Origin of the sequence: Streptomyces sp. NPDC049887, from assembly GCF_040656535.1 — a bacterium.
Taxonomy (GTDB): Bacteria; Actinomycetota; Actinomycetes; order Streptomycetales; family Streptomycetaceae; genus Streptomyces.
In genome coordinates, this window is record NZ_JBFAMM010000026.1 from 1 (window position 1) to 54,805 (window position 54,805).

Sequence of the window (54,805 nt, forward strand, 5' to 3'; positions counted from 1 at the left end):
AATCCACACCGAACCCGGAAGGCCCTCACCCGTTCAAGATCCCTCAGCCGAGATCTGGATCACCCGTCCACAACCTCCCCGGACAGAACAGCTAGCGGACGCCCGGCGCTGCCCGATGCGCCGGTCGCGCGCACCGGGCAGCGCCGGGCGTCCTACGGCGGAGGCGACGTCATCGGAGCGACGTGACGGCCTCGAACGTCAGCCCAGGGCAGGACGCCGATCGGCCCGGGCTCACGCCGACGACGGCCGGCCCGGGCGCTCAGCGCGGAGGCTCTGCGTCGGCCGCGATCCACGGCATCGCGATCCAGACGGTCTTGCCGCCCTCGGGCGTGGGATCGACGTGCAGCCTTCCCCCGCACTCCGCGATGAGCCAGCGGATGATGACCATTCCGCGGCCGTTGTCCTGCTGCACGGCCGCGGGCAGGCGCTGGGGCCTGCGCGGATGGCTGTCCGTGACACCGACGCACAGTCGCTCGTCGCGCTCCAGGCGGACGTCCACCGTGAAGGTCGGGGACAGCCCGAAGGTGTGTTGGACGGCGTTGGTGGCGAGTTCGGAGACGATGAGACGGACCGTTTCGGCGGTGCCGGTCTCCCCCGGCAGTCCCCATTCGGCGAGGACCTCGGAGACGTATCTGCGCGCGGCGGATACCGAGGCGGGATCGCTCGGCAGAGTGACGGAGGCTTCCTGATGGTCTGCCATGGCGAGCTGTCCCTTTCCCACCGGGGCTGCCGGAGCGCGGCACGTAGCGGATTGGATGCCGGAACAGCCTCGGACTGCGCTTCGCGCCAGACTGCCACTGTTGCCGCCCCCGTGGCAGGGGATCCACCAGGATATGCATATATCTGTCGCTCAAAGCGGTGAACCCTGCTACGCGAGAGCGTATTTGGGCGCACACTTGGCGCCTGGCGCCTGGCGCTGCGTCCGCCGGTGCGTCGGCCGGTCACCGGTGTCAGCCGCCCGGCGGCGGTGCGAGCGGCGGAGAACAGGAGGAGATTCGGCATGCGGCAGGGACCCGCGGTGCGCCGGCGCAAGCTCGGGGAGGAACTGCGCGGTCTGCGGCTGGGCGTCGGCCTGACGAGCCGGGAGGCGGCGCTGCTCGTGGGCTGGAACCAGTCGAAGGTGAGCCGCATAGAGACCGGAACGAGCGGTGTGAAACCGGCCGATGTGGCTCGGCTGCTGGACGCCTACGGAGTGGCCGACCAGCGGTTGCGCGAGTTGCTGGGGACGCTGGCCGGCACGGCGGACGGCGGGGGAAAGGGCTGGTGGCACGCGTACCGCGGGGTGATTCCGCCGCAGTACCGGGACTTCATCAGCCTGGAGTCCCAGGCGAGCGCGGCGCGGACGCTGGAGACCTCGGTGGTGCCCGGGCTGTTGCAGACGCCCGACTACGCGCGGGCGGTGACCCGTTCCGCGCTGGAGAGCGTCCCGACGGCGACGGTGGACTCGCTGGTGGAAGTGCGCATCGCGCGTCAGCGCGTACTGAGGGCGGAACGCCCGCTGACCTTCAGCGCCGTGCTGGACGAGGCGGTCTTCCGGCGCCAGGTGGGCGGTCGGGAGGTGATGCGGGGCCAGCTCCGCCGGGTGCTGGAGATGGCCCAACTCCCGCATGTGCGGCTGCAGGTGCTGCCCTTCTCGACGGGCGGTTACGTGGGACTGACCGGATCTTTCGTTATCTTCTCCTTTCCGAACACTTCTGATCTAGACGTGGTTGTTCTTGACCACCTGACGAGTAGTCTCTATCTCGAACGGAAGGAAGACCTCGAGACGTACAGCGCCGCTTTCCGCACCATGCAGGCGCATGCACTCTCGCCGACCGACTCGTTGGATCTCGTCGCAGGGATCCGCGACTGCGTGTAGGGAAGGCACCCCCCAATGTCTGCTCACGACGCACGCGTACGCCCTCTGCCTGGCACGTACTGGCAGCGCAGCAGCCGCAGCGTGGGAATGAACAACTGCGTGGAGACCGCGCTGTGCGCCGACGGCGCCCTGGCGGTGCGCGACTCGAAGAACCCCGGACTGCCGCTCCTCGTCTTCTCACCGGCCGCCTGGACCGGCTTCCTCAGCGGACTCGGCGCGCCGTCGCGGTGAACGGGACCGCGCCGCGAGCGCGCGGATCCCCGTGCCGGGCACCCGGCGCCGCGTCAGGCACCGGGTGCCGTCTCCAGGATGGTGGCGACCGCCGTCCCGATCTGCCGATCGGTGAGGTCGGCGCGCGCGGTGAGCCTGATCCGTGAGATCCCGTCCGGCACGGACGGCGGCCGGAAGCAGCCCACGGCCAGACCCGCGGCACGGCAGTCCGCAGCCCAGCGCACCGCCGACTCGGGTGAGGGCGCCTGTACGGAGACGACGGCCGCGTCCGGCCGGGCGGCGGTCAGTCCCGCCTCCGTCAGCCGTCCGTGCAACGTGCTCGCCACGATCCGCGCCCGGTCGGCGAGCGCGGGCTCGCGGCGCAGGATCCGCAGGCTCGCGAGGGACGCGCCCGCGGCGGCCGGGGCGAGTCCGGTGTCGAAGATGAACGTTCGAGCGGCGTTGACGAGGTGCTCGACGACACGCGCCGGGCCCAGGACCGCTCCGCCCTGGCTGCCCATGGACTTGGAGAGGGTGAGCGTGGCGACGACATCGGTGGCCCCCGCGAGTCCGGCCGCGTTCAGCGCTCCCCTGCCTCCTTCGCCGAGGACGCCGAAGCCGTGCGCGTCGTCCACGACCAGGGCCGCCCCGTGTGCACGGCACACATCGGCGAGAGCGGCCAGCGGCGCGGCGTCGCCGTCCACCGAGAAGACCGAGTCGGTCACGAGCAGGGCTCGCCCACCGGAGTGGGCGTCCAGCGCCTTGGCCACGGCCTCCGGATCGGCGTGCGCCACGACGGCGGTCTCCGCCCGCGACAGCCTGCAGCCGTCGACGATCGACGCGTGGTTGCCGGCGTCCGAGACGATGAGAGACCCGTGCGCGCTGAGCGCCGTGAGCGCCGCGAGGTTCGCCGCGTACCCGGAGGAGAACACCAGGGCGGCCTCGAATCCGCAGAACTCGGCGAGCTCGTGCTCCAGTTCCGCGTGCAGTTCGGTGCTTCCGGTCACCAGTCGGGATCCGGTCGCCCCCGCCCCCCAGCGCCGGGCGGCCGCGGCGGCCGCCTCGGTGACCTCCGTCCTGCGGGTGAGGCCGAGGTAGTCGTTGCCCGCCAGGTCGAGCAGGGCCGAGTCGGCGGGCCGTGGACGCAGCGCACGGACGAGGCCCGCCTCCGCACGGCGGCGCGCCGCGTCGTCCGTCCAGTCGAAAGGATCCTGAGGCACTGGGGGCATGGTCCGGTCCTTTTGTAGGCAGCGAACAGACCCTAGCGGGGGACGCCGGAGGTCAGAGTGTGGCCATACACACACCTCAAACGGGGGCTGTTGTGGAGTTCCTCCTTGGCCGGGGGGCGCCCGGTAGGCGAGGATCTGCGCCATGGACCTCCTGAACACGCTGGTGGACAAGGGCCTGCGGCGTGAGCTGCCGACCCGCGAAGAAGCGCTCGCCGTACTGGCGACCTCCGACGACGATCTGCTCGATGTGGTGGCCGCGGCCGGAAAGGTGCGCCGTCAGTGGTTCGGGCGGCGGGTGAAACTGAACTATCTGGTCAACCTCAAGTCCGGGCTCTGTCCGGAGGACTGTTCGTACTGTTCCCAGCGGCTCGGTTCCAAGGCGGAGATCCTCAAGTACACCTGGCTGAAGCCGGACGAGGCCTCCGAGGCGGCCGCCGCCGGGGTCGCGGGCGGCGCGAAGCGGGTCTGCCTGGTCGCCAGCGGCCGCGGACCCACGGACCGCGACGTCGATCGCGTCTCGAAGACCATCGCGGCCATCAAGGAGCAGAACGACGGCGTCGAGGTGTGCGCCTGTCTGGGGCTGCTTTCCGAAGGCCAGGCGGAGCGGCTGCGCGAGGCCGGCGCCGACGCGTACAACCACAACCTCAACACGTCCGAGGGGACGTACGGGGACATCACGACCACGCACACGTACGCGGACCGTGTGGACACCGTCCAGAAGGCCCATGCGGCCGGACTGTCCGCCTGCTCGGGGCTGATCGCGGGCATGGGGGAGAGCGACGAGGACCTGGTCGATGTGGTGTTCGCGCTTCGGGAGCTGGACCCCGACTCCGTGCCGGTGAACTTCCTGATCCCGTTCGAGGGCACTCCCCTGGCGAAGGAATGGAACCTGACCCCCCAGCGGGCGCTGCGCATCCTCGCCATGGTGCGGTTCGTGTGCCCGGACGTGGAGGTGCGCCTCGCGGGCGGCCGCGAGGTCCATCTGCGCACCCTGCAGCCGCTGGCACTGCACCTGGTCAACTCCATCTTCCTCGGCGACTACCTCACCAGTGAGGGCCAGGCGGGCAGGGCGGACCTGGAGATGATCGCGGACGCGGGCTTCGAGGTGGAGGGCTCGGACACCACGACGCTGCCGGCGCACCGAGCGGACGCAGCCCCGGGCGGCTGCGGTTCCCACGGCGGCGGGGGCTGCGCCCCGTGCGGCGACAGCACCGAGGAGACCGCGCCGGAGGCAGCCGGTGTCTCCGGGGCGCGCCCCGACCTGGTGGCCGTCCGCCGCCGCGGCGCGGGAACCGACCTCGCCCCCAATGCGTAGCTCCGACGCCCGCGAACTGGTGGCCCTGGACCGGGCCCACGTCTGGCACCCGTACGGCCCCATGCCGGGCCGTACGGACCCGCTGGTCGTGGAGTCGGCGTCCGGAGTGCGCCTCCGGCTCGCCGAACCGGCACACGGTCGGACCGAATTGGTGGACGGCATGTCCTCCTGGTGGTCCGCGGTCCACGGCTACAACCACCCCGTGCTCAACGAGGCCGCTCGGGGCCAGCTGGAGCGGATGAGTCACGTGATGTTCGGCGGGCTCACCCACGAGCCGGCGGTCCGGCTCGCGACCCGGCTCGTCGAGATCACTCCGGAACCCCTGCGGCACGTCTTCCTCTGCGACTCGGGCTCGGTGTCCGTCGAGGTCGCGGTGAAGATGTGCCTCCAGTACTGGCGTTCGACGGGCCGGCCGGCCAAGCGCCGGCTGATGACCTGGCGCGGCGGCTACCACGGTGACACCTGGCAGCCCATGTCGGTGTGCGACCCCGAGGGCGGGATGCACGAGCTGTGGTCCGGGGTACTGCAGCGACAGATCTTCGCCGACCCGCCCCCGGCCGGCCACGACCTGCCGTACGACCCCGCCTATGCGGACCATCTGCGCGCACTCGTCGCGCGGCACGCGGACGAGCTCGCCGCCGTGATCGTGGAACCGGTGGTGCAGGGCGCCGGGGGGATGCGATTCCACTCCCCCGCGTATCTGCGGGTGCTGCGGGAGGCGTGCGACGAGCACGACGTGCTGCTGGTCCTCGACGAGATCGCCACCGGATTCGGGCGCACGGGCCGGCTCTTCGCGGCGGAGCACGCGGGGATCGCGCCCGATGTCATGTGCCTCGGCAAGGCACTGACCGGCGGTTATCTGAGCATGGCGGCGACGCTGTGCACGGGGAGGGTGGCCGAAGGCATCTCGCGCGGCGAGGTGCCCGTGCTGGCGCACGGGCCGACCTTCATGGGCAATCCGCTCGCGTCGGCGGTCGCGTGCGCGTCGATCGACCTGCTGCTCTCCCAGGACTGGGAGCAGGAGGTCAAGCGCCTGGAGACCGGGCTCCGCGCGGGTCTCGCGGAGGCGGTCGGCATCGGCGGCGTCCAGGACGTCCGCGTTCTGGGCGGGATCGGCGTCGTCCAGCTCGACCACCCCGTGGACATGGCGGCGGCGACCGAGGCGGCCGTGCGCGAAGGCGTGTGGCTGCGGCCGTTCCGCGATCTGATCTACACCATGCCGCCGTACGTCACGGGCGACGCGGATCTCGCCCTGATCACGCGGGCGGTCCGCGCCGCCGCCGCGGCGGGCTGAACCGGCGACGGTCCGGGGGCGTCCCCCCGCCCGTCGTCCCTCACCAGCAAGGGAGCACCGTGGGCGTCCTCGTCGTCACCGGGACGGGTACCGAGATCGGGAAGACCGTCGTCACCGCGGCCGTCGCCGCGGCGGCCGCCGCACAGGGGCAGAGGGTGGCGGTACTGAAACCCGCTCAGACGGGCCTCTCGCAGGGCGAGCCGGGAGACGCCCGCGAGGCGGCACGGCTGGCCGGCCCGGGGGTGACCGGGATCGAACTCGCCCGGTTCCCCGAGCCGCTCGCTCCGGCGACGGCCGCCCGCCGCGCCGGTATGGCGCCCGTCGGGCCGTACGAGGCCGCCGACGCTGCCGCGAAGCTGGCGGAGGAGCACGATCTGGTACTGGTCGAGGGCGCGGGCGGACTGCTCGTACGGTTCGACGAGCGGGGCGGCACGCTCGCGGACGCCGCCCGCCTGCTGGGCGCGCCCGTACTGGTCGTGGCCCCGGCCGGGCTCGGGACGCTGAACGCGACCGCGCTCACCACGGAGGCCCTGCGCGCCCGCTCCCTGGAGCCCCTGGGCATCGTGGTGGGCAGCTGGCCCGCGGCGCCGGACCTCGCCGCCCGCTGCAACCTCGCCGACCTTCCGGAGTCGGCCGGGGCGGCGCTGCTCGGCGCGGTCCCCGAGGGCGCCGGCTCGCTGGCACCCGAGGCGTTCCGGGCCGCTGCGCCGCGCTGGCTGACGCCCGCACTCGGCGGGTCGTGGGACGCGGGGGCGTTCGCGGCGGACTTCGGGCCGGCCGCACGGTGAGCGCCGTGCGAGCGCGGGTTCAGGAGATCGTCTTCGACTGTGCGGAGCCGTCGGCCCTCGCACGGTTCTGGGCCGGGCTGCTCGGCGGTGAAGCCGTCGAACGGAGCCCCGGCTGGGCGTACGTCGACCCGCCCGGCTTCGTCCGCCTCGCCTTCCAGCGGGTGCCCGAGGGGAAGTCCACCAAGAACCGGCTGCATCTGGATGTGGACGCCGGCGACGTGGACGCGGCGGCCGCCGAGGCGACCCGGCTCGGCGCGACTCCGGTGGGAGCCGTGGTCACCGACGACCAGGGGCGCTTCCGGGTGATGCTGGACCCGGAGGGCAACGAGTTCTGCTTCGTCGGCGACTGACGGGCGTGCTCGCGGCCGGGGCGCCGGCACGGGTGCTCAGATGGCCGGGCCGTACTCGGGAGGCACACGGGTGCCCGGGTGGGTCGGTGCGGCGGGGCTGCCCGACGCCCGGTGGACCGCTCCGGGCGGGCGGACCGGCCGGAACTCCCGGCTCCGTGCGGGGGATCGCCGGCGCGCCGCCGGGGGTGTCGGCGCGCCGCCGGCGAACGGGGCTGAGTGAGTGAGGGCGCCCGGGGGGAGAATCACCCTGTTCGCCACCGCTCCGTCGAGACGGTTCGCACGGCGGGCGCCCGAGTCGTGCTCCGGAGGAGGCCAGCCATGCCGTCGCGCAGCTCCAAGGTCCCCCGGGACGCCGTACACCATCCGCTGTTCGCCCGCTTCTACGCGCGGTTCAGCGTGGCGGCCGACCTCAAGGGCGGCATCGCCGCGCACCGCGAGGAGCTGCTGACCGGCCTCTCGGGCCGTGTGATCGAGATCGGCGCGGGGAACGGACTCAACTTCGCGCACTATCCGGCGGCGGTTTCCGAGGTCGTCGCCCTGGAACCGGAGCGCAGCCTCCGGCAGTTGGCGGTCACGGCCGCGAGGCACGCGGAAGTGCCGGTCGACGTGGTACCGGGCGCGGCGGAGGCGCTGCCCGTGAAGAGCGAGGCCTTCGACGCGGCCGTCGCCTCCCTCGTGCTGTGCAGCGTGCGGGACCTGCCGCGCGCGCTCGCGGAGATCAGGCGCGTCCTGCGCCCCGGCGGTGAACTGCGGTTCTTCGAACACGGGGCCGCTCCGACCCGGCCGATGGCCGCGCTCCAGCAGGGACTGGACCGCACGGTGTGGCCACGGATCTTCGGGGGCTGTCACACCGCCCGGGATCCGCTCGGCGCGATCGAGGCCGCCGGCTTCGAGCTGGGCACGTACCGCGGGCTGCGCGTGCCCGAGAAGGGACCGCGGCTGCCGACGTCCTTCTGCGTACTGGGGGTTGCGCGCCGGCCGCACGAGGACACCCGCTGACCGCACCACGCCGCGCCGCCCGCCTCCGCAGGCGGCGTGAGCTCCGGCGCCGTGCGGGCGCCCGGTCGTGGGCCCATGGGCCCCGGTGGGGTCGGCCGTGTGCCACGCAGCCGGAAGGCCGCCCTCGGGCTCCTTGGGTCACTCGATCCAGCCGCGCAGCTCGCGGGCGATCCCGTGAACGCCGGTCTTGCCCTCCTTCACCAGCCGCGCCAGATCGCGCACACGCTCCGGGGACGTGACCACCCGCAGTCCGCCGGCGACGAGATAGCCGTAGGCGACCGCCGTCGCGAACATCGCGTTGGAGTGCTCCAGGGCAGGGACGTGCAGCAGCACCTGCATCAGGGCGGCCGCGCGCGTGTACGGGTCGTCGTAGACGGCCATTCCGAAGATCTCTGCCTCGTGGCGGCTGACCGCGGCGATCAGCGCACCCCAGTCGGTGACCTGCGGATCGCCGGGCGTTTTCTGCTCGGCGACCATGAGCAGCCAGGCGAGATCGATCGACAGGTTCAACGCTTGCCTTGCACTGCCGGCTTGGGGCGACGGGACCGGCGCCCGGTACCGTCCGGCCGCACATCCGCACCCGGGGATGCGGCACCGTCACCCGACGGCCTCACGGCGGAAGGCGGCGCGGCCGGAGCCCCGAACTCCTCGGCGAACACCGACTCGTACTGCTTCATGAAGTCGGCCGCGGCCTCGACGAAGGCACGCCCCGCCTCGCCCGCGTCCTGTCTGACGAGCTCCTCGATGTACCGGTTCACACTGAGCCCGCGCTGATGGGCCCTGCGGCGGGCGGCTGCGGCGGTGCTCTCGTCCACCCGTACGTTCAGCTGTGTCTTGGCCACTCCTCCAAGCTAGCGCTGCCGCGCTAGTACCGGCAAGAGGGCCGGCAGGCCCGAGGGAGGACGTCCTCGTCCCGCCCGCCTGCGCCGCTCCCGCCTGAACGAACCTCCGGAACATCGCAGTCGGGGAAGCCGTTCCGGTACGGGGCGGCACGGTGACGTGCGCCCGGGATGCGGAACGGCGCGAAGGTGAACACGACGCAGCAGGGCTTGAGTTCTCGCCGCCGAACGGGCACAGAGGCCGGCCGCGGACGCGACGGCTGCGGCTCGATGACCTACTCGACCCCGTCGGCGCGTTCCGCCGGCTGGTCGAGGAGCCCTCGCTCCACCCGAACCACCCGGCTGTGGCGCATGGCCTGGACGGTCGGGGGAAAGCGCGTCGGAGCAGGCACGCGGAAGCGTGTCACAGAAGCGGGTGCGGGGAGGCGCCGACGTGGGCAAGAGCAGGTGCGTGAACGGCGGCACGTGTGGCCGCGAGTGCACCGGCGGGCCGGTGGGGCGGGCCGGCACCGCGACCGGCGGAGCGACGCGCCGTCGGACGGCCCGGCGCAGGCGACCGGCGGCGCGGGGAAACCCCGGGGAACCGCTTCGACTGCGGGACCGGGACGATGATGGGATGGCCGCCATGAGCGATCTTCGGACAAGGGCCGCCACCCCGGCCGATCTCGACACCGTACTCGCCTTCTGGAAGGTGGCTGCCGAGGGCACGAGCATCAGTGACGACCGGGACGGGATCGAGCGACTGATGGCCAGGGACGCCGAGGCACTGATCCTCGCCGAGCGCGGCGGAGTGCTGGCCGGAACGGTCATAGCGGGATTCGACGGCTGGCGCTGTCATCTCTACCGGCTGGCGGTCCATCCCGATCACCGGCGGCAGGGGATCGCCGGCGCACTGCTCAGGGCCGCGGAGGAGCGCTTTCTGCGGGTGGGCGGGCGGCGCTCGGACGCGATGGTGCTCGACCGGAACGAGCCCGCGCACCCCGCGTGGCGGGCGGCCGGATACGCGCCCGAGCCGCAGTGGAGTCGCTGGGTGAAACCGCTCCGCCGGGAAGCGGCCGGCTACCGGTCCCAGGCAACGCCGGAGGAGCCCGCCCCAGGCCCCGGCCGGGCGTCGGACGTCGGGGCGGCAGGACCCCTCCCCGCGGCAGGCGCACCCGTGCCCCGCCGGTCCCCGGACCGCCGTACCGGCGGATGACCATGAGAGGCCCGCTTCCTCTTCGAGTGAACGAAAGGTGTGAGCACAAGCCCATGCGCGAGCCTCGGCCGGCAGACAGCGCGCGGGCCTTCCCGCCCTGGCCGACCATGGGACGGAGGTGAACCGATGACCGAAGTGCTCCTGCTTCTCCTGGCAGTGCTGCTCGCGCTCGCGTGCGGTGGATTCGTGGCCGCCGAGTTCTCCCTCACCACCGTCGAGCGGGCCGAGCTGGAGAAGGCGGCCGAGCGGGGAGAGCGTGGCGCCGGCAGCGCCCTGAAGGCCGTGCGGGAACTCACCTTCCACCTGTCCGGCGCCCAGCTCGGCATCACGGTCACCAATCTGGTCGTCGGCATGCTCGCCGAGCCGTCCATCGCCAAGCTGATCAGCGGCCCGCTCAGGGCCCTGGGCGCCTCGTCGTCCGTGGCGTCGTCACTCGCCCTCGTCATCGGCACCGGACTGTCCACCGTGTTCCTGATGGTCGTGGGAGAGCTGGTCCCGAAGAACTGGGCGATCTCGCGGCCGCTCGCGGTCGCCAGGGTGGTCGCCACACCGCAGCGGGTCTTCTCCGCGGTCTTCCGCCCGCTGATCGGCCATCTGAACAGCACGGCCAACCGCGTCGTGCGCCGGCTCGGCCTGGAGCCCACCGACGAGCTGGCGTCCGCGCGCAGCCCGCAGGAGCTCGTAGCCCTGGCCCGCCACTCCGCCAAGGAGGGGGCGCTGGAGGCGGACACCGCTGAGATGTTCGTCCGGACACTGATGCTCGCCGAACTGACCGCGGAGAACGTCATGACCCCGCGCGTCCAGGTCACCGCCCTCGACGCGCAGGCCACCGCCGAGGACGTCGCCAACGCCTCGCGGGCCACGGGACTGTCCCGATTCCCCGTGTACCGGGGCAGTCTGGACACCGTCGTGGGGGTCGTGCCCATCAAGGACGTCCTGTCCGTACCGGCCGAGCGCCGCCCGCGCCATCCGGTCTCCGAGCTGATGCGCGAACCGCTGCTCGTTCCCGCCACTCTGACCGTCGACCGGCTGCTCGACCTGCTGTCCGGCAAACGGACCATGGCCGTCGTCATCGACGAGTACGGCGGCACGGCCGGTGTGGTGACCCTGGAGGACATCGTCGAGGAGGTCGTCGGGGAGGTCCGGGACGAACACGATCCGCACGAGACGCCCGATCTCGCCCGGGCCGGGGACGACGAGGACGGCCGCGCCCTGTGGTCCGCCGATGGCGCCGCACGGATGGACCAGCTCGCGGTCATCGGACTGCGGGTGCCCGAAGGGCCGTACGAGACCCTGGCGGGCCTGATCGCAGAGCGGCTGGGCCGGATCCCCGCCGTCGGCGACACCATCGAGCTGTCGGGATGGCGTCTCGACGTGGTCGACGCGTCGGGTCGGCGGGCGGCACGGGTACTCCTCCATGAACCGAAGGTCGCGGACGAGTCCCCGGGGCAGCGGACCCGGCTGCGCGGACAGCGACGGAGCCGCACCGAGGCGCCCACCGAAGCCGAGTGCGACGCATCCGGTGGGCCTGATGGGCCGGACGGGCCCGAGGCGCTCGACGAGCCTGATGCACCGGACGGACCCGACGGCCCTCGGGCGAGGACGCGGGGAGGCCCGCCGGGCAGGCCACGCGGGAACGCGGCGCACGGGTCCGTCGAGTCTCCCGGCACGAGTGCGGGGGCGGAGGCTCCCGAAGCCTCCGGAGGGCACCCGGATGCGGCCGGCACCGCCGCCCGGAGCGAACCCTCCGACCGGACCGGGCGATCCGTCGGCGCAGGAGGGCAGGGACACGCGGGGGACACGGGCCGGGACCGCAGCTCCGGGCGCTCCGCGGGCTCGGCGGGCTCCGCGGGCTCCGCGGGCTCCAGAGAGGGGAGGGATCCACGATGACCGCCGTTCAGCTCCTCATCGGTCTGCTGACCCTGGTGCTCAATGCCTTCTTCGTCGGCGCCGAGTTCGCCATGATCTCCGTGCGCCGGAGCCAGATCGAGCCGGAGGCCGATGCCGGAGACCGGCGCGCCCGGAGCGTCATGTGGGGGCTGGAGCACGTATCGGCCCTGCTCGCCGCGGCCCAGCTCGGCATCACCCTGTGCACCCTGGTGCTGGGCGTGGTCGCGGAACCGGCCATCGCCCATCTGCTGGAGCCGGTCTTCGACGCCGCCGGGGTGCCCGACGGACTGGTCCATCCGATCTCGTTCGTGATCGCCCTCGGCGTCGCCACCTATCTGCACATGCTCCTCGGTGAGATGGTCCCCAAGAACGTCGCCCTCGCCGAGCCCGCGCGAGCCGCGCTGCTCCTCGGCCCTCCCCTGGTGGCGCTCACCCGGGCGCTGCGGCCGGTCATCTTCGCCATCAACTCCTTCGCCAACGCGCTGCTGAAGCTGCTGCGGGTGGAGACCAGGGACGAGGTCGCGGCGACCTTCTCGGACGACGAGCTGGCCCGGATGGTCAGCGACTCCGGGGCCGCCGGGCTGCTCGACGACCGGGCCGCCGAGCGGCTGCAGGACGCGCTGGAGCTGGGGCGGCGCCCGGTCGTGGACGTGGTGACGCCCGTTGAGCGCGTGATCTACGCACAGGTCGGCACGACGCCCGAGGAGCTGGAGCGGCTCGCTGCGGAGTCCGGGTTCTCGCGCTTCCCCGTCGTCGACAGCACCCGCCGGATCCTCGGCTATCTGCATGTGAAGGACGCTCTGGACCAAGCGCCCCGCAACAGGCCGTTCCCCGTGTCGGCACTGCGGCCCATCGCCCGGGTGCGGGCCGAGACCCCGCTCGACGACGTGCTGACCGCCATGCGGCGCAGCCGCACCCACCTCGCCGCGGTCCTGGACGAGAACGGGAAGCTCGCCGGCCTGGTCACGATGGAGGACGTGCTCCGGATCCTTGTCGGGCCTTCGGGGCAGCCCCGCTGACGGGCGGCGGTGGCGGTGGCTCGGGGCCGCTGCGAGCAAGCGGCATACCGAGCGGTACGATCGCACGGCCATGGAGACGAATGCCTCATACAGCAGTTTTGTCGCGGTCGGCGACTCGTTCACCGAGGGGATGTCCGACCTGCTTCCCGACGGCACGTACCGGGGCTGGGCGGATCTCCTCGCCGCCCGGCTGGCCGCCCGCACCCCCGGTTTCCAGTACGCGAACCTGGCCGTCCGGGGCAAGCTCATCGGGCAGATCGTCGAGGAGCAGGTGGGCCTCGCCGCCGCCATGCGTGCGGACGTGGTGACCTTGGTGGGCGGCCTCAACGACACGCTGCGCCCCAAGTGCGACCTGAGCCGGGTACGCGACCTGCTGGAAGAGGCCGTGGAACGTCTCGCTCCCAGTTGCCGCCGGCTGGTGCTGATGCGCAGCCCGGGACGGCAGGGGCCGGTCATGGAGCGCTTCCGGCCCCGCATGGAGGATCTCTTCGGGCACATCGACGAACTGGCGGCCCGGCACGGGGCGCTGGTGGTCGACCTGTACGGGGCCGAGGTCCTCGGCGACCAGCGGATGTGGGACGTGGACCGGCTGCATCTGACGGCCGAGGGCCACCGGAGGGTCGCCGAAGCCGTCTGGCAGACGCTGGGCCTGGCCGCCGAGGACGACTGGCGGTCTCCCCTCCCTCCGCCTGAGCCCCTCGGCTGGGCGGCACGCCGGTCCGCCGATCTCCGGTTCACCCGGGAGCACCTGGTTCCGTGGATCGCGCGCCGCATGACCGGACGCTCGTCGGGTGACGGCCTGCCGCCCAAGAGGCCCGAGCTGCTGGTGTGGGAGGCGGACGGCAACCGTCGTGCCGGCCGGCACGACACCGGCCTCTCGTAGCAAGCCACAAATCGGGGCGAGCACCGGCCTGCGCGAACCGCCAGTAGAATCCGTACACTGTTCTACCCTGATCACCATTCGGGCTGGTCAGGGCCGATACACGGGCTCGTGTGAGAGATCAAATCTCACAATCTCTCACGACAGTGCTTTTTGATCTCCGCCGTGGAACGCGTCGAGCGCGTCGGCCGCGCCCCTCATGTCCTCGGCGACGATGGACACGTACTTCCGTTTGGTAAAGGCGGCGTTCGTGTGGCCGGCCCACGCGGCGAGGATGACGTCCGGGACGCCGCTCAGCGCGAGAGCCTTCAGCACCGCATGACGGGCGTCGTACAACCTGACTTGCCGTAGACCGTGGCGACGCATCAGCCGGTAGGCGTGCTCCCGCAGTTGGCGCGTGTTGAGCGGCACTCCCAGCTCGTCGACGACGACGTACCCCGTGTCTGTGTACGCCTCCCCCGCCGTCGCCTTCTCGGCGGCCTGCATCACCCGCAGCTGCCGAAGGGCCTCCCATGGTCCGCGCGGGAGCGGGAGTGCCCGCTCGCCGGAAGCCGTCTTCGTGTCCTTCTCGACGACCCGGAGGTTGCCGACCATCGTCCGCGTCATCGCGATCTCGATGATGCCGTCGTCCAGGTCGACGTCCGTCCACCTCTGGCCGCAGACCTCGGCCGGCCGTAGGCCCATCAGGGACAACAGCAGCGGGGCGTACAGCCGGTCTCCAGCGATACCGCGGATGAACGTCTGCACCTCGGCCACGGTCCACGGCTCGACCTTGTCGCGCTCCCGCTTGTCGGTCTTCTTGTCGGCGAGCGAGGGGCGCACTTCCGCAGCCACGTTGACGCTGACGAGCTTGCGGACCACGGCCCGGCGCAGGGCGCTCCGCAATCGGATCAGGATGCCCTCGACTGTCGACACGGCCAGTCGCGTACCGGGCTCGCCACCCTTGCGACGGCCGCCGGTCACCAGGCCGTCGACGAAGTCGCGGACGTGGTCCTCGGTCAGTTCCTGTAGACGGATGTGCCCAAGCTGGTCGTAGACGTGGACCAGGGCGAGACGGTACGTGCGGATCGTCGTCTCCTCGACGTCGCGCCGCTTGTACTCCAGCCACTGCTCGAGCCACTCCCCCAGCGTGATCTTGTTGGGGGCGATGAGTGTTCCGGCGGCCCGCTGGTGCAGGATGCGGTCGCGCTCCGCTTCCGCCTCCTTCTTCTTGTCCCGGGTGATGGTGAGTTGGATCCGCTTGCCGTTCTCGTCGCGACCGGCGTCCACCATGACGCGGTAACGCACGGAGCCGTCACGCAGCACGATCCGCTTCGGCTCAGCCATCGCCGCCCTCCGCGTCGTCCTCGAGCCAGTGCGGTCGGCCTTCCTTGAACCTGAGTTCAGCTTCGTAGCGGGCCCGTCCAGCTGCCAGACCCGACGCGTCTGTCCGCAACAAGGGCGAGCGCCCATCAGCCCAGTTCCAGGCCTCATCGGCGGACACAGCCCCGTACCCGGTTACCTCAACGCCGTCGGCCGGCTCGACCTTCACCGGGAGGAGCAGGGCGGAAGCGTTGACGCCAAGAGCGACCGCAAGGGCGACCAGGTCGTCGACGGTCACTTGCCTCTCGCCCCGCTCGATCTTCGCCACTGCGGATGGGGCGATCGGGCGCCCAGCCTTGGCGAGCTTTCCGGACAGCTCGTAGGTCGACCATCCGCGCACGTCATCCCTCAGGCGACGCACGTTGGCGGCCACTGTTGCGGCGGTCGGCCCCATCTCTACGGCACCGCGGCGCTTCTTCTGCTCATCAGCCATGCACAGAAGAGTAGGGGTCAATTGAATCTTTCTCCGCGTCGACCTATCTGATACTTTGGGCTTCATGGACCCAGTCTAGGTTCAGGCGAACCTAGATTCAACTCGCTTGGAGGCATTAAATGCCTGAGGAGCTTCTGACTCCGAAGCAGGTCGCCGAGGAATACCCCTTCTCGCCGCAGCAGCTGGCCACGTGGCGATGGATGGGGCTCGGTCCGGACTACATCAAGCTCAGCCCCGGCAAGAGCGGGCGGATCAGGTACAAGCGCAGCGCCATCGAGAAGTGGCTCGACGCGTGCACGGTGACTGGGAGCGCCGCATGACCAAGCCCTCCCAGCCCACGCTGGCCGACGTTCGGAAATGGCCGGCAACCGTCAGCGTGACCGAGGCTGCCCGCGCCATCGGGTGCAGCCGCAGCCACCTGTACGACCGGGTGAAGCGCGGGGAGAGCCCCGTGAAGACCATCCCCGTCGGCGCCCGCCATGTCGTCATCACGGCCGACCTGGTGCGGCTGCTGTCCGGGGAGACCCGGGAGGCAGCGTGACCGAGAACGTGAACGGCCCCCAGATGCTGCGAACACCTGGGGACCGGAAAGACCTCGCTGCGGGCGTGCGGTCTGAGACCACCGTAGCGGACACGGCGCCGACCATCGACCCCGACGACGCCGTAAGACTCTGGGCCGACGCGAAAGCCCTGTACTTCGCCCGCATCTTCCCCAAATACGGCTCGCCCGCCTGGCGCGACCTCGAACCCGACGACCCCAAGCGGCTCGCAGCCGCCCTCTACGCCGCGGAAATGTGGCGGAAGTACGGCGACGAAGACGAGCTCATCGCCTGGTTCCAAGAGGCCAGCCGGCCCCGGCCGCCCATCGGCGAAGCCGCCGAATCGGCACGCCGAGCCGCCGCCTACCGGCCGCCCCCGCCCCACCAGTTGCGCGCAACACCCGGCTGGCCACCCATCGCCGTACCGGGACACCCCGGCCGGTACCTCACCTACGAGCAGCACCAGGAGGCCGCATGACTTGCCCCAGCGGCCGACACGTCCCCGAGCCCGACGACGACGCGGAGTACACGCGGCAGCTCATCCTCATGTGCCAGGAGCGATGCCAGGACCACGAGCCCGCAGTGGACCTCTGGGCGACCGAGGAAGCCCAGCCGGTGCGCCTGGCCGTCGCGCAGGAGCCTGCAGCGCGCGTTCCCACCTGGCGCCCGCGGGACCTACAGGACGTCCTCGACGGCACGTACCAGGCACCTCAGCCCACTGTCGGCCGGCGGGATGACGGCGTCGGACTCTTCTACCCAGGGCGCATGCACTCCGTGGTCGGCGAGTCTGAAGGCGGCAAGACCTGGTTCGCCCTCATGGCCGTAGCGTCCGAACTCACGGCCGGGAACAGCGTCGTGTTCATCGACTTCGAAGACGACGCCCCCGGAGTAGTCGGCCGGCTCCTCGCCCTCGGCGCCACGGTCAAGGACATCAGCGACCGGTTCGCCTACATCCGCCCCGAGGAGCCGCTGAGCATCGGGATCAACCGGCTGGAGATCGGGCAGGCGCTGAACGACCTGCGGCCCACGTTCGTCCCCATCGACGGCGTCACCGAAGGCATGGCCATGCACGGCATGGAACTCAAGGACAACACCGACGTGGCCAAGTTCGGCCGCATGCTCCTGCGGCCCATCGCAGAGATGGGCGCCGCAGTCGCCACCCTCGACCACGTCGTGAAGGACAAGGAAGGGCGCGGGCGGTACGCCATCGGCGGCGTGCACAAGCTCAACGGCCTCAACGGCGCCATGTACGTCCTCGAGAACCGCAAGCCCTTCGGCGTCGGTGTCACCGGCAAGAGCACCGTCCGGATCGCCAAGGACCGGCCCGGACAGCTCAGGCGCCACGCCCTGCCCCATCAAAGCGGGCTCCACTGGTTCGCCGACTTCGTCCTGAAGTCCCACGACGAGCAGTTCACCGAGGCGTCGCTGTACCGGCCAATCGAGAACGACGGCCCGATCCGGCACCCGGATGTCATGAAGCGGATCACGGATGCCATCGCGGGCGCCAAGGAGCCGCTGAACACCCGCGGCCTCGAGGCCCGAGTAGGCGGCCGGAAGGACGTGCTGGCAACAGCCCTCGCCGCACTCGTCGACGAAGGGTTCGTCGAGGTACAGCTGGGACCGAACCGGGCCAAGCTGCACACCCTCCTGAAGCCATTCGAGACGGAGGGATAGCCAGTGTCCCCGTGTCCCCCGAGTGTCCCCCCAGTGTCCCCCGGGGACGCCTTCCCCCCGGTGTCCCCGTGTCCCCCGTCCCCCTATAGGGGGGACACGTGGACGGGGGACACCCAGCAATCCAGAGAAGCCCTTCCCGTCCCCCTTCTGCTGCCATCTCTGGCGGCCACCACAGACCAGGAGCAGACCGCATGACTGCCTTCCCGTCCCTGTACAAGTACGCGATGGCGCACGAGTGCCCCAGCTGCAAGGCGCCCGCCGGCACCGTCTGCAACGCACCCAACAAGGCGAAGCGCGCCGCCCGCGTGCAGGGCCTCCGCGCGGAACTGGGCCTCGACCGGGTCGACGAGCCGGACCCGATCACCCTCCTGCACAAGATCCGCCAAGCGGCAGGGGCCACCCACCGGCGCCAGGACATCGGCGCCGCCCCCTGGGCAGGAGACCGGATCCCGGGCGAGCGCTACGACACCCTGCCCCGGGAGGCGTCATGACCTCCTACGTCAACGAGCAGGTCGCGGCCCGGATAGCGGCGGCCAAGGCAAAAGCGCAGCAGCAGCGAGAGGCCCGGGAAGAGCTCGCCGCCGCCCGCGCAGCCGGCCTCCGCGCCAGACACAGGGCCAAGGCCAAGCGATTCGGGATCCGTCTCGGGTTCTGCGCCTCCTGCGCCCGCCCCCTGATGCGCAACACGTACTTCCTCTGCTCGAACGGCTGCGGGGCGAAGGTCTGCCGCGGCCACCCGCGCTGCGCCGAGCAGCACAACCCCCAGTGCCCCAAGCGGGCCACCGCCTACACCGACAGCCCCCAGGAGTCGGGATGACGGCCCCAACCTGCATCTCCTGCCGCAAGCGCCTCCACCGCACCGGCACCGCATGCCCCCACTGCGAAGCCTGGTACTGCAGCCGCGCCTGGCCCTTCTGCCACCAGGCCCACCAGACCAGCGCCCACCGAGGGAAAAGGATCCGACGACGCCATGCCGCCTCCTGACACCGAAGCCACCGCAAAGACCCTCACCCTCGCCGCCCTCCGCGGCGACTACCAGGCACTCATGCTCACGCTCGCCACCACAGACGACCGCGACGTGCGCACCGCAGCCGGGCAAGCCCTCGCCGGCATGGCCGAACTCCTCGTTGCCGCAGCACCCGGCCAGCTCCCCCTCATCGTCCGAACCATCCGCGACACCCCCGTAAAGGACCACCCATGAACACCGAACTCGAAACCGCCCTCGCCACCATCCCCGGCTACACCCGCCATGCCCGAGCCGCCGCCGCCCTCGCCACCCACTACACCCGGCTGCGGAACAAGCGACTCGACGCCGGCATCAACCCCGTCTTCCGTTCCTGCCAGGAACTCACCGAACAAGTCACCGCCGCCGCGCTCTCCGACCGGCTGCCCGACGAGCTCACCGAACACGACTGGGGCCAGCACTGGCAGGACGTCATCCGGCACACCCAAGAAGACCTGCTGTTCCAGGCCCTCACCGAAGCCACCACCAGGGCCGAGAACCAGCGCCGGCACCTCATCAGCCAAGGCGCCAACACCGCCCTCCGCAGCCTCAACCAGCAGCTGCAGCAACTCCTCGCCGCGGTCCGCGCCGGCCGCGCCAGCCAGCAGCACGCCGACACCTACAGCCGGATCCGCCAAGCACAGCGGCACATCTTCACCGAAGCCCACCACTCCGCCACCCGCCCCATGCTCAACGCCGTCGGCGAGATGGCCGACCTGTACGAGCACTGGCCCCGCTGGACCAAGAACGGCAAGCCCGGCAGCCCCGAACCCGACCAGCCCGCCCCGTGGACCCGGCACGGCTCCGACCCCGACAGCAGCACCTACACCCCCGAATACCTCCAGTGGGCCACCGACAACCGAGCCCACCTGTGGGTGCCCACCTTCCCCCAGCTGCAGGCCGCCGCGGTCCGGGACAACCGACTCCGCGAACAGCAGGACATCCACCGGCAGAACGTCAACAACGGCGCCGCCCCCCGGGAACGCTTCACCACCCCCCACCACCTCGACCTCGACGCCTTCCTCGCCGAGCAGAACGACAAGGAGCCCGCACATGTCTGACCTGAACAGGGGCCGCGAACTGTGGCGCTCACGCCACCAGAGGCCCGCCGTCAGCGAGCAGGACGGCAGCGACGGCACCAGCCCCGAAGACCACGGCTATGCGACAGCCGGTCTCGCCGAAGGCCACGCCCTGTGGCGGCGACGCAAGGCCGGCGGCACGTTCGCCCTCGGCCCCGAGCCCGTCGCCCCCGATGTCACACCAGGCAACGACGCGGCCTGACCGACACGCAGACTCGGTGTCAAAGCCACTCGCCGTCCCGTCCCGTCCGGCCGTGCGAGAGCCATGGAAGGCCGTCAGGCCGTCCAGCACCGTCCACAGGAGCCCGGCACCCACCGTGTCGGGCTCCGGGCGTTCAACGGCCCGCCAGGCGCGCGTCCCGTCACTGCTCGCCGCCCCTGACCCTGGCCACCCCTCCCTCCCCCCACCCCCTGGAAGCCCGGGGAGGTGCTGCGGGTGTTCGTCTGTACGGGTCTGGTGGTTCGGGTCTGTCAGGGCCCTTGGTGGGGTGCGTGAGGGCCTGCCAGGGGTTGGCTGGGGTGTTTCGAGGGTGGTTGCGGTAGGCGCCCGCACAGCGATCCGGCCATCTGTCACAGTTCCATACGTGCAGGTCAGGGCATGGATTGCCGTTACACCACCCACTAGACTGGGTGCATGAACACGAGGCGATGCGAGCAGTGCGGGGAGCATCTGCCGGCCCGCCATGCGCACAACGCGCGCTTCTGTTCCGGGCGGTGCCGGACCGCGGCGCATCGCGCATCCCGGGCGGTCCCGAAGGAGCTGCTGGAGCGGCCGCGCTGGGTGCGGCGCACGGCCCGCAAGGTGCCCCTGACGGCCGGCGGTCGCCCGGCTTCGAGCACGGACCGGGGAACGTGGTCGACGTACCGAGAGGCGGCCCGTTCGTCGGCGGGTACGGGGCTGGGCTTCGTCCTGGACGGTGACGGCGTGGTGTGTGTCGACCTCGATCACGCCCTGGACGAGCAGGGGCGGGCGCTGCCGTGGGCGCGGCGTGTCCTCGATGCCGCTCCGGGCTGCTGGGTTGAGGTGAGCGTGAGCGGGCGCGGCCTGCACCTGTGGGGCCGCGGTCATCTCGAGTCCGGCCGGCGTCTCGTCGTGGACGGCGGAAGCGTGGAGTTGTACGGGAATGGTCGCTATATCGCCGTGACTGGCGTGTCGTTCGATTCCTCGCCGAAGCGTCTCGGGGACATTCAGCCGCTGATTGACGCCGTGTTGTCGTAGCCCAACAAACTCCGCGCCCGAACGGGCCGCCTATTCCGTGTTTTTGCAGATCAGACGCAGACACGCAGATCGCTGGACTTGTAGACTTACTACAAGACGATCGAGCGATAGGGCGGAGGCAGCCGATGCCCAATGTGGGGTTCGCTGTACTCCAGATCATCCCGAGTATGCGGGGGGTCGATCAGGAGTTGCGGCGCCAGCTGTCCCAGCCTGCCGCCGCCGCTGGTGACGCCGCCGGGCAGTCAGCCGGCGGCAGCTTCTCGGAGAAGCTGAAGCTGGGCGTGGCTGCGGGTGCGGTTGCCGCGGGCGCTGTTCTGGTCAAGGGTCTGTCGGATGCGATGGGCCAGCTGAACGCGAAGAGTCTGCTGCAGGCCCAGTTGGGTACGTCGAATACGGTTGCCGCGGCTCAGGGCAAGGTTGCGGGGAAGCTGTACGCGTCTGGGGTGACGGGTTCGTTCCAGGATGCGGCGGACGCGATCAAGGCTGTTGTTCAGGGTGGTCTGGCGCCGCCGGGGACGACGACGAAGCAGCTGCAGGCCATCGCGACGAAGGCGTCCGATGTGGCGAAGGTGTTCGGCCAGGATTTGGGCGGCGTGACGAACGCCGTGTCGCAGATGATCCGGACGGGTCTGGCGAAGAACAGTTCTGAGGCGTTCGACCTCATCACCAGGGGGCTGCAGTCGGGCGCTGACAAGGGCGGCGACTTCCTCGACACCCTGAACGAGTACGGCACTCAGTTCCGCAAGGCTGGCTTGGACGGCTCTACCGCGATCGGCCTGCTGAATCAGGCGATCCGTGGCGGCGCCCGTGACGCCGACGTTGCTGCTGACGCCATCAAGGAGTTTTCGATCCGCGCCGTGGATGGGTCGAAGGGGACCGCGGACGGCTTCAAGGCCCTGGGGCTGAACGCGGACGACATGGCGAAGCGGTTCGGTAAGGGCGGCGCTACAGCGAACGCGACGCTGGACCTGACCCTTGACCGGCTCCGCGGCATCAAGGACCCCGTCAAGCAGTCACAGGTGGCCGTGGCCCTGTTCGGCACCCAGGCTGAAGACTTGGGCAAGGCGCTGCTGGCGATGGACCCGTCTGTCGCAGCGAAGGGTCTGGGAGATGTCGGCGGGGCCGCGTCGAAGGTCGGGGAGACGATCCGGTCGGGCCCGTCGCACGAGATCGAGGTGTTCGTTCGCGGCCTGAAACAGGGGTTCGTCGACGTTCTCGGAGGCACGGTCCTTCCGGTGATCCGGGACGTGGCGCACTGGCTGAACGACAACCTGGGGCCTGGTGTGCGGGCGGCCGGCGAGGCGGTGTCCGGGATCATCAACTGGTTCCGTGAGTGGGGTGTCGTCCTGGCGCCGCTTGGTCTGCTGGTCGGCGGTCTGACGCTGGCGTTGAACGCGCAGGCCATCGCTACCGGCCTGGTGACCGGGGTCATGTCGGTGTACTCGTTCGCGTCCAAGGGGATTGCGGTGGTGACGCAGGGGTGGGCGGCGGCTCAGGCTCTGCTGAATGCGGTGATGGCGCTGAATCCGATCGCGCTGGTGGCTATCGCCGTGGTCGCTCTGGGTGCGGCGCTGGTGGTGGCGTGGCAGAAGTCGGAGACGTTCCGGAACATCGTCATGTCGGCATGGCAGGGCATTCAGACGGCCGCGTCGTGGGCGTGGAACAACGTGTTGAAGCCGGTGTTCTCGGCGTTCGGTACGGCCTTGTCGGCGATCGGCACGGCTGCGTCGTGGCTGTGGAACACGGTGATCAGTCCGGTGTTCGGCTGGATCGGGCAGGCCGCGTCATGGCTGTGGAACAACGCGCTGAAGCCGGCGTTCGGCGAGGCGAAGAAGACGTTCGACACTCTCGGTGGCGCGGCGAACTGGCTGTGGACGAACGTGCTGAAGCCCGTCTTCGGCTGGATCGGCGACAAGGCCAAGTGGCTGTGGGAGAAGGCTCTGAAGCCGGCGTTCGGATTCATCAAAGATGGCATCAAGAAGGTCGGCGACTCTTTCGAGGACGCCAAGAGCTTCATCAAGCGGGCGTGGGACAAGGTGATGGACATCGCCAAGAAGCCTGTCCGCTTCATCATCGAAACGGTCTACAACAAGGGCATCGTGCCGACGTGGAACAAGGTCGCGACGGCGTTCGGGGCGGATCCGATCAAGACGATGAGTCTGCCGAAGGGCTTCGCGTCCGGTGGTGTCCTGCCGGGCTACACGCCGGGCCGTGATGTGCACCGCTTCTACTCCACCACTGGCGGTGGTCTTGAGCTGTCCGGCGGTGAGGCCATCATGCGCCCGGAGTGGACTCGTGCGGTCGGCCCCGGGTTCGTCGCCCTCATGAACCGGGTCGCCAAGTCCCGCGGCGCGAAGGGTGTCCGAGAGGCTCTGGCTCCGACGCTGGGCGGGAACCCGACCACGCAGCGGTTCGCCGACGGCGGCATCTTCGGCTGGATCGGGAAGACCGCGGCCGGCGTCGGATCGAAGGCATGGGAGGGCGCGAAGAAGCTGGCGTCGTGGCTGAAGGAGGGCCTGGAGGCGTCGGCGCGGGCGGGCGTGAAGCACGTCGTCGACCCGATGCTGAGCCTTTTCCCGGGCGCCGATACGGCCTTCGGGAAGATGATCCGTCGCATCCCCACCAAGATCCTGGACGCGATCTTCGGCTACTCGAAGGAGGCCGACAAGCGGGGCGCGGGCGGCGGGGTCGGGGGCCCGCGGGTTCAGGCTGCCCTGAAGTGGGCGCGGGCGCAGAACGGCAAGCCCTACATCTGGGGCAGCGCGGGGCCGGCGGGATTCGACTGCTCGGGATTCATGGGTGCCATTGAGAACATCCTCCGGGGCATCAAGCCGAACTCCCGCCGCTGGTCGACGTTCGCCTTTCAGGGCGGCACGGCGCCGGCTGGGTGGGCGCAGAACGCCACGTCTCCGTTTCGGATCGGTATCACGAACGCCGGTGTCGGGCACACGGCGGGAACGCTCGGCGGCGTCAACGTCGAGAGCAGGGGCGGGGATGGGGTGGTCGTGGGTAAGCGCGCCCGCGGCTACAGCTCGAGCCTGTTCACGCACCGGTACGGCTTTGTTCCGGCGAAGAAGTTCGATTCGGGCGGCTGGCTCCAGCCGGGGGTCACGGCTGCGGTGAACGCGACCGGTCATCCGGAGGCGATCCTCACGGCCCGGCAGTGGCAGGTCGCGCGGGCTGGACTGGCGCAGGCCGGCGGCGGTCTGCAGGCGGGCGACTCGCTGCGCCTGGTCGTCGGCGAACGGGAGTTCGACGCCTACGTCGACGGCCGGGCTCAGGGGCGTGTCGATACGACGCTGCGCGCAGCAGTGGTCAAGATCAGGGGGTACCGCGGCTACAACCACTAGACGAGGGGCCTTCCGGCAGGCCCCGGTCGGGCATGATGGACGTGTCCGGACACGACGAAGCCCCCGCCGCAACTCTCCTGCGGCGGGGGCTCCCGTCTGCTCACACTTCGTGCGTCTTGGCCCAGTCGACCAGGGCCGCCCACGCGGCCGGCTGTACGGGGATCCTGGCGCCTGCGGGGCGCTTGGAGTCCCGCACCAGCACCCCACCGACGGGACGCGCCCACTCGACGCAGGAACCACTGTCGGTATAGGTCGACTTCACCCAGACCAGGTCATGCTCATCTCCGTGCACAGCGCTCTCCTCGCTGAGTCGATCAACTCCAGTGACGCCGCCGGGGACAGCGCACTGGCCTGGATGTGATCGTATGCGTGCGAGTAGGCGGCGATGTCCTCCGGGCGGGTCGAGATGATGCTGCCGGTCAGCGTCTCGACGAACACGGCCTTCTGCGGGGCGACCCGGTACCAGGTGAACGCGCCCGCGAGGCCCGGGTGTCCGGGGCTGCTCGACTGCAGGATCTGGATCGTGACCGAGGGCCGCAGCGAGACCAGGTTCAGTAGGTGCTCCAGCTGCTCGACGAGGACGGCCGGGTGGCCGAGGGGCCGCCGCAGTACTTGCTCGTCGATGACGAACCAGGCCCGCCGGTTGGGGCCGTAGCCGAGTGCGTCGATCCGCCGGCCTCGAGCGTCGGCCCGGTCCGCGACTTGCTCGGCGGGCAGGGACGGTGCTGCGGCTTGGATGGCCTCGAGCGCGTACTGGTACGTCTGCAGCATCCCGGGGACGAGGGTGGGGTGCCATGCCTGGATGGAGTCTGCGGCGCTCTCCAGCCGCATGAGTCGGTCGATGTGGTCCGCGTGGGTCTCGTCACGGGCGGCCCGCCATAGGCCGGCCTTGGACGGGTCGCGGGTGCCGCGGACGATGTCGGCGGCTTCCTTCCGTGAGGGCATCGGCTCTCCTCCGATGGGTTCCTGATGGGTGGTCAACGCTACTCCTTGTGTGGGTACGGTCACACCGTTGATCGCGTTCAGGGCCCGCCGAACTTGTCGCGATCCGGGACCTGAACGCCTGCCGCAGGGGAGCCTCCCTGCCTCCCTGCGCTCTCATCTGCGCAGATCAGCCCGGGTATTGGGGTTCAGGGAGGCGGTCAGGGAGAACTCCCTACCTCCCCGCGGCCTCCCTCTGCTCGTCGTCCCGTTCCGCGATGGCCTCGAGGACCCTTTCGCGGCTTACGACCATCTTCCCGTCGGACTTGTACGGGGCCGCCCCAGCGGCCTCGAGGACGTCCCGCAAGTCGCTGAACGTCCAGTCCCGGTACTGGCCCGGGTTCCGCTCCGCGAGCTTCTGCAGGACCTCTTGGGTGCGCAGCCGCGGCGAGTTGCCGAGCAAGGCGGCGATGTCGGCGAGCGCGTCGACAGGCGCGGCGACCTCGAGCCGGGACACCGTCGCCACCCCGGCGCGCAGGGTCTTCGCCCGGTCGGCGATCTCCACGGCCTGCTCGTCGCTGATGTAGTGCGTCCGCACGTTCACCGACACCTGCCCGGCGGCCATCTCCAGGCCCTCGCCCGCGACGACGAGCTGCCCCTTGTCGACGCCCTGGCGGAGCTTGTGCGGGGCTGCGCCGGCAGCCACGGGGTTCTCGCCCAGCGCCATCTTCGCCTGCGCCTCCGTGCCCAGTACGAGGGCGGCACGGATGTGGTTGCCCTCGCGGGACCGCTTCGGCAGGTTCTCGTTCGTCGGGTCCTGCGTGCCCTCCCAAATGGTGACGTTCACCGCGCGGCCCTGGTCGTGGATGGCCTTCACGGCACGGAAGTAGCGGCTGGTCGCCTTCGCCCCGCCGTAGGGGCGCTTGTCGACGCCGACCGCGCCGCAGCCGTAGGCCACCTGTGCCTCGTCGACGATGACGACCAGCGGCGGCCAGTCCTTCCGGCCCGACAAGGTACGGCGCTGCATCTCCTCGAAAGCACCCTCGACCATCTCCGTCGCGGCGATGACGTGCTCGTCCGTCGGCCCCTCGATGAGCACCGTCGCCAGGCCGAAGAACATGCGCCAGTCCCCGACGCCCTTCAAGTCAGCGAGACGGAACTCGACCGTCGGGTCGAGCGCCAGCCACAAGGCGAGGGCCCGCAGGCTGGCGGTCTTGCCCTGGTTCGACAGGCCCGTGACCAGCACGTGCTTCTGGTACAGGGTGAGCATGGCCGCGTCGCCGCGCAGGTCGACACCCCACGGGGCGCGGCCGTTCTTGTAGTCGGCGGTCAGCGTCTCGTCGAGCACGAGCGGCGACGGGCCGATCGGCTCGTCCAGGGCGCCGCTGTCGGCGATCCACAGGCGCACCGTGCGCGCGGCGGGGGCGACGCTGATGTACACCTCGTGCTCGTGCCGGTTCAGGTTCTCCGCCAGCTTCCGCCGCCGGCTCATCACCTCCTCCGTGCTCACCCCGATCGGCAGGGTCACGTCGACCTCGACACCGCAGCCGGCCAGGGTGATCGGGCCGAGCAGCTGCGCCGCGGTCTCGCCCATGTCCTTGATGGCGTTCTTCAGCGGCGCCACACCGAGGTCGCGCAGGGCGACGACGACGATGGACGGGATGATCGGCCCGCCGTGGTCCCGCTCCCGGGCGGGCAGCGCCCACTGGGGTGCGGTCTGCTGCCGGCGGCCCACCGCCCACACCGCGGCCAGGAACAGCCAGGGGGCGAGGGCGACGGCCGGGCCCCACACGATTCCGGCGATGACGACCAGCCAGTGCACCAGCTCGATCGTCGTCATCAGCGGCACCGCCACGTCCGCGAGCTCGCCGCTGTGCACGGCCATCACGCCACCCAGGGCGAGCAGCCCGCCCGTACCGGCCGCGGCGCCCACCAGGGCGCCCTTGGCGGCCTTCTGCGGGGCCATCAGCAGATCCATGCGCCGCTGATGACGGGCCCCCCGGAACGCCCGCCCGCGCTCCTCCCACTCCTTCGCCAGGTCCATGTTCCCCGCGGCCTCAGCCGCCCGCATCATCCGCTCGTACCGGGCAGCGGAGCGGCCGTCCCACGCACGCTTCGCGACCACCTTCGTCCCGCCGACCACGAAGCTGCCGTGGCGTACAGCGAGGCGCCCGGCGGTACGGGTGCGGTCGTGCGTGACGACGACCCGAACCCGGCGGCCCGCGCGGCGCCACGACGACGACCGGGCCGGTGCCTGGGGCTCCTTGAACAGCTCAACAACGGTCATGATTGCCCTGTCCTCCTATGGGGATGGAGCGGGGCGGCCCGGTGTCCTGGCAGGGATGGGCCGCCCCGCGGCATGGCTACTGGTAGCGACGTGCGGCCCGCTCGGCCCGTCGCTCGGTGTCCTGCGCGGCCTCACGCGCCTTCCGGGCGGCCTGCCGGTCCTCGCGCTTCGCCGCCCGCTCCGCGACCCTCGCGGCGGCCGTCGCCTGCTTGGCCTGCTCCAGCTGCTGCCGTGCCGCAGCGGCCTCACGGCCGAACCGCTCCGACGCGGCGGTGTCGATGCGGTCGATGGCGCTCTCGATCCGGGCGTCCTCGATGCCGGCAAGGGCCTTCTTCGAGCCACGGAGGATCAGGCCCGCTCGGCGGCGGCGCTCGGAGCTCGTGTAGATGCGGTCAGCCATGTCACTTGCCCTTCCGGTAGTCGGCCCACATGCCGCGCAGCACGAGGACGCAGATTGTCAGCGCCACCGCGCTGATGGCGACGGCGACCGCGGACACGGCCACCGTGATCAGGAAGACCGAGGCACCCACGCCGATGCCGACCCACGCCGCCGGGCTGACCGACGAACGCTGTACCGGCGCCGGCCGCGCAGCCGGCTGCTGCTGTACGAGCTGCTGTGCCTGCAGCACGGCCATGACGAGCGCCAGCTGCTCGCTGTTGGCCTGCGCCTCGACCGCCTCCCGGGCGGCCTTCTCCAGGTCACTCACGACGCCACCTCGGTGACCACTTCACGACGCAGCTCGGTGGCCTCACGGCGCGACAGACCAAACGACTCCCGCAGCTGGTCGATGGTCACCCCACGGCCCCCGTCCCTGACCACCTGCCGGTGCATGGCACGGGCCTTCCGGCGCAGGTCGGACGGTGTGATGGTGATCTGCTCAGTGACCACCTCGCGGGGGGTATCGGCAGGTACGGCGGCGGTCACCTTGCTGGCAGCGAAGTCGTCCCACACCGGTGACACCGGCGGCAGCTCGATGACCGGGGCAGTGACCACCGGCAGCGGCTCGTCGTCGACGCGCTCCACGGTCACTTTGCCACCAGCGGCAAAGTGATCGGCGGTCACCTCGACACGCTCGGCGAGGGCCTGGTGGACCTGCCGCATCAGCGCACCGAACGCCAGCAGCGCAGCCGTAGGCGGCACCGCGGCCACCACATAGTCGAGCACCGGCACCGCACCCGGATCCCGGACACCCGTCACCCCGGCCACGTTCAGCACGATCGAACCCAGCGAACCGACCGCCGTCAGCCCGATCGCCCACAAGTCCACCCGGTGCGCGAGAGCAGCCCGAAGCCACATGATCTCGCCCGCGATGATGAACAAGTCCAGACAAGCCGGCCACGCCCACGCCCGAACCTCCGCCTCACCGAGACCGTGCCCCAGCGCCACCTCCGCGAGATGCGCGTAGGACAGCCAGAACGCGGCACCGGTCAGGGCGATGATGACCACACCCGCGGCAACAGCCAGCGCCCGGGAAGGATCGAAGCGCTTCATCACACGTCTCCTTTCTGGCGCAGGGCTCGGGCGCACAGCGGGCAGCCGGACGGGACGGGACGCGAGGACCGCTGAGCGCGCGCCCCCTCCGCCCACACGACCGCCGCCACGCAGGCGACGAACAGCGCGGCGGCCGCCTGGCGGGCGAGCAGCGTCACGGCCGCGACGACGAGCAGCAGCTGCAGCAGCGACGGGGACGTAGCTACGTGGTGCAACGCGCGAAGGATGTTGCGGGCCATCACTCGCCCACCTTTCCGATAGCGGCGCGCACGACCAGGTGCGCAGCCAGGTTGGCGCCGTGCCGGTCATCGGCAGCGGCAGCAGAAATCAGGGCCGCCATGAGGGCGGGAACCGGGGCAAGGGGCCGGGCCGACCGAGCCACACGACGCAGAGCCGCGGACTCGGTCGGCCGGCGGACAGGCCAGCGACTGCTCACCGGCCCGTCTCCCTCAGCACAGCCAGCCGGCGAGCCATCGACCGCAGCCGCGGGGCCGCCTCGACCAGGCCCCGGGCCAGCTCATCCAACTGGGCCGGGTCGCACGCGTACCGGTCCCCGTCGACCTCCACCGACGCGAACACCACGTCCCGCGGCGGGCGTTCGGTGAACGGCCGCTGCTCGAGCGTCAACCGGAGCAGCACGGCCGACCCGGTGCCGGTGGGCACCGTGAGCTCCGTCTCCGGGCTCGAATGGGTGATGTCCACCCTGTGTCCGCCCGCCTGGTGGAACTCACCCGTACACCAGGCAGGGCAGGGGACGGTCACGTCTCCGTGATCCACGGTGGGGATCGTCACCATCTTCTCGGCGGCGCTCACTCGCCCGACTGCTTCCGCGGCTGGTACCGCAGCAGGTGGGACAGCAGCAGCCGGCGCACGGCCCTCTCACGCAGGATCTGCGTCAGGATCCGCGGCAGCACGATCACGACATCTTCCGGGCCCGTCGACGACAGCTCACCCTCGATGCCCACCTCGCCCGGCTCGACCTCGACGACCTCCGCCCCGAACGCCTTCATCAGGTACGCGATCGGCATCGTCTGCACGTCGTCCGGGTGCAGGCTCAGCCACGCATGGACCGGACCCAGGTGCGCCTTGCGGTTCAGCGACTCGACGTAGGCCGCGTGCTCGACAGCCCGCGCCTCCGCCAGCTGCTCGCTCAGCTGCCGCAGCGCGAACAGATGGGCCTCGACCTGGCGGATCGTCGCGTTGACCTCCGCCGGGGTCTGGTAGCCGAGCGCCTCGCCGTTCCCCGCTTCGGGCATGAGCGCCATGTGCGGGTCGGCGGAGCCGTCGCCGCTGGCGAACGGCCACTGCATGATGCGGGCGGCGAGGATACGGTCCGTGGTGCCCTCTTCGGTGGTCATCTCGAGCGCGATCTCGTCGCCCTCGTGGCACAGGTCCGACGGGTGGATGCCGCGCTCGGCGTCGCTCGTGTGGTCGGCCGTGCACCACTTCGGGCACGTGGCCGTCAGCGTCCCGCCGCCGAGCAGCGGGTAGGTGAACGTGCGGCCGGCCGGCTGGGCGCTTTCCTCGGCGAGGAACGCGGCGACCTTCGGGAACTGCGCGCCAACCGAACGGCGGACCGCCGCCTCCTCAGCGGACTGCGGCTGCGCGGGGACACCCGGCAGCGGCGCACCCGACGGGCGGAAGCTGGCCGGGATGGACGTAGCGGTGCCCTTGTCCGGGGACGGTACGGTGAAGCTCATGGTTCGCTCCCTCTGCGTAGGGATCGGATCTAGGCCCCGGTTCGGCGTTCCAGCGCCCGCCGGGGTCGCCCCGTTTCCGGGGCCAGTGACTCGACTATAGGTCTACACGAACCTAAATTCAACTCATTCGCTCAGACTCATCTACACCGGTCTTCAGCGAGGCGATAGAGCGGGCGCCCGTCTCACACTCATCTCACGGACGGGCGCCCGTATTCAGGTCGGGAATGCGCTGACCTGTACGTTCCTACGTGGCGTGGACGGTACGGAGCCTGTATGGACGGACGGTAAACTCCGTACACGTGACTGCAAAGCCTCGTATCCCCAACGTCCTGGCCGGCCGCTACGCCTCTGCTGAGCTCGCCGAGCTGTGGTCCCCCGAGCACAAGGTGAAGCTGGAGCGTCAGCTCTGGCTGGCTGTGCTGCGTGCGCAGAAGGACCTCGGGATCGAGGTGCCGGACACCGCCCTCGCCGACTACGAGAAGGTCCTCGACGACGTCGACCTGGCCTCGATCGCCGAGCGGGAGAAGGTCACCCGGCACGACGTCAAGGCTCGGATCGAGGAGTTCAACGCCCTCGCCGGGCATGAGCACGTGCACAAGGGCATGACCTCCCGCGACCTCACCGAGAACGTCGAGCAGCTGCAGATCCGGCTCTCGCTCGAGCTGGTGCGGGACCGTACGGTCGCCGTGCTGGCCCGACTCGGCAGGCTCTCCGCCGAACACGCGGAGCTGGTGATGGCGGGACGCTCCCACAACGTCGCGGCGCAGGCCACGACACTGGGCAAGCGGTTCGCGACGACGGCCGACGAACTGCTGGTCGCCCACTCCCGGGTGGAGGAGCTGCTCGCCCGCTACCCGCTGCGCGGCATCAAGGGCCCGGTAGGCACGGCCCAGGACATGCTGGACCTCCTCGGCGGGGACGCCGCGAAGCTCGAGTCGCTGGAGCAGCGCATCGCGGGTCATCTCGGCTTCGCACACGCCTTCACCTCCGTGGGTCAGGTCTATCCGCGGTCGCTGGACTACGACGTGGTCACGGCGCTGGTGCAACTCGCCGCCGCCCCGTCGTCGTTGGCGAAGACGATCAGGCTGATGGCCGGGCACGAGCTCGTCACCGAGGGCTTCAAGCCGGGTCAGGTCGGCTCCTCGGCGATGCCGCACAAGATGAACACCCGCTCCTGCGAGCGCGTCAACGGCCTCATGGTCATCCTGCGCGGCTACGCATCGATGACCGGGGAACTGGCGGGCGACCAGTGGAACGAGGGCGATGTCTCGTGCTCGGTCGTACGCCGCGTCGCCCTCCCGGACGCGTTCTTCGCGTTCGACGGTCTGCTGGAGACCTTCCTGACCGTGCTCGACGAGTTCGGGGCCTTCCCCGCGGTCGTGGCCCGCGAGCTCGACCGGTACCTGCCGTTCCTGGCGACCACCAAGGTGCTGATGGGCGCCGTGCGGGCGGGTGTCGGCCGCGAGGTCGCCCACGAGGCCATCAAGGAGCACGCGGTCGCCTCCGCCCTGGCCATGCGTGAGCAGGGCGCCGAGCGGAACGAGCTGCTGGACAGGCTCGCCGCCGACGACCGCATTCCGCTCGACCGCGTCCGGCTGGACGCGCTGATGGCGGACAGGCTGTCCTTCACCGGTGCGGCGAGCGCTCAGGTCGCCTCGGTGGTCTCCCGGATCGAGGAGATCACCAAGCAGCGCCCGGAGGCCGCCGCGTACACGCCCGGTTCCATCCTCTGATCCGGTCCCGCATATGCCCCGGATCACCGCCGCCGAGCTGGAGGCCGCCCGCGATCGCCTCGTTCCCGATGTGATCGCGGACGGTCTGTCCGTCCTTTTCTGCGGCATCAATCCCGGACTGATGACGGCAGCGACCGGGCACCACTTCGCCCGGCCCGGAAACCGCTTCTGGCCCGTGCTCCACGCGTCGGGCTTCACCGCGCGCCAACTGAAGCCGTCCGAGCAGGACGAACTGCTGGCCCACGGCCTGGGCATCACCAATGTCGCGGCCCGGGCCACCGCGCGGGCGGACGAACTGTCCGACGAGGAGTTCCGCGAGGGCGGCCGGATCCTGAGGGAGAAGGTCGAGCGCTGTCGCCCCCGCTGGCTGGCGGTCGCGGGAGTAACCGCCTACCGTACGGCCTTCGGAGAACGCGGGGCGCGCATCGGCCCACAGGACCGCATGATCGGCGACACCCGGATCTGGGCCCTGCCGAACCCCAGCGGGCTCAACGCCCACTGGACGCTGCAGACCATGGCGGAGGAGTACGGGCGGCTGCGAACGGCCGCGGAATCGCCCCGGTCCTGACGCCGGGACGACGTGCTCCCGCAGGCGGGGTCACAACGCGGAATCGGCCCTACGGCGGATCGATCTCGGTGACGACTGCCAGCAGCTGGTAGGGGAGTTCGGTGTCCCACTTCGAGACTCCCAGCACCACCCACTGTCCGTCGACCTGCCACAGATGCACATCCGGCACCGATGCACACAGCAGACCCCAGGGTTGCGGTATGTGCTCCTCCTCGACGGATCTGGTCAACATCGAACTCAGGCTGAAGACCTGGGGCCGGCCCCACCGTTCGCTGAGCACGGTGGCGAGCGCCTCTCGCTCCGCTTCGTACTGCTCCCCCACGACCTCCATGTGCGACCGTTGGTCCCAGAACTCCTCGCTCGTGCTCAGCTCGGCCGTGTGGTAGCCCGGGGCACTGGTGCCCACGTCCGACCGGACCGGCTGCGCGGGGAAGGGCCGGGACCGCAGCAGGTCGATGGTGGCCAGATGCCGTGCGATGGTCATGGATCCAGTAAACCTTTCCCCACTGACATGTGGCGGACTGTCAGGCGTCCCTTCTGCGGATCGCCCACCACCCGGCAAGCACGCCGGAGGCAGCCCATGCGGCCGTCACCATCAGGCCGGTCCAAGGACCGATGGATCCGTCCGAGTGCTGGTGCAGCACGAGTTGCCCGGCCCGATCCGGCAGGTAGTCCGCGACACTTCCCATCGTGTCACCCACCACGAAGGAGACGATGAGGACGAAGGGTATGAGGATGCTCAACGCGGCCGTGCCGCTGCGCAGAACGGTCGTCGTACCAGCGGCCAGCAGAGCCAGCAGAGCCAGGTAGATAGCGCCTCCGACCGTCGCGCGGAAGGCACCCGGCTCGTCCAGTCCGATCGCGTACCTGCCCATGAACAGCTGCGCGGACAGGAACGTGGCGAACGTCGTCAGGATCCCCACACCCAGGGCGAGGGCACCGACGACCGTCATCTTGGCGGCATAGAAGCGTGTCCGGTCGGGCACGGCCGAGAGTGAGATGCGCAGGGCGCCGCCGTGGTACTCGGGCGACACGGCGGTCACTCCAAAACTGATGGCCGCGATCTGCCCGAAGTTCACAGCGTAGAAGGAACCGAACACGGGGTCGTGGCCGGCGTTGCGCGCCTCGGCCTGACCGACCGTGGCACTGACCAGCACGGCGAGGAGGACCGTGACACCGAGGACGGCCAGCAGCGAACCAGCGGACGACCGCAGCGATCTGATCTTGATCCACTCGGAGCGGATGACGGCGATGGTCGACATCTCACACCTCCTGACGGGTCGACGGAGGGCCGCTGACGAACTGCGCGTCGGCAGCGGTGAGCCGGAGATACGCCTCCTCCAGCGACAGCCGCTCATCCGTCAGCTCGAGGACGGGTATCTCTTCGCCCGCGGCGAGGATGCCCACGTCCTCCGCCCTGAGCCCTACGACACTGACGTGTCCGTCCTCGCCCGACTCGGCGGAGTGCCCTCGTCGGGTCAGGGCGGAGAGCAGTCTCGCCGGCTGGGTCGTGCGGAGCCGTACTCGTGGCGGACCGGCGGCGTCGAGGAACGTCCGTATGGACATGTCGGCCAGAAGCCGTCCACGGCCGAGCACGACGAGATGATCGGCGAACGCGGCGGTCTCGCTCATCAGATGGCTGGAGACAAGGACCGTTCTCCCTTCCGCGGCCAGCCGTCGGAGCAGTCCACGGATCCAGACGACGCCTTCCGGGTCGAGTCCGTTGGACGGCTCGTCCAGCATGACCACCCCCGGGTCGCCGAGCAGTGCGGCAGCGACTCCGAGTCGCTGCCGCATGCCCAGCGAGGACTCCCCCACCGGGCGGTCTGCGGTCTCGGTGAGTCCGGCTCCGTCCAGCACCTCCTCCACGCGACGATCGGGAAGGCCGTTGGCCACGGCGAGGGAACGGAGATGGTTCCGGGCCGACCGCGAGCCGTGCACGGCGTGCGCATCGAGCAGGGCTCCGACATGGCGCAGGGGTGCGCGGAGCGAGCCGTAGGCACGGCCGCCGATGGTGGCGCTGCCCGAAGTCGGGCGGCCGAGGCCCAGGACGAGGCGCATGGTCGTCGACTTGCCGGCGCCGTTCGGGCCGAGGAATCCCGTGACCCGTCCGGGGCGCACCGTGAAGGTGAGCCGGTCCACGACACGGACCCCGGCGTAGTGCTTGGTGAGTTGCAGAACGTCGATCGTTTCCATGGGTTCAGCGTGGCCCTGGGACGGATCCAACGGCTCCCTCGGAGCGGGGGTTCGCTTCCCCCGTGCGGGGGAGGCCAGGCGATCAAGGCGCTGACACGATGGCGGCATGTCACGATTCCTCCGGCTCTTGTTCCGGTCGGTCACCTACACCCGGTGGCTGCACCTGTGCATACCTGTGCTGGTCTACGCGGTGTGGCTGTTCACGTTCCCGTCCGGTCCGATGGTCCTCGTTCCGTTCCTGTTCCCGCTGCTGCTCGGGCTCGTGCCTTCGGTCCGAACGGCCGAGGGGCTGCAGGCACGACTGATGCTCGTGCGGGAGGAGCGGGACGTTCCGCAGTCCAGCATCACCGTCGGTCCCGCCGCTTCCTGGACGGACCGGTGGCGGACGGTGCTGTGGCTGGAGACACGGGCAGTACTCGCGGTGGCGACGGCTTTCGCCACGGTGCGGCTGCCCATGTTCACGGTGGACCTGGTCCGGGTCGCCGGCGGGTCTGCGCCGGGTGAGGTCTTCCTGTCGCCCGTGACGGGACCGCGTTGGCTGTACTGGGCGCTGGCTCCGCTGCCGTTGCTGGCACTGCCGGTGGTGATCATAGGGCTGGGCGGACTGGTCACGGCCGTCGCGCGCCGGTTGCTCGGGCCGTCCGCGGCCGAGCGGCTGGCCGCGCTCGAAGCCCGTACCGAACTGCTGCTGGAACACAATCGGATCGCCCGGGAGCTGCACGACTCGATCGGGCACGCACTGACCATCGTCGTGGTACAGGCCGGAGCCGCGCGGGCTGCCGGGGACGTCGGGTTCACCGAGCGCGCACTTGCGGCGATCGAGGAGACGGGCCGTACCGCCATGGACGATCTCGAGCGCGTACTGACGGTCCTGCGCGCATCAGGAGGGAGGAACGGTCCGCGGCCCACGCTCGCGGAGGCCGATCGTCTTCTGGACTCGGCCCGCGCTTCGGGGGCACAGGTGGACGCCTCGCTCACGGGGGCCCTGGACACCGTGCCCGGGCCGGTGTCACGCGAGGGTTACCGCATCCTCCAGGAGGCGCTGACGAACGTCCTGCGCCACTGCGGTCCCGTTCCCCTTCGGGTCAGGGTGGCAGTCATGGACCGGAGTCTGGAGATGAAGGTGACCAACCCGCTTCCTGCAGCAGTCGGAAGAACGAGAGTCGGCAGCGGTCTGCGGGGCATACGCGAGCGGGCGGTGCTGCTCGGTGGCGAATCGCGCTCGGGCCCGCACGAAGGAAGCTGGAAGGTATGCGTCAAGCTTCCGTTGGACGGAATACGCTGACGTGGTGTCCGTGAACGTTCTCCTGGTCGACGACGAACCCCTGGTGCGTACTGGACTGCGCGCGGTCCTCGAAGCACAGCCCGACATCACCGTCGTCGGTGAGGCGGCCGACGGAGCAGCCGTGCTGCCGATGGTGCGGAGCCTGCGCCCCGACGTGGTGGCCATGGACGTCCGGATGCCGCTCCTCGACGGTATCGAGGCGACGCGCGTGGTGCTCCGCAGCGTTCCGGAACCGCCCAGGATCCTGATCATCACGACCTTCGAGAACGACCAGTACGTGTATGAAGCGCTGCGTGCGGGAGCGGACGGGTTCCTCCTCAAACGCGCCCGGCCGACGGAGATCGTGCACGCGGTGCGCCTGGTCGCCGAGGGAGAGTCCCTGCTGTTCCCGGCTGCGGTGCGTTCCCTCGCGGCCGAGTACGGCAACAGCACGGCACGCGCAGCGTTGGAGAAGGCAGGGCTGACGGAGCGGGAGGGCACGGTGCTGCGGCTGATGGCACGGGGCATGTCCAATGCGGAGATCGCCGCGGAGCTGATGGTGGGGACGGAGACGGTGAAGACCCATGTCAGTGCCGTACTGGCGAAATTGGGCGCCCGGGACCGCACCCAGGCGGTGATCGCGGCGTACGAGTCCGGTTTCGTCGCCCCGACCTGACCGAGGATGCCGCATCTCCGGGGCCCCGAGGCATCGCTCGGAGTGCTCGCCGCGTCCTGCCGCCATTGAGTACGATCCGCCAGACACGCGTACGAGCTGGGAGGACACACCGTGGGCCGGCTGACCGGAGGCGACCCGTCGCTGCTGCGGCGGATCAATTCCGCGGTGGTGCTCCATGCGCTGCGGGGATCGGGCTCCCCCACTCTCACCGATCTGACCCGGACCACGGGTCTGTCCCGGCCCACCGTCGAGGGCGTCCTTGAAGGGCTCGTCGCGTCCGGACTGGTCGTGGAGACCGGACCGGACGAGGGCGAGGCCCGCAGACAGGGCCGGCCGGCACGCCGGTTCCGGTTCCGTGCCGAGGCAGGACATCTCCTGGGTGTGGAGATCGGTCCCCATCGGGTCGCCGCGCTGCTGTCGGGTCTCGACGGCCGGATCATCGGGGCCGGCTCCCGGGAGGTGGGCGAGACCGCCTGCGCGGACGACCGCCTCGAACGGGTCCGCACCGTCGTCGCCGATGTACTGCGGCGGACCGGGGTCGCCAGAAGCTCACTGCGCGCGGTCGGGGTGGGCACACCGGGCATCGTCGAGGCGGACGGCACGGTCCGGTTGGGCACCGCGCTGCCCGGCTGGACGGGGCTGGCCCTGGGCGAGCGGCTGAGGCGGTCGTTCCGGTGCCCGGTTCTGGTGGAGAACGACGCCAACGCGGCTGCCGTGGCCGAGCACTGGAAGGGGGCGGGGACGGATTCGGACGACATCGTCTTCGTCCTCGCGGGACTCAGCCCCGGGGCGGGTTCGTTGATCGGGGGGCGGCTGCACCGGGGCTACGGCGGCGCGGCCGGCGAGATCGGTGCTCTGCATCTGCTCGGCAGGGACGTCACTCCTGAGACGCTCCTGTCGACGACCGGAGAGCCACTGCATCCCTTGGACGAGCAGGCCGTGGCCAAGGTGTTCGCGGAGGCCCGCGAGGGTGACCAGCGGGCGTTGGCGGCGGTCGACCGGTTCATCCAGCGCCTGGTGCACGATGTGGCGGCGCTGGTACTCGCGCTCGACCCGGAGCTGGTCGTGGTGGGCGGTTGGGCCGCGGGGCTGGACGGTGTGCTCGCTCCGCTGCAGGACGAACTCTCCCGCTACTGTCTGCGACCACCCCGCGTGGCTCTCTCTCTGCTCGGCGAAGCGGCTGTGGCGACGGGAGCGCTGCGGCTGGCGCTCGACCATGTGGAGGAGCAGCTGTTCGCCGTCGAGGGCACTGCGACGGCCCGGCGCTGAGAGTGTGGAGTGAATTGGGCAGCGGTCAGGAGGCGCGGCGCCGGCTGTCGTGCCGGATCTCCAGGTCGCCCGAGTCGCCGAAGGTCAGTCGGCAGGTGTCGGCACGGTAGGTCGCGACGGACGCGACGGCGGTGCGGCCCTCCGAGAAGTACCGGGTGGTGACGAGGAGGACGGGCGCGCCGGGGAGACGGTCCAGTTCCCTGGCGTCATCGGCGCGTGCCGAGCCGAGCTCGACGGCTCGGTCCTGGCCCTCGAGGGTCAGACGCTGCAGCTCACGCAGCACCCCGCGGGCGCGGGTCGCACCGGAGGGGGCGTCGATCCCGGAGAGATCGGGCACGGAGGCGCCCGGGACGTAGAGGAGTTCGGCGGCCACCGGCTGACCGTGCGGGACGAGGAGCCTGCGCACGATGTGCACGGACTCGTCGCTCTCCGTGTCGAGTACCCGCGCGACGGCGGCGGGCGGCACGGCCAGTGTGCAGTCGACGGCCTGCCAGGCATCTTCGGCGGCACCGGGCCAGTCGTTCGGTGAGGTGGAGACGTCCACCCCCACGCGGGGCGGGGCGACGGTGGTACCGACGCCGCGGCGGCGCTGCAGCCTGCCTTCCAGCTCCAGCTGCTCCAGAGCCTGACGGAGAGTGGCCCGCGCGACGCCGAATCGGGCGGCGAGTTCACGTTCGTTGGGCAGGATCTCCCCGACCGCGAAGTCGGAGTCGAGTGCCTCGCCGATCACGGTCTTCAGGTGCCAGTACTTCGGTTCCGGCACCGATTCCAGCTGCGTGGTCCCCACCCTGTCCTCCGCAATCGCCGTGACCCCGGCGGCTTTCGCGCCCTTGTTTATTAAAGGTTCCTGCACTAACTCTGCGACCATAGGGCGGCCCACCCCCTTGGTCAAGACCAATCCTGGGCTGGTCACACAGGGGAATCGACTGTTGCCGCAGAGCGTTCACGTGACGTTCCCGCTTTGGGAAGGCGCATGCGGCACCGCCCCGGCAACGGGCGGTTCGCACGGCCGAGGTGACGCCGAGGGAGGGCGCCGGCGTCACCCGCCGCAGGCACCTCGTGCCGGGTGACGCCGGCGGGTGACGCGGCCTACGCGGTGAGCGCGGTGAGCTTGTCGGGGTTGCGGACGATGTAGACGCACTGGATGCGTCCGTCCCTGACCTCGATCTGGACGACGGTGTCCGGCCGCCCCTCGGCCAGCACCAGCAGGCCCGGGGCGCCGTTGAGTTCGAGGATGCGGAACTCTGCGCCGGGGAGAGGCTGCTGGGCCACGGCGAACAGGAAGCGCCCCACCTTGTCGGCGGACTCCATGACGCGCAGCGGGGCCTTCACCTTGCCACCGCTGTCGCCGACGAGCCGGACGTCGGGGGCGAGCAGGCCGAGCAGCGCCTCGAGGTCGCCGCCGGTCGCCGCGGCGAGGAACCGTTCGGTCAGTTCGCGGCGCTCGGCCGGGTCCACGTCGTACCGCGGCTTGCGCTCCTCGACGTGGCGGCGGGCGCGCCCCGCGAGCTGCCGTACGGCCGCCTCGCTGCGATCGAGGGTGGCGGCGATCTCGCCGTAGGGGAATCCGAATGCCTCCCTCAGCACGAAGACCGCGCGCTCCAGGGGCGACAGGGACTCCAGCACCACGAGCACGGCGAGCGAGACGGATTCCGTGAGCTCGGCACGCTCGGCGGAATCGGGGACGGTGCCCCCGGAACGGGTGGCGATGGGCTCGGGCAGCCAGGGCCCCACATAGGCCTCACGGCGCGACTGGGCCTGCCGCAGCCGGTCGATGGCGAGCCGGGTGGTGACGCGCACGAGGTACCCGCGGGGCTCGCGGACGTCGGAGCGGTCCGCCGCGGACCACCGCAGCCATGCCTCCTGGACTACGTCCTCGGCGTCGGTGAAGCGCCCGAGCATGCGGTAGGCCACTCCCGTCAGCACGGAGCGGTGGGTCTCGAAGACATCGGTCGCCGTATCGCCTGCCACATACTTCATCCCAGCCCACGGCACCGATGTTGTCCAGGCGGTTTCCGTGCGTCGCCGACCACATCCGCGGCCGCCGCGAGCGATTGCGGGCCGCGGTCCGGCGCCGGTCGGCGGAGCGAGGAGGCGCCGTCCGTGACGCCAACGCCCGGGTCCGGCCACCACGTTGAGACGCATCCCTGCGCTCTGCCCTCTTGTCCCGGGTGCTACTGGACGGTAATTGTTGCTGACAACGCGTATATGAAGTCATCGTCAGGAGCGGCAGCATGGTCTCGAAGGTCTCTTTCACGGTCGACGCCCCCGGCGGACCCCACACGCTGTCGGTGTCCTACGAGCGTCTGGGAGCAGGTGAACCGCTGCTGCTTTTGCACGGCATCGGTCACCACTGGCAGGCGTGGGAGCCGGTCCTGCCGCTGCTCGCGCCGGAACGCGACGTGATCGCGGTCGACCTCCCCGGCTTCGGCACATCCCCCGCCCTGCCGCACGGCATGTCGTACCACCTCTCCACCGTCGTGCCCGTGCTCGGCGCCCTCTGCGAGTCGCTCGGCGTCGAGCGGCCCCATGTCGCCGGCAACTCGCTCGGCGGACTGCTCGCGCTCGAACTCGGCCGGGAGAAGCTCGTACGGTCGGTCACCGCCCTCTCCCCCGCCGGATTCTGGACGGAGGGCGAGCGCCGGTACGCCTTCGGCACGCTGCTCGCCATGCGCCGCGGTGCCCGGCTGGTGCCCGGTCCCGTGCTGAACCGGCTGTCCCGCACCGCCGCCGGACGGGCGGCGCTGACCAGCACCATCTACGCCCGCCCCGGGCGCCGTTCACCTCAGGCGGTCGTGGCCGAGACCCTGGCCCTGCGCGACGCCACCGGTTTCCGCGAGACGCTCGACGCCGGCCGCCGGGTACGGTTCACCTCCGATGTACCCGATGTCCCCGTCACCGTCGCCTGGGGCGCCCGGGACCGGCTGCTGCTGCACCGCCAGGGCATCAGGGCCAAGCAGGCCATCCCCGGTGCACGGCTCGTCCGCCTGCCCGGCTGCGGTCATGTGCCGATGAACGACGATCCCGCCCTCGTCGCACGCGTCATCCTCGACGGGAGCCGCTGACCTGCCGGGGACGGCCGTGGCCCGCCGCGCTGCGGCAGGCCCGTGCCGAGGAGCACCCCGCCACAGGCCGGGGCACTGCCCCGGCCTGTGGCGTGCCGTGGGCCCGCGCAGCAGGCACCGGAGTGCCGGGCCATGGGGCGCGACCGGTGCGTCGGCGGGCGCGTCGGACGCCGTCGGAGGTCCCGGGCCGTAGCACCCAACGGCCCGGTGTTCACGTGCGGTTCGCATTCCGGCCGCCGCGGGCCGCTACACCGTGTGGGTAGTCGCGCCTCGCCCCTCCGGGTGTTGGCGCCGGTACCCGAACACGGCCCAGGCATGGGCGCGGCAGCCGCCGCCCACTCTCCTCAGGAGGCGCAACCGATGTCCTACGACCGCCGAACAGTGCTGCGTGGTTCGCTTGCCGCGTCGGCGGCGCTCACCATGGGTGCCGCGGCCTCTCCCGCCCAGGCCCTGCGGGGCAGGCCGGGGGCCGCGTGGGGCGTACAGGCCGGCGATGTCACGGCGTCGTCGGGCCTGGTGTGGGTCCGGTCTGACCGGCCGGCGCGGATGATCGTGGAGACGTCGGCGACCGAGTCGTTCCGCCGTGCGCGCAGATGGCACGGCCCGCTGCTCGGGCCGGGAACCGATTTCACCGGGACGACCGCACTGCACGGTCTGCCGGCGGGTGAGCAGATCCACTACCGGGTGACGCTGGCCGACCCGGATGACCCGCGGCGCACCGGTGAACCCGTGCACGGCACGTTCCGCACCGCCCCCGCGGGGCGCCGGGCGGGGGTGCGATTCCTGTGGTCGGGCGACATCGCAGGGCAGGGCTGGGGGATCAACCCGGACATCGGCGGGTTCCGCGCCTTCGAGGAGATGCGGCGCCTCGACCCCGACTTCTTCCTGTGCAGCGGTGACACGGTGTACGCCGACGGGCCGCTCGCGGAGAGCGTGACGCTGCCGGACGGCCGGGTGTGGCGCAATCTCATGACCGAGGAGAAGGCGAAGGTCGCGGAGACGCTCGCGGAGTACCGGGGCACCTTCCGCTACAACCTCCTGGACGACAACGTCAGACGGTTCAACGCGCAGGTCCCGACGGTGGCTCAGTGGGACGACCACGAGGTGCGCAACAACTGGTACCCGGGCCAGATCCTCGACGATCCGCGCTACACCGAGAAGGACGTGGACGTGCTGGCGGCCCGGGCGATGCGCGCGTTCGGCGAGTACTTCCCGGTGTCGACGCTGCGGCCCGGTGGGCGCGAGGGCCGGATGCACCGGGTGGTGCGGTACGGACCGCTGCTGGACGTGTTCGTCCTGGACATGCGTACGTACCGCAACGCCAACTCCCCGGGCAGGCAGGCCGACGACACCACCGGCATCCTGGGTGCGGAGCAACTGGCCTGGCTCAAGCGCGGGCTGTCGCGGTCGCGTGCCGTGTGGAAGGTCATCGCGTCCGACATGCCGCTGGGGCTGGTCGTCCCGGACGGGGCGGTGGACTTCGAAGCTGTCGCTCAGGGCGACCCGGGAGCACCGCTGGGACGCGAGTTGCAGGTGGCAGAGCTGCTGCGGTTCGTCAAGCACCGCCGGATCACGGGCACACTGTGGCTCACCGCGGATGTCCACTACACCTCCGCCCAGCACTACGACCCGGCGCGAGCCGCCTTCAAGGACTTCGCCCCCTTCTGGGAGTTCGTCTCGGGCCCGCTCGCGGCGGGTGGATTCCCGGCGAACGCCCTGGACGGGACGTTCGGTCCGGACCGGGTGTTCGTGCGGGCGCCGGAGCGGGCCAATGTGTCACCGATGGAGTCGCCGCAGCACTTCGGAGAGGTCGACATCGACGGTGACAGCGGCGAGTTGACGGTCCGGCTGCGGGCCGAGGGCGGCGCGGTGCTCTTCAGCAGGGTGCTGCGTCCGGGCAGGGTCGGTCAGAGCCGCGGCTGACCCCGGCGCGGCACCCTCCGCCCGGCCGCCCGGGAGCGCGCCGCGCCCGGGGCCGGCGGGCGGCCCCGTGCCCCTGCCCCCGCCGCTCGCTGCGTGGGCACGCCGGGGCCCGTTGCCGCCGTGGGCGGGGACCGGACCGGCTCCCTGCGGAATGCCGACCGAAGCTGACGGGATGTGTCCACGACGCCCGGTCACCGTACCGCGAGGCGGGTGAGGGAGGCCGCGCACACGTGCCGACCCGGCCACTGCCACTCACTGCCCGGCCCTCCACCTGGCGCCCGCCCGCGGTCCCGGTGCCCGTCATGCCGAGGAGCGGCTCGCCGCCGTCCACGCCCTGCCCGTCCTCGCGACCCGTGTCAACTCGACGCAGGTCGGCTGGGACATGACGTTGCGGAGCTCGTCGCCCTTGGTACGGTCGAGCCGAACCGGCCGGAGCGGACTCGGCCCGATCGGCCTCCGCGACCGGTGCGTACGCGACGACGTGGTCGGTGCCGGCGCGGCCTTGCCCGGCGTGCTGGACGGCGGTGGTCCACCGCGCGGCACGGGGCGCTCTCCGTGGCCTCCGACCGCGTGGAGCGGTGCGGGGCCGCCGTGTCGGCGGCCCGTTCCGAGGAGCCCGCAGGCCACCACAAGCCGGCCGCGCGGGGCGGCTCCTCCCGGTCGGTCCGCCCGGGCGGGCCGGTCGTTGACCGCCTTGCGTCATCGCCGTGATCCTTCAACGACAGATTCAGGGAGAAAGCAGGCCATAACATGCAAGAACCGGCCTTAACCCATCAGTCACAAAGCGTTCGTGATCAGGCAACACCACTCGGTCACAGTGATGGCATGACTGAAGTGAACTCCGTGAAGAGCACTCGCCGACACCACTGGCGGCGGGACCTGGTCGAACTGGCCGCCCTGTTCACCGCCGTCGCCGTGGCCGACGCCATAGCGAACATGATCGCCCATGGCCCCGACGGGCCGTACCTGCTCGTCTTCTCGGCCGTCGCGCTCATCGCCACGGCGGCCTTCCACACCTGGTGGGCGCGCCGCCACAGCCATGCGCCTCCGACCGCCGATACCGGCGGTCCCGGAGCCGGCGGCTCCGGGACCGCCGGCTCGTTCGGCAGGCGCGAACCGGCTCCCCGCGAGACCGCGCTGTGGCGGATGCGGACGACCGTCCGGGACGAGCCGGGCAGCCTCGCGGCCCTGTGCACGGCCCTGGCGCGCCACGGGGTGGACATCCTGACGCTGCAGACGCACCCCCTGGCGGACGGCACGGTCGACGAGTTCCTCCTGCGGGCGCCCGCCGCCCTCCAGGCCCAGGAGATCACCCAAGCGGTATCGGCCGCGGGCGGCAGCAGTACCTGGATCGAACGCGCCGACGCCCACGACCTGGTCGACACCCCCACCCGGCTACTGGGGCTGGCCACCCGGACCGCCCTCGACGCGGCCGAGCTTCCGCTCGCCCTCCGGCAGTTGCTCGGCCGGTGCACCATCCACTCGCTGCCCGCCGAATCCCTCGGGGGTCGGCCGAACGGTGAACCTGTTCCCGAGGAGGGCGTCCTGGACGAGACGGTGATACGGCTGCGCGACCCGAACGGCGGCACGATCACGGTCGAGCGTGCCCATCCGCCGTTCACCCCGACCGAGTTCGCCCGGGCCCGCGCCCTCGTCGAGCTGGACGCCCGCCTCGGCCCGCGCGTCCCGCGCAGTCAGGACGTGCTGACGCTCCCGGAGGGCAACGAGATCACCGTCCGCCGCGCCGACCAGCGCGACGTCACCGCCGCCCGCGCGATGCACGACCGCTGCTCCACACGGACCCTGGGGCTGCGCTATCACGGGCCGGTCGGCGACGCGGACCGCTATCTCAACCATCTCCTCAGCCCGAGGTTCGGCCGCACCCTCGCCGTGCAGACGGCGTCCGGCCGCATCGTCGCCCTCGGCCATCTGCTCTGGGACGGCGACGAGACGGAGGTCGCGCTCCTCGTCGAGGACGACTGGCAGCGCCGCGGCATCGGCGCCGAGCTGCTGCGCCGGCTGGTGGCGATGGCCGTCGAGGCGGGGTGCGAGAGCGTGTACGCCGTGACGCAGTCGTCCAACACCGGCATGGTCGCGGCCATGCGCGGGCTCGGCCTCCCGCTCGACTACCAGATAGAGGAGGGCACCCTCGTGATCACCGCGCGGCTGGGTGCGACTCCGGTTCGCCCGGGGCCTCCGCACGAGGCACCGCGTGCGCTGCCCCAGGAGCGGGAGTGCGCCCCCCAGCGGTCCGAGCGGGGCCGCGTCGAGCGCTGAGCGCCTGGCACAGGTCGGCCCAGAGGTCCTCGACGTCCTCGAGTCCGACCGACATCCGCAGCAGCCGGTCGCTGACCCCCGCGGCACGCCGGTCTCCCTCGGCCACGATCCGGTGGCTGATGGAGGCCGGGTGCTGGATCAGCGTGTCCACGCTGCCGAGGCTGACGGCGGGCGTGATCAGTCGGACGCCGGCGATCACGTCGCGCGGGTCGCCGTACACCTCGAAGGAGACCATGGCGCCGCCGACCGAGGGGTAGTGGACCCGGGCGATGCGCGGGTCCGCGGCGAGCCGGCGGGCGAGGTCGGCGGCGGTGACCGACGCGGCCCGGACCCGCACCGGCAGCGTGGACAGCCCCCGGAGCAGCAGATAGCCGGCCATCGGGTGCAGCACCCCGCCGGTCGCGAAGCGCACCTGACGCAGTGCGGCGGCGAACTCCTCGTCACAGGCGACGACGCCTCCCATCACGTCGCCGTGTCCGCCGAGGTACTTGGTCGCGCTGTGCAGCACGATCCTGGCGCCCTGCGCCGCGGGCCGCTGGAGCACGGGCGTGGCGAAGGTGTTGTCGACGAGCAGCGGGACCGAGCCGCAGGAGTGCGCGAGCGCCGCGATGTCGGCCTCGGCCAGCGTCGGGTTGGCCGGGGTCTCGACCATCACGAGCCCCGTGTCGGGGCGGATCGCGGCGGCGACGCCCGCCGGGTCGGTCCAGGTCACCTCGGTGCCGAGCAGTCCGCTCTCCAGCAGATGGTCGCTGCAGCCGTACAGCGGCCGGACCGCGACCACATGACGCAGCCCCATCGGGGCCCTGACCAGCAGCACCGCGGTGAGGGCGGCCATACCACTGGCGAAGGCCACCGCGCTGTCCGTGCCCTCGAGACGGGCCAGCGCCGTCTCGAAGCGGGCCGTCGTCGGGTTGTCGAGACGCGCGTACACGGGCGGACCGTCCAGCCGCCCGCCGGTGGCGGCGAAGGTGTCGATGCGCGCCGCCTCCGCCTCGATGTCGTGCGAGGGGTAGGTGGTGGACAGGTCGATCGGTGCGGCGTGCAGGCCGAGCTCCACGAGGTCCTCGCGTCCGGCGTGCACGGCTTCGGTGGCGAGCGCCCGGGTGGGTACGGGGGCGTTCGAGGCGGCGATTCCCATGGCGCGCACTGTGAACAATTACCGGGCGGTAGGACGATCGCGTCGTGTTACGTTCGGGCCATGGCCGATTCTGTCGCTCTGGACCCGGTCGATTTGCACATACTGCGCATCCTGCAGAACGACGCCCGGACCACCTACCGGGAGGTGGCCGCCGAGGTGGGTGTCGCTCCGTCGACGTGCCTGGACCGGGTGAGCCGGTTGCGCCGCAGCGGGATCATCCTCGGGCACCAGCTACGGCTCGATCCAGCCAAACTCGGCAGGGGGCTCGAGGCGCTCCTCATGGTCCAGGTGCGCCCCCACCGCCGAGAACTGATCGGTCCGTTCGTCGAGCGGATCCGGGCCCTGCCGGAGTCACGTGCGCTCTTCCACCTGACCGGGCCCGACGACTATCTGGTGCATGTCGCCGTGACCGACACGGCGGACCTGCAGCGGCTGGTGCTCGACGAGTTCACGTCGCGGCGTGAAGTCGCCCGTGTGGAGACCCGTCTGATCTTCCAGCAATGGGAGTGCGGCCCCCTCCTCCCACCCGCTCAAGAGCCCGCCAGGCATGCTCATTTGTCAGCCGACCGAGCTTCCGTGAGATCGATCGGTGATGACGCCGGGCCCCCGTCCGTACCAGGATGAGCGCATGCCAGAGACACCGAGCAGCGCGCTGCCCCGCCAGGTTGCCGACGCCTACGTCGACGCACTCATCGCCCTCGACCCGATCACCGGTACCTACCTGGGAGTTCCGGAGAGCGCGGGCCGTCTCCCCGACTTCTCCCCGGCCGGCCGGGAGGCCCTGGCCGAACTCGCCCGCGCGACGCTCGTCCGGCTCGACGAGGCGGAGAAGCTTCCCGGGGCCGGCTCGGACGCGGAGCGGCGCTGTGGCCGTCTGCTGCGGGAACGGCTCAGCGCCGAACTCGCCGTGCACGACGCCGAGGAGGGCCTGCGCACCGTCAGCAATCTGCGCTCGCCGGCGCACAGCGTGCGCAATGTCTTCACGGTGATGCCGACGGCGTCGAAGGAGGACTGGACGGCGGTGGCGGAACGCCTGCGGGCCGTCCCGGACGCCCTCGAGGGCTATCGCGCCTCACTGGCCCTCGGGCTGGAGCGCAAGCTCCCCGCCGGTCCGCGCCCGACGGCCGCCTTCATCACACAGCTCGACGAATGGACGGGCGGGTCGGACGGGCCCGGCTGGTTCGAGGACTTCGTCGCGGGCGGCCCGGACGGACTGCGGGCCGAGCTCGACAGCGGGGCGGTTCTCGCCACCTCCGCCTTCCGGTCGCTTCGCGACTGGATGCGGGAGGTGTACGCCCCCGCGATCGAGGGTGCGCCCGACACGGTGGGCCGGGAGCGCTACGCCCGCTGGGTCCGCTTCTTCAACGGCACGGAACTCGACCTCGACGAGGCGTACGCGTACGGCTGGGCGGAGTACCACCGGCTGCTCGACGAGATGAGGACCGAGGCGGACAGGATCCTTCCGGGCGCGGGCCCCTGGGAGGCGCTGGCACACCTCGACGTGCACGGCACCCACATCGAGGGCGTCGAGGAGGTCCGCGAGTGGCTGCAGCAGCTCATGGACGAGGCGATCGAGGCGCTGGACGGCACGCACTTCGAACTCGCCGACCGGGTAAGGGTGGTGGAGTCCCGGATCGCGCCTCCCGGCAGCGCGGCAGCTCCCTACTACACGGGCCCGTCCGAGGACTTCTCGCGCCCCGGCCGGACCTGGCTGCCGACCATGGGCGAGACCCGCTTCCCCGTGTACGACCTGGTTTCGACCTGGTACCACGAGGGCGTACCGGGTCATCATCTGCAGATCGCGCAGTGGGCCCATGTCGCCGACCGGCTGTCGCGCTACCAGGCGACCGTCGGCGGGGTGAGCGCCAACGCGGAGGGCTGGGCGCTGTACGCCGAGCGCCTGATGGACGAACTAGGCTTCCTGCCGGACCCCGAGCGCAGACTCGGCTACCTCGACGCGCAGATGATGCGGGCCTGCCGGGTCATCGTCGACATCGGCATGCACCTGGAGCTGGAGATCCCGGCGGAATCGCCGTTCCACCCCGGCGAGCGCTGGACGCCGGAGCTGGCCGAGGAGTTCTTCGGCCTGCACAGCGGGCGGCCCGCCGACTTCGTCGAGAGCGAGCTGACGCGCTATCTCTCCATGCCCGCGCAGGCCATCGGATACAAGCTGGGCGAGCGGGCCTGGCTGCTGGGCAGGGAGCGGGCCAGGGCCGCTCACGGGGACGCATTCGACGCCAAGGCGTGGCACATGGCGGCGCTGTCGCAGGGCCCGCTGGGGCTGGACGACCTGGTGGACGAACTGTCGAAGCTCTGAGGCAGGAGTCCTGCCGCACCCACGCCGTACGGGCCGCCGGGCGGTCCGCCCGTACGGCGTGGGTGCTGACTCGGTGGTGCGGCGACGTCCGGGGACACCGCCGCACCCGTCATGACCGCCGGAAGCCGCCTTCCGAGTCGATGACCTGTCCCGTTACCCACTCCGCCTCGTCCGTCGCCGGCCAGGAGATGAGCCGTGCGGGGTCGTCCGGCGTGCCCCACCGGCCTGCCGGGAAGCACGCGGCGATCGCCTCGTACGTCTCGCCCGCGAGGTGGTCCGTGTCGACGGGGCCGGGGTTGACCGTGTTCACGGTCATGGAACGCCCGGCGAGAGCCGTGGCGAGAGCCCTGGTCGCGGACGCCGGGGCAGGAGGGGGCGGCTCCTCGCCCCTCCCCCGGCTGCGCTCAGCCCCCGTCCGGGGCCGAACGCAGCCGCACGGCGGACCCGTCGCGCTCCTTCACCACCTCCAGCTGGGCGGGGATCCGCCGGCGGAGATCGCCGACGTGGCTGACGATGCCCACACTGCGGTCGCGTTCGCGCAGTGAGTCGAGGACGTCGAGCACTTCGTCGAGGGTCTGGTCGTCGAGGCTGCCGAAGCCCTCGTCGATGAACAGGGTGTCCAGGCGCACACCGCCGGCCTCCTCGGTGACGACGTCCGCGAGGCCGAGGGCGAGGGCGAGGGAGGCGAAGAACGTCTCACCACCGGACAGCGTCGCCGTGTCCCGCTCCTTGCCGGTCCACGCGTCGACGACGTGCAGGCCGAGCCCGGAGCGCTTGCCTCCGGCCCGGGCGTCCGAGTGCACCAGCGTGTAACGGCCCGCGGACATGCGCTGCAGCCGTACGGTGGCCGCCGCCGCGACCTGTTCCAGCCGGGCCGCCAGGACGTACGACTCCAGTCGCATCCTGCGTTCGTTGTCGGCGGAGGTGCCCGCGGTGAGGCCCGCGAGCCGGGCGACGCGCTCGTACTCGTCGCGCAGTGGACCGAGCCCGCGGGCTTCGGCCGCGGCCCGGTGGGAGAGCCGGTCGAGTTCCGCGCAGCGTTCGCGGGCGGAGTCGAGGGCCGAGACGGCGTCGCGCAGCGCGGTCTCGGCCGCCTCGGCGGCGCGGGCCGCGGCCTCGGGAACGGCGGGCGGCAGCGCCGCGGCGGAGCGGGGCTCCGGTTCGGCGAGGCGGTCGGCCACCGCGGCCTCCTCGGCCTGCCAGGCGTCGAGCCTCCGCCGGAGGTCGCGCTGCTCCGCGTCGTCGAGGAGCGCGGCGGCGGCGTCGGCGGGGGTGTCGTACCCGGCCCGGAACGCCGCGTCGGAGAGCCGGTCGTCGGCCTCCTTCAGCCGGCGGGCCGCGGTGTCGGCCGCGCGAACGGCTTCGGCCGCCCCGGACAGCACCGCGATGCGGCGCTCCAGCAGCGCGGCGCGTTCGGCTACGGTCCCGGAGCCGCCGACGGCCCGGGCCACCTCGGCGTCCAGCGCGGCCTGCTCGTTCAGCAGCGCTTCCCGCCGCGACGTCCGCGCGACCGCGCGCCGCTCCGCCTCCCGCCGTGCCGCCAGCCGCTCGTCGTACTCCCGCTCGGCCCGGTCCAGTTCCTCGCGGACCGCGTGCGTACCGGCCGCCAGCACATGGGCGTCCCGGTGCTCGCGCTCCAGTCCGGCGACGACGGCTTCCAGATCCGCGACGGCCGGGTCGGCGCCGTGCCCGCGCCCGGCGGCGGTCCCGTGGACCGCGCCCTCGTGGTCGGCGACGGCCACGGGGTGGGGCCGCAGCCCCTCCGCAAGGGACCGGCCCGGGGTGGACGCGGTGTCCCGCCGGGCTTCCGAGGCGCGGCTGTCGTCAGGTGCCGGGGCGGGACCGCCTGCCGCGGTCCGGTCGCCGGAGCCGTTCCGCCGCCCGCCGTGGCGCAGTTCGTCGGGGGCCGCGGACGGTGACGGAATAGCTGGTTCCGGCGCTGACGGCACCGTGCGGCGCTCTCCACCCTCACGCACGTCCTCACGCACGTCCGCCGGACCGGTCCCACGCGCCGCTTCCCTCGCAGCCGTGAAGGACCCGCGCAGCACGGCCAGTTGCCGCTCCGCCTCGGCTCGGTCCCCGTCGGCGGCGGCGTAGGCGCCGTACGCAGTGTCCTCGGCAGCCCGGTCGACATGCTCCGCACCGGCCTCGGCCGGTGCGGGGTGCTCGGCGGAACCGCAGACGGCGCAGGGGTGCCCCGGCTCCAGCCCCGCGGCGAGTTCGGCGGCGATGCCGCGCAGGCGGCGCTCCTTGAGGTCGAGCCAGGTCTCGCGAGCCGCGTCGGCCCGCGCGCGAGCGGTGCGGAGGTCCTCCTCGACCGCCTCGGCCAAGGCGGCGAGGCGGTCGCGTTCACGGGCGGCGGACACCCGGCGGCGGGCCGGCTCCAGACGACCCGCGAGGTGTTCGGCCCGGGTGGCGGCGTCCTGTGCGGCCTCGATCCGGCCCTGGAGCGCACGGCGCACCGTGTCCCACTCGGCGAGCCAGCCCTCGGCCTCCTGGAGGAGTCCGTCGTCGTGCCGGGCCTGGCGGTCCAGTTCCTCGCGTTCACGGGTGATGTCGGCGCTGCGCCGCTCCGCTCGCCGTGCGGCGTCCAGGCCGCCCAGTTCCTGGCGCAGTTCGCGCTCCGTCCCGGAGAGCTGTTCCGCTCCCGCGTCGGCCAGCTCCGCGGGAAGGGCGGCTCTCAGCCGCCGCCGGGCGGTGTCGGCGGCCCGGTGCTCCTCTTCCGCTTCCTCGCGCAACCGGAGCGCGGGCCCGACCAGTTCGGCCTTTCGGGCCTGCTCCAGACGCAACCGCACGCGTTCCAGCGCGGGACGCCGGTCCTCCAGCTCCCCGGCCCGCCGTACGGCGTCGGCGTGGCGCTGCTGAAGTGCGGCCAGCTCCCGTTCGGCGTCCAGGGCGCGCCGGGCGGCGGATTGGCGGGTCTCGGCGGCGGTCCGGGCCGAGGCCGCGACGGCGAGGGATTCCCGGGCACCCGAGCGCGCCACGGCGGCCCACTGCAGCACGGCGCCGGCCAGGCCGGGTTCCCCCGGCCGGTGCGCGGGGGCGGGCCAGTCGCCGGCCGTGCCACCGGCCGCCTGCCGCATCCGGTGGGCCAGGGCCAGCAGTCGCTCGTCCCCGTCGCGCACCTGCTGCTCGACGGCTCGGCGCAGCTCGGCGAGGCGCTCCTCGACCAGGGCGAAGCGGCGGGTGTCGAACAGCCGGCCGAGCAGTTTTCCGCGCGCTTCGGCGTCCGCCCTCAGGAAGCGCGCGAAATCGCCCTGCGGCAGCAGGACGACCTGGCAGAACTGGTCCCGGCTCATGCCGACGAGCTGGGCGACCTCCTCACCGATCTCCTGGTGGGAGCGGCTGAGGGCCTTCCACTCGCCGCGCCCCGCGTCGTACTCGCGCAGCCGGCTCTGGGCCTTCTCGGTGGTGAAGCCGGTGCCCTTCTTCTTGGGGCGGGGCTGCGCGGGCTGCCGGGTGATCTCCAGCCTGCGACCGCCCACGGTCAGGTCCAGGCACACCTCGGTGTACGTACCCACGGGAGCGTGATCGCTGCGCAGCGAGGTGCCGGGGCTCTGCCGGGCGCCGGGCACCGCGCCGTACAGGGCGTAGCAGACCGCGTCCAGGACGGATGTCTTCCCCGCCCCGGTCGGTCCGTGCAGCAGGAAGAGACCGGCGGAGGACAGTGCGTCGAAGTCGACCCGCTGCCGTGCGCCGAAGGGCCCGAAGGCGGTGATCTCCAACCGGTGCAGCCTCACCCGGCCACCTCGCGGACGGCCGTGTCCACCCGTACGTCGTCGAAGGCGCCGCGGAGCAGGGCCCGTTCACGCTCGTCGGGGCCGCTGCCCCCGCGGACATGGGTCACGAAGTCCTCCGCGATCTGGTGGTCGTCACGGTCGCGCAGCCGCTCGGCGTAGGAGGCGACCGTGTCCTCGCCGCTGCGCTCGGGAGCGAAGACGAGGCTCAGGGTGTGGGGGAAGCGCCCGGCGAGCCGGGCCATGGGCTCGGCGGGCCGCACCGGGTCGGTGATGGTGGCCTCGACCCAGGACTCCTCGTGGCGGGCCAGCGCCGGATCCGCGAGGAGCTGCTCGAGCCGGCCCTCGATGCGGGCGAGCGGCCGGGGCACCGGGCAGTCCAGCCGTTCCGCCGCGATCTCGCCGGCCGGGCCCAGCTCCACGAGCCACATGGTCTTGCGGTGGTGGGTCTCGGAGAACGAGTACGCGAGCGGGGAACCGGAGTACCGCACACGCTCGTTGAGCGTCTGGCAGCCGTGCAGATGGCCCAGGGCCGTGTAGTCGACGCCGTCGAAGACTCCGGTGGGGACGGCCGCGACGCCGCCGACGGTGATGTCCCGTTCGCTGTCGCTCGGTTCGCCGCCCGTGACGAAGGCGTGCGCGAGGACGACGGAGCGGGTGCCCGGGGCCCGCTCCGCGAGGTCCGCCCTCACCCGGTCCATGGCCGCCCCGAGGACGGCCTCGTGGCCCGCCCCTTTCGTGCGGAACTCGTCCCGCACGAGGGCCGGTTCGAGATACGGCAGTCCGTAGAACGCGACGTCGCCGTGCCCGTCCCGCAGCACCACGGGGGTGGCGCAGCCCGCCGGGTCGGTGCGCAGATGGATCCCGGCGCGCTCGATCAGCCCGGAGGCGACTCCGAGCCGGCGGGCCGAGTCGTGGTTGCCGGAGATCATCACGGTGGGCACGCCGGCGTCGGCGAGCCGGTGCAGTACGCCGTCGAACAGCTCTACCGCGGCCAGGGGCGGTACGGCCCTGTCGTAGACGTCCCCCGCCACGAGCACGGCGTCCACGTCGTGTTCGCGCGCCGTCGCGACGAGGTGGTCGAGGAACGCACCCTGTGCGCCGAGCAGGCCCACCCTGTGGAACGAGCGCCCGAGGTGCCAGTCCGACGTGTGCAGAAATCTCAAGAAACGGCTCCGACCCGATCGTGTCCCCTCCCCGGCCCGAAGGCCGGCGCCCGGCGGACGCGAGGTCCGCCGGAAGCACCGACCACGTTAGCGGCGGCGGACGTCCGCTTCCCCGGCAGGCTCGGCTTTCGCCCGTTTCCGGGAGCGATCCCCTCGATCCGGGCTATGCTGCTCGGCTTCAGACCTCGCCGTACGCCTCTCCGCCGAGCTCCAGCCCCGCCGTCCCCGCGGTGGTGTCCGCGAGCCAGGCGCGGAAGGCGTCCACGTCCGAGTCCGGCAGGCCGATCTCGATCGTCACGGCCTCTCCGTAGCGCACCTCCCGGACCTCGCGGCCGGTCGCGCGCAGATCGTTCTCGACCTTGCCGGCGCGCTGGTGGTCGACGGTGACCGTGGCGATCCGGAAACGCTGCCTGGTCACGGTGCCGAGCGCGTCCAGTGCCTCGCCCACCGCACCGCCGTAGGCACGGATGAGCCCCCCGGCGCCGAGCTTGACGCCGCCGTAGTAGCGCGTCACGACGGCCACGGCGTAGCGGATGTCACGACGGAGCAGC

At 71.5% G+C, this 54,805-nt stretch carries 53 protein-coding genes and 4 pseudogenes (1 of these 57 cut by a window edge); 32 read left to right on the forward strand and 25 right to left on the reverse strand.

Features of this window, described 5'->3' with window-relative positions; all coding sequences use genetic code 11:
* Positions 1 to 259 precede the first annotated feature (259 nt).
* Positions 260 to 700: an ATP-binding protein gene (locus AB0J10_RS26495; protein ID WP_363064975.1), complete on the reverse strand. Its 441-nt coding sequence runs from the start codon at positions 698 to 700 to the stop codon at positions 260 to 262.
* 300 nt (positions 701 to 1,000) lie between these two features.
* On the opposite strand from AB0J10_RS26495, the gene AB0J10_RS26500 reads away from it, so the two are divergent.
* Together AB0J10_RS26500 and AB0J10_RS26505 are read left to right on the forward strand one after the other, a co-directional pair.
* Positions 1,001 to 1,858, forward strand: a complete 858-nt coding sequence (locus AB0J10_RS26500; RefSeq protein ID WP_363064976.1) for a helix-turn-helix transcriptional regulator — start codon at positions 1,001 to 1,003, stop codon at positions 1,856 to 1,858.
* A gap of 15 nt (positions 1,859 to 1,873) precedes the next feature.
* Positions 1,874 to 2,089, forward strand: a complete 216-nt coding sequence (locus tag AB0J10_RS26505; RefSeq protein WP_363064977.1) for a DUF397 domain-containing protein — start codon at positions 1,874 to 1,876, stop codon at positions 2,087 to 2,089.
* A gap of 53 nt (positions 2,090 to 2,142) precedes the next feature.
* Here AB0J10_RS26505 and AB0J10_RS26510 read toward each other — a convergent pair whose 3' ends face one another.
* On the reverse strand, positions 2,143 to 3,288 hold the full coding sequence (locus AB0J10_RS26510) for an 8-amino-7-oxononanoate synthase (RefSeq protein ID WP_363064978.1): 1,146 nt from the start codon (positions 3,286 to 3,288) through the stop codon (positions 2,143 to 2,145).
* Between the two features lie 151 nt (positions 3,289 to 3,439).
* Between AB0J10_RS26510 and bioB the strand changes: the two genes are divergently transcribed.
* The 5 genes from bioB to AB0J10_RS26535 all read left to right on the forward strand — a co-directional run bounded on the left by bioB (position 3,440) and on the right by AB0J10_RS26535 (position 8,043).
* Positions 3,440 to 4,612 (forward strand): biotin synthase BioB, encoded by a 1,173-nt coding sequence (gene bioB / locus AB0J10_RS26515; protein ID WP_363064979.1) that lies wholly within the window; start codon positions 3,440 to 3,442, stop codon positions 4,610 to 4,612.
* Positions 4,605 to 5,906, forward strand: coding sequence for an adenosylmethionine--8-amino-7-oxononanoate transaminase (locus AB0J10_RS26520; protein WP_363064980.1), 1,302 nt, complete (start codon positions 4,605 to 4,607; stop codon positions 5,904 to 5,906). Before bioB ends, AB0J10_RS26520 begins: the two co-directional genes overlap by 8 nt.
* A 59-nt stretch (positions 5,907 to 5,965) precedes the next feature.
* A complete protein-coding gene (bioD, locus tag AB0J10_RS26525; RefSeq protein ID WP_363064981.1) occupies positions 5,966 to 6,694 on the forward strand; it encodes a dethiobiotin synthase in 729 nt (242 codons plus the stop codon).
* A gap of 5 nt (positions 6,695 to 6,699) precedes the next feature.
* On the forward strand, positions 6,700 to 7,044 hold the full coding sequence (locus AB0J10_RS26530) for a VOC family protein (protein WP_363064982.1): 345 nt from the start codon (positions 6,700 to 6,702) through the stop codon (positions 7,042 to 7,044).
* Positions 7,045 to 7,362: 318 nt separating this feature from the next.
* A complete protein-coding gene (locus AB0J10_RS26535) occupies positions 7,363 to 8,043 on the forward strand; it encodes a class I SAM-dependent methyltransferase (protein WP_363064983.1) in 681 nt (226 codons plus the stop codon).
* Positions 8,044 to 8,181: 138 nt separating this feature from the next.
* Here AB0J10_RS26535 and AB0J10_RS26540 read toward each other — a convergent pair whose 3' ends face one another.
* A complete protein-coding gene (locus tag AB0J10_RS26540; protein WP_363064984.1) occupies positions 8,182 to 8,553 on the reverse strand; it encodes a fic family toxin-antitoxin system, toxin component in 372 nt (123 codons plus the stop codon).
* Positions 8,550 to 8,885: a hypothetical protein gene (locus AB0J10_RS26545; protein WP_363064985.1), complete on the reverse strand. Its 336-nt coding sequence runs from the start codon at positions 8,883 to 8,885 to the stop codon at positions 8,550 to 8,552. Before AB0J10_RS26545 ends, AB0J10_RS26540 begins: the two co-directional genes overlap by 4 nt.
* A gap of 622 nt (positions 8,886 to 9,507) precedes the next feature.
* Here AB0J10_RS26545 and AB0J10_RS26550 point away from each other — a divergent pair.
* The 4 genes and pseudogenes from AB0J10_RS26550 to AB0J10_RS26565 form a co-directional block, all read left to right on the forward strand.
* A pseudogene (locus tag AB0J10_RS26550) lies at positions 9,508 to 9,924 on the forward strand (GNAT family N-acetyltransferase); the annotation flags it as partial.
* A 279-nt stretch (positions 9,925 to 10,203) separates the two neighbouring features.
* Positions 10,204 to 11,496, forward strand: a pseudogene (locus tag AB0J10_RS26555) (hemolysin family protein); the annotation flags it as partial.
* A gap of 467 nt (positions 11,497 to 11,963) precedes the next feature.
* A complete protein-coding gene (locus tag AB0J10_RS26560) occupies positions 11,964 to 12,986 on the forward strand; it encodes a hemolysin family protein (protein WP_363064986.1) in 1,023 nt (340 codons plus the stop codon).
* A gap of 70 nt (positions 12,987 to 13,056) precedes the next feature.
* A complete protein-coding gene (locus AB0J10_RS26565) occupies positions 13,057 to 13,869 on the forward strand; it encodes an SGNH/GDSL hydrolase family protein (RefSeq protein ID WP_363064987.1) in 813 nt (270 codons plus the stop codon).
* Between the two features lie 135 nt (positions 13,870 to 14,004).
* On the opposite strand, the gene AB0J10_RS26570 is transcribed toward AB0J10_RS26565, so the two are convergent.
* Entirely contained in the window at positions 14,005 to 15,192 is a 1,188-nt protein-coding gene (locus AB0J10_RS26570) for a site-specific integrase (RefSeq protein ID WP_363064988.1), read from the reverse strand.
* Complete coding sequence (locus tag AB0J10_RS26575) at positions 15,185 to 15,661, reverse strand: helix-turn-helix transcriptional regulator (protein WP_363064989.1); 477 nt, start codon at positions 15,659 to 15,661, stop codon at positions 15,185 to 15,187. Before AB0J10_RS26575 ends, AB0J10_RS26570 begins: the two co-directional genes overlap by 8 nt.
* A 119-nt stretch (positions 15,662 to 15,780) precedes the next feature.
* Between AB0J10_RS26575 and AB0J10_RS26580 the strand changes: the two genes are divergently transcribed.
* The 11 genes from AB0J10_RS26580 to AB0J10_RS26630 all read left to right on the forward strand — a co-directional run bounded on the left by AB0J10_RS26580 (position 15,781) and on the right by AB0J10_RS26630 (position 24,525).
* A complete protein-coding gene (locus AB0J10_RS26580) occupies positions 15,781 to 15,981 on the forward strand; it encodes a helix-turn-helix domain-containing protein (RefSeq protein ID WP_363064990.1) in 201 nt (66 codons plus the stop codon).
* The gene (locus AB0J10_RS26585) at positions 15,978 to 16,202 is read left to right on the forward strand and encodes a DNA-binding protein (protein ID WP_363064991.1); all 225 of its coding nucleotides are present in this window, start codon (positions 15,978 to 15,980) and stop codon (positions 16,200 to 16,202) included. The genes AB0J10_RS26580 and AB0J10_RS26585 overlap by 4 nt, the downstream gene beginning before the upstream one ends.
* Positions 16,199 to 16,678, forward strand: a complete 480-nt coding sequence (locus tag AB0J10_RS26590) for a hypothetical protein (protein ID WP_363064992.1) — start codon at positions 16,199 to 16,201, stop codon at positions 16,676 to 16,678. The genes AB0J10_RS26585 and AB0J10_RS26590 overlap by 4 nt, the downstream gene beginning before the upstream one ends.
* Positions 16,675 to 17,874, forward strand: coding sequence for an AAA family ATPase (locus AB0J10_RS26595; protein ID WP_363064993.1), 1,200 nt, complete (start codon positions 16,675 to 16,677; stop codon positions 17,872 to 17,874). Before AB0J10_RS26590 ends, AB0J10_RS26595 begins: the two co-directional genes overlap by 4 nt.
* A gap of 191 nt (positions 17,875 to 18,065) precedes the next feature.
* On the forward strand, positions 18,066 to 18,365 hold the full coding sequence (locus AB0J10_RS26600; RefSeq protein ID WP_363064994.1) for a hypothetical protein: 300 nt from the start codon (positions 18,066 to 18,068) through the stop codon (positions 18,363 to 18,365).
* Entirely contained in the window at positions 18,362 to 18,691 is a 330-nt protein-coding gene (locus tag AB0J10_RS26605) for a hypothetical protein (RefSeq protein WP_363064995.1), read from the forward strand. The genes AB0J10_RS26600 and AB0J10_RS26605 overlap by 4 nt, the downstream gene beginning before the upstream one ends.
* A 153-nt stretch (positions 18,692 to 18,844) precedes the next feature.
* Entirely contained in the window at positions 18,845 to 19,075 is a 231-nt protein-coding gene (locus AB0J10_RS26610) for a hypothetical protein (protein WP_363064996.1), read from the forward strand.
* Positions 19,072 to 19,938 carry a hypothetical protein gene (locus tag AB0J10_RS26615; protein ID WP_363064997.1) on the forward strand — a complete coding sequence of 289 codons (867 nt, stop codon included), beginning with the start codon at positions 19,072 to 19,074 and terminating at the stop codon, positions 19,936 to 19,938. Before AB0J10_RS26610 ends, AB0J10_RS26615 begins: the two co-directional genes overlap by 4 nt.
* Positions 19,931 to 20,158, forward strand: a complete 228-nt coding sequence (locus AB0J10_RS26620; protein ID WP_363064998.1) for a hypothetical protein — start codon at positions 19,931 to 19,933, stop codon at positions 20,156 to 20,158. Before AB0J10_RS26615 ends, AB0J10_RS26620 begins: the two co-directional genes overlap by 8 nt.
* Before the next feature lie 432 nt (positions 20,159 to 20,590).
* A complete protein-coding gene (locus tag AB0J10_RS26625; RefSeq protein ID WP_363064999.1) occupies positions 20,591 to 21,175 on the forward strand; it encodes a DNA primase in 585 nt (194 codons plus the stop codon).
* Positions 21,176 to 21,300: 125 nt separating this feature from the next.
* Positions 21,301 to 24,525, forward strand: coding sequence for a phage tail tape measure protein (locus AB0J10_RS26630; RefSeq protein ID WP_363065000.1), 3,225 nt, complete (start codon positions 21,301 to 21,303; stop codon positions 24,523 to 24,525).
* Positions 24,526 to 24,625: 100 nt separating this feature from the next.
* On the opposite strand, the gene AB0J10_RS26635 is transcribed toward AB0J10_RS26630, so the two are convergent.
* The 9 genes from AB0J10_RS26635 to AB0J10_RS26675 form a co-directional block, all read right to left on the reverse strand.
* Positions 24,626 to 24,787, reverse strand: a complete 162-nt coding sequence (locus AB0J10_RS26635) for a DUF397 domain-containing protein (protein WP_363065001.1) — start codon at positions 24,785 to 24,787, stop codon at positions 24,626 to 24,628.
* A complete protein-coding gene (locus AB0J10_RS26640; protein WP_363065002.1) occupies positions 24,784 to 25,470 on the reverse strand; it encodes a DUF5753 domain-containing protein in 687 nt (228 codons plus the stop codon). Before AB0J10_RS26640 ends, AB0J10_RS26635 begins: the two co-directional genes overlap by 4 nt.
* 211 nt (positions 25,471 to 25,681) lie before the next feature.
* Positions 25,682 to 27,733 carry an ATP-binding protein gene (locus tag AB0J10_RS26645; RefSeq protein ID WP_363065003.1) on the reverse strand — a complete coding sequence of 684 codons (2,052 nt, stop codon included), beginning with the start codon at positions 27,731 to 27,733 and terminating at the stop codon, positions 25,682 to 25,684.
* 76 nt (positions 27,734 to 27,809) lie between these two features.
* Complete coding sequence (locus AB0J10_RS26650; protein WP_363065004.1) at positions 27,810 to 28,133, reverse strand: hypothetical protein; 324 nt, start codon at positions 28,131 to 28,133, stop codon at positions 27,810 to 27,812.
* Between the two features lies 1 nt (position 28,134).
* Positions 28,135 to 28,440 carry a hypothetical protein gene (locus AB0J10_RS26655; protein WP_363065005.1) on the reverse strand — a complete coding sequence of 102 codons (306 nt, stop codon included), beginning with the start codon at positions 28,438 to 28,440 and terminating at the stop codon, positions 28,135 to 28,137.
* Positions 28,437 to 29,225 carry a DUF2637 domain-containing protein gene (locus AB0J10_RS26660; RefSeq protein ID WP_363065006.1) on the reverse strand — a complete coding sequence of 263 codons (789 nt, stop codon included), beginning with the start codon at positions 29,223 to 29,225 and terminating at the stop codon, positions 28,437 to 28,439. Before AB0J10_RS26660 ends, AB0J10_RS26655 begins: the two co-directional genes overlap by 4 nt.
* Positions 29,225 to 29,464: a hypothetical protein gene (locus AB0J10_RS26665; RefSeq protein ID WP_363065007.1), complete on the reverse strand. Its 240-nt coding sequence runs from the start codon at positions 29,462 to 29,464 to the stop codon at positions 29,225 to 29,227. The genes AB0J10_RS26660 and AB0J10_RS26665 overlap by 1 nt, the downstream gene beginning before the upstream one ends.
* 193 nt (positions 29,465 to 29,657) lie before the next feature.
* Positions 29,658 to 30,038, reverse strand: a complete 381-nt coding sequence (locus AB0J10_RS26670; RefSeq protein ID WP_363065008.1) for a hypothetical protein — start codon at positions 30,036 to 30,038, stop codon at positions 29,658 to 29,660.
* Entirely contained in the window at positions 30,035 to 30,925 is an 891-nt protein-coding gene (locus AB0J10_RS26675) for a PE-PGRS family protein (protein ID WP_363065009.1), read from the reverse strand. The genes AB0J10_RS26670 and AB0J10_RS26675 overlap by 4 nt, the downstream gene beginning before the upstream one ends.
* A 299-nt stretch (positions 30,926 to 31,224) precedes the next feature.
* Between AB0J10_RS26675 and purB the strand changes: the two genes are divergently transcribed.
* Positions 31,225 to 32,658 carry an adenylosuccinate lyase gene (gene purB / locus AB0J10_RS26680; protein ID WP_363065010.1) on the forward strand — a complete coding sequence of 478 codons (1,434 nt, stop codon included), beginning with the start codon at positions 31,225 to 31,227 and terminating at the stop codon, positions 32,656 to 32,658.
* Positions 32,659 to 32,671: 13 nt separating this feature from the next.
* The gene (gene mug, locus AB0J10_RS26685; protein WP_363065011.1) at positions 32,672 to 33,226 is read left to right on the forward strand and encodes a G/U mismatch-specific DNA glycosylase; all 555 of its coding nucleotides are present in this window, start codon (positions 32,672 to 32,674) and stop codon (positions 33,224 to 33,226) included.
* 49 nt (positions 33,227 to 33,275) lie between these two features.
* On the opposite strand, the gene AB0J10_RS26690 is transcribed toward mug, so the two are convergent.
* From AB0J10_RS26690 to AB0J10_RS26700, 3 genes are read right to left on the reverse strand one after another with little or no spacing between them, the layout of a single operon-like run.
* On the reverse strand, positions 33,276 to 33,710 hold the full coding sequence (locus AB0J10_RS26690; protein WP_363065012.1) for a hypothetical protein: 435 nt from the start codon (positions 33,708 to 33,710) through the stop codon (positions 33,276 to 33,278).
* A gap of 40 nt (positions 33,711 to 33,750) precedes the next feature.
* Positions 33,751 to 34,488 (reverse strand): ABC transporter permease, encoded by a 738-nt coding sequence (locus tag AB0J10_RS26695; protein WP_363065013.1) that lies wholly within the window; start codon positions 34,486 to 34,488, stop codon positions 33,751 to 33,753.
* 1 nt (position 34,489) lies between these two features.
* Positions 34,490 to 35,422 carry an ATP-binding cassette domain-containing protein gene (locus tag AB0J10_RS26700; protein WP_363065014.1) on the reverse strand — a complete coding sequence of 311 codons (933 nt, stop codon included), beginning with the start codon at positions 35,420 to 35,422 and terminating at the stop codon, positions 34,490 to 34,492.
* Positions 35,423 to 35,528: 106 nt separating this feature from the next.
* Between AB0J10_RS26700 and AB0J10_RS26705 the strand changes: the two genes are divergently transcribed.
* The 3 genes from AB0J10_RS26705 (at position 35,529) to AB0J10_RS26715 (ending at position 38,631) form a co-directional block, all read left to right on the forward strand.
* Positions 35,529 to 36,707 carry a histidine kinase gene (locus tag AB0J10_RS26705; RefSeq protein WP_363065015.1) on the forward strand — a complete coding sequence of 393 codons (1,179 nt, stop codon included), beginning with the start codon at positions 35,529 to 35,531 and terminating at the stop codon, positions 36,705 to 36,707.
* 4 nt (positions 36,708 to 36,711) lie between these two features.
* Complete coding sequence (locus AB0J10_RS26710; protein WP_363065016.1) at positions 36,712 to 37,362, forward strand: response regulator transcription factor; 651 nt, start codon at positions 36,712 to 36,714, stop codon at positions 37,360 to 37,362.
* 111 nt (positions 37,363 to 37,473) lie between these two features.
* Positions 37,474 to 38,631, forward strand: a complete 1,158-nt coding sequence (locus AB0J10_RS26715; RefSeq protein WP_363065017.1) for an ROK family transcriptional regulator — start codon at positions 37,474 to 37,476, stop codon at positions 38,629 to 38,631.
* 25 nt (positions 38,632 to 38,656) lie between these two features.
* Here the strand turns inward: AB0J10_RS26715 and AB0J10_RS26720 are convergent, their stop codons facing one another.
* Both AB0J10_RS26720 and AB0J10_RS26725 read right to left on the reverse strand, forming a co-directional pair.
* On the reverse strand, positions 38,657 to 39,418 hold the full coding sequence (locus AB0J10_RS26720) for a GntR family transcriptional regulator (RefSeq protein ID WP_363065077.1): 762 nt from the start codon (positions 39,416 to 39,418) through the stop codon (positions 38,657 to 38,659).
* A gap of 302 nt (positions 39,419 to 39,720) precedes the next feature.
* The gene (locus tag AB0J10_RS26725; protein ID WP_363065018.1) at positions 39,721 to 40,602 is read right to left on the reverse strand and encodes an RNA polymerase sigma-70 factor; all 882 of its coding nucleotides are present in this window, start codon (positions 40,600 to 40,602) and stop codon (positions 39,721 to 39,723) included.
* A 263-nt stretch (positions 40,603 to 40,865) separates the two neighbouring features.
* Here AB0J10_RS26725 and AB0J10_RS26730 point away from each other — a divergent pair, with 263 nt between their 5' ends.
* The 3 genes and pseudogenes from AB0J10_RS26730 to AB0J10_RS26740 all read left to right on the forward strand — a co-directional run.
* Positions 40,866 to 41,696, forward strand: coding sequence for an alpha/beta fold hydrolase (locus AB0J10_RS26730; RefSeq protein WP_363065019.1), 831 nt, complete (start codon positions 40,866 to 40,868; stop codon positions 41,694 to 41,696).
* Positions 41,697 to 42,056: 360 nt separating this feature from the next.
* Positions 42,057 to 43,619, forward strand: a complete 1,563-nt coding sequence (locus tag AB0J10_RS26735; protein WP_363065020.1) for an alkaline phosphatase D family protein — start codon at positions 42,057 to 42,059, stop codon at positions 43,617 to 43,619.
* Between the two features lie 825 nt (positions 43,620 to 44,444).
* Positions 44,445 to 45,800, forward strand: a pseudogene (locus tag AB0J10_RS26740) (GNAT family N-acetyltransferase); the annotation flags it as partial.
* On the opposite strand, the gene AB0J10_RS26745 reads toward AB0J10_RS26740, so the two are convergent.
* A complete protein-coding gene (locus AB0J10_RS26745) occupies positions 45,775 to 47,034 on the reverse strand; it encodes a PLP-dependent transferase (RefSeq protein ID WP_363065021.1) in 1,260 nt (419 codons plus the stop codon). The pseudogene AB0J10_RS26740 and the gene AB0J10_RS26745 overlap by 26 nt on opposite strands.
* Positions 47,035 to 47,094: 60 nt before the next feature.
* Between AB0J10_RS26745 and AB0J10_RS26750 the strand changes: the two genes are divergently transcribed.
* On the forward strand, positions 47,095 to 47,658 hold the full coding sequence (locus AB0J10_RS26750) for an Lrp/AsnC family transcriptional regulator (RefSeq protein WP_363065022.1): 564 nt from the start codon (positions 47,095 to 47,097) through the stop codon (positions 47,656 to 47,658).
* A 4-nt stretch (positions 47,659 to 47,662) separates the two neighbouring features.
* On the forward strand, positions 47,663 to 49,351 hold the full coding sequence (locus AB0J10_RS26755; protein WP_363065023.1) for a DUF885 domain-containing protein: 1,689 nt from the start codon (positions 47,663 to 47,665) through the stop codon (positions 49,349 to 49,351).
* A 109-nt stretch (positions 49,352 to 49,460) separates the two neighbouring features.
* Here AB0J10_RS26755 and AB0J10_RS26760 read toward each other — a convergent pair.
* From AB0J10_RS26760 to AB0J10_RS26775, 4 genes and pseudogenes are all read right to left on the reverse strand, one after another.
* Positions 49,461 to 49,718 (reverse strand): annotated as a pseudogene (locus tag AB0J10_RS26760) (SDR family oxidoreductase); the annotation flags it as partial.
* A 37-nt stretch (positions 49,719 to 49,755) separates the two neighbouring features.
* Positions 49,756 to 53,091 (reverse strand): SMC family ATPase, encoded by a 3,336-nt coding sequence (locus tag AB0J10_RS26765; RefSeq protein WP_363065024.1) that lies wholly within the window; start codon positions 53,089 to 53,091, stop codon positions 49,756 to 49,758.
* Positions 53,088 to 54,254 (reverse strand): exonuclease SbcCD subunit D, encoded by a 1,167-nt coding sequence (locus AB0J10_RS26770; RefSeq protein WP_363065025.1) that lies wholly within the window; start codon positions 54,252 to 54,254, stop codon positions 53,088 to 53,090. The genes AB0J10_RS26765 and AB0J10_RS26770 overlap by 4 nt, the downstream gene beginning before the upstream one ends.
* A 178-nt stretch (positions 54,255 to 54,432) precedes the next feature.
* Positions 54,433 to 54,805 carry the 3' portion of a YigZ family protein gene (locus AB0J10_RS26775; RefSeq protein ID WP_363065026.1) on the reverse strand. It continues 254 nt past the right edge of the window, so only the last 373 of its 627 coding nucleotides appear in the window; the start codon falls outside the window, past its right edge; it ends in the stop codon at positions 54,433 to 54,435.

What these genes read in the sequence shown, in the direction of transcription:
- AB0J10_RS26495 (WP_363064975.1), bottom strand. Translation starts at nt 700, where the DNA reads ATGGCAGACCATCAGGAAGCCTCCGTCACTCTGCCGAGCGATCCCGCC.
- AB0J10_RS26500 (WP_363064976.1), top strand. Translation starts at nt 1,001, where the DNA reads ATGCGGCAGGGACCCGCGGTGCGCCGGCGCAAGCTCGGGGAGGAACTG.
- AB0J10_RS26505 (WP_363064977.1), top strand. Translation starts at nt 1,874, where the DNA reads ATGTCTGCTCACGACGCACGCGTACGCCCTCTGCCTGGCACGTACTGG.
- bioB (WP_363064979.1), top strand. Translation starts at nt 3,440, where the DNA reads ATGGACCTCCTGAACACGCTGGTGGACAAGGGCCTGCGGCGTGAGCTG.
- AB0J10_RS26520 (WP_363064980.1), top strand. Translation starts at nt 4,605, where the DNA reads ATGCGTAGCTCCGACGCCCGCGAACTGGTGGCCCTGGACCGGGCCCAC.
- AB0J10_RS26535 (WP_363064983.1), top strand. Translation starts at nt 7,363, where the DNA reads ATGCCGTCGCGCAGCTCCAAGGTCCCCCGGGACGCCGTACACCATCCG.
- AB0J10_RS26560 (WP_363064986.1), top strand. Translation starts at nt 11,964, where the DNA reads ATGACCGCCGTTCAGCTCCTCATCGGTCTGCTGACCCTGGTGCTCAAT.
- AB0J10_RS26565 (WP_363064987.1), top strand. Translation starts at nt 13,057, where the DNA reads ATGGAGACGAATGCCTCATACAGCAGTTTTGTCGCGGTCGGCGACTCG.
- AB0J10_RS26570 (WP_363064988.1), bottom strand. Translation starts at nt 15,192, where the DNA reads ATGGCTGAGCCGAAGCGGATCGTGCTGCGTGACGGCTCCGTGCGTTAC.
- AB0J10_RS26575 (WP_363064989.1), bottom strand. Translation starts at nt 15,661, where the DNA reads ATGGCTGATGAGCAGAAGAAGCGCCGCGGTGCCGTAGAGATGGGGCCG.
- AB0J10_RS26580 (WP_363064990.1), top strand. Translation starts at nt 15,781, where the DNA reads ATGCCTGAGGAGCTTCTGACTCCGAAGCAGGTCGCCGAGGAATACCCC.
- AB0J10_RS26585 (WP_363064991.1), top strand. Translation starts at nt 15,978, where the DNA reads ATGACCAAGCCCTCCCAGCCCACGCTGGCCGACGTTCGGAAATGGCCG.
- AB0J10_RS26595 (WP_363064993.1), top strand. Translation starts at nt 16,675, where the DNA reads ATGACTTGCCCCAGCGGCCGACACGTCCCCGAGCCCGACGACGACGCG.
- AB0J10_RS26600 (WP_363064994.1), top strand. Translation starts at nt 18,066, where the DNA reads ATGACTGCCTTCCCGTCCCTGTACAAGTACGCGATGGCGCACGAGTGC.
- AB0J10_RS26605 (WP_363064995.1), top strand. Translation starts at nt 18,362, where the DNA reads ATGACCTCCTACGTCAACGAGCAGGTCGCGGCCCGGATAGCGGCGGCC.
- AB0J10_RS26610 (WP_363064996.1), top strand. Translation starts at nt 18,845, where the DNA reads ATGCCGCCTCCTGACACCGAAGCCACCGCAAAGACCCTCACCCTCGCC.
- AB0J10_RS26615 (WP_363064997.1), top strand. Translation starts at nt 19,072, where the DNA reads ATGAACACCGAACTCGAAACCGCCCTCGCCACCATCCCCGGCTACACC.
- AB0J10_RS26620 (WP_363064998.1), top strand. Translation starts at nt 19,931, where the DNA reads ATGTCTGACCTGAACAGGGGCCGCGAACTGTGGCGCTCACGCCACCAG.
- AB0J10_RS26625 (WP_363064999.1), top strand. Translation starts at nt 20,591, where the DNA reads ATGAACACGAGGCGATGCGAGCAGTGCGGGGAGCATCTGCCGGCCCGC.
- AB0J10_RS26630 (WP_363065000.1), top strand. Translation starts at nt 21,301, where the DNA reads ATGCCCAATGTGGGGTTCGCTGTACTCCAGATCATCCCGAGTATGCGG.
- AB0J10_RS26640 (WP_363065002.1), bottom strand. Translation starts at nt 25,470, where the DNA reads ATGCCCTCACGGAAGGAAGCCGCCGACATCGTCCGCGGCACCCGCGAC.
- AB0J10_RS26645 (WP_363065003.1), bottom strand. Translation starts at nt 27,733, where the DNA reads ATGACCGTTGTTGAGCTGTTCAAGGAGCCCCAGGCACCGGCCCGGTCG.
- AB0J10_RS26650 (WP_363065004.1), bottom strand. Translation starts at nt 28,133, where the DNA reads ATGGCTGACCGCATCTACACGAGCTCCGAGCGCCGCCGCCGAGCGGGC.
- AB0J10_RS26660 (WP_363065006.1), bottom strand. Translation starts at nt 29,225, where the DNA reads ATGAAGCGCTTCGATCCTTCCCGGGCGCTGGCTGTTGCCGCGGGTGTG.
- AB0J10_RS26665 (WP_363065007.1), bottom strand. Translation starts at nt 29,464, where the DNA reads ATGGCCCGCAACATCCTTCGCGCGTTGCACCACGTAGCTACGTCCCCG.
- AB0J10_RS26675 (WP_363065009.1), bottom strand. Translation starts at nt 30,925, where the DNA reads ATGAGCTTCACCGTACCGTCCCCGGACAAGGGCACCGCTACGTCCATC.
- mug (WP_363065011.1), top strand. Translation starts at nt 32,672, where the DNA reads ATGCCCCGGATCACCGCCGCCGAGCTGGAGGCCGCCCGCGATCGCCTC.
- AB0J10_RS26690 (WP_363065012.1), bottom strand. Translation starts at nt 33,710, where the DNA reads ATGACCATCGCACGGCATCTGGCCACCATCGACCTGCTGCGGTCCCGG.
- AB0J10_RS26695 (WP_363065013.1), bottom strand. Translation starts at nt 34,488, where the DNA reads ATGTCGACCATCGCCGTCATCCGCTCCGAGTGGATCAAGATCAGATCG.
- AB0J10_RS26700 (WP_363065014.1), bottom strand. Translation starts at nt 35,422, where the DNA reads ATGGAAACGATCGACGTTCTGCAACTCACCAAGCACTACGCCGGGGTC.
- AB0J10_RS26705 (WP_363065015.1), top strand. Translation starts at nt 35,529, where the DNA reads ATGTCACGATTCCTCCGGCTCTTGTTCCGGTCGGTCACCTACACCCGG.
- AB0J10_RS26730 (WP_363065019.1), top strand. Translation starts at nt 40,866, where the DNA reads ATGGTCTCGAAGGTCTCTTTCACGGTCGACGCCCCCGGCGGACCCCAC.
- AB0J10_RS26735 (WP_363065020.1), top strand. Translation starts at nt 42,057, where the DNA reads ATGTCCTACGACCGCCGAACAGTGCTGCGTGGTTCGCTTGCCGCGTCG.
- AB0J10_RS26745 (WP_363065021.1), bottom strand. Translation starts at nt 47,034, where the DNA reads ATGGGAATCGCCGCCTCGAACGCCCCCGTACCCACCCGGGCGCTCGCC.
- AB0J10_RS26750 (WP_363065022.1), top strand. Translation starts at nt 47,095, where the DNA reads ATGGCCGATTCTGTCGCTCTGGACCCGGTCGATTTGCACATACTGCGC.
- AB0J10_RS26755 (WP_363065023.1), top strand. Translation starts at nt 47,663, where the DNA reads ATGCCAGAGACACCGAGCAGCGCGCTGCCCCGCCAGGTTGCCGACGCC.